General features: G+C 43.6%; 45 protein-coding genes (1 of these 45 only partly in view). All 45 read right to left on the bottom strand.

Translation table 11 applies throughout. From position 1 onward, the window contains the following. Nucleotides 1-706, bottom strand: partial view of a DNRLRE domain-containing protein gene (locus PAHA3_RS10210; RefSeq protein ID WP_062834637.1) — the 5' portion only. Its footprint begins 7,811 nt before the window's first position; the window shows 706 of its 8,517 coding nt (coding positions 1-706); the start codon lies at nt 704-706; its stop codon lies off the left edge, out of view. Between the two features lie 102 nt (nt 707-808). Next, entirely contained in the window at nt 809-2,362 is a 1,554-nt protein-coding gene (locus PAHA3_RS10205) for a hypothetical protein (protein WP_062834636.1), read from the bottom strand. 16 nt (nt 2,363-2,378) lie between these two features. Beyond that, the gene (locus PAHA3_RS10200) at nt 2,379-5,705 is read right to left on the bottom strand and encodes a LamG domain-containing protein (RefSeq protein WP_062834635.1); all 3,327 of its coding nucleotides are present in this window, start codon (nt 5,703-5,705) and stop codon (nt 2,379-2,381) included. 49 nt (nt 5,706-5,754) lie between these two features. Then, nucleotides 5,755-6,360: a hypothetical protein gene (locus PAHA3_RS10195; RefSeq protein ID WP_062834634.1), complete on the bottom strand. Its 606-nt coding sequence runs from the start codon at nt 6,358-6,360 to the stop codon at nt 5,755-5,757. Nucleotides 6,361-6,396: 36 nt separating this feature from the next. Beyond that, on the bottom strand, nt 6,397-6,864 hold the full coding sequence (locus tag PAHA3_RS10190) for a hypothetical protein (protein ID WP_062834633.1): 468 nt from the start codon (nt 6,862-6,864) through the stop codon (nt 6,397-6,399). Between the two features lie 175 nt (nt 6,865-7,039). Then, nucleotides 7,040-8,269: a hypothetical protein gene (locus PAHA3_RS10185; protein ID WP_062834632.1), complete on the bottom strand. Its 1,230-nt coding sequence runs from the start codon at nt 8,267-8,269 to the stop codon at nt 7,040-7,042. A 97-nt stretch (nt 8,270-8,366) separates the two neighbouring features. Further along, on the bottom strand, nt 8,367-9,206 hold the full coding sequence (locus tag PAHA3_RS10180; RefSeq protein ID WP_062834631.1) for a hypothetical protein: 840 nt from the start codon (nt 9,204-9,206) through the stop codon (nt 8,367-8,369). 14 nt (nt 9,207-9,220) lie between these two features. Further along, complete coding sequence (locus tag PAHA3_RS10175) at nt 9,221-10,303, bottom strand: hypothetical protein (protein WP_062834630.1); 1,083 nt, start codon at nt 10,301-10,303, stop codon at nt 9,221-9,223. A 10-nt stretch (nt 10,304-10,313) separates the two neighbouring features. Beyond that, nucleotides 10,314-14,372, bottom strand: coding sequence for a hypothetical protein (locus PAHA3_RS10170; RefSeq protein WP_062834629.1), 4,059 nt, complete (start codon nt 14,370-14,372; stop codon nt 10,314-10,316). Nucleotides 14,373-14,398: 26 nt separating this feature from the next. Next, on the bottom strand, nt 14,399-16,219 hold the full coding sequence (locus tag PAHA3_RS10165; RefSeq protein WP_062834628.1) for a hypothetical protein: 1,821 nt from the start codon (nt 16,217-16,219) through the stop codon (nt 14,399-14,401). Nucleotides 16,220-16,277: 58 nt separating this feature from the next. Next, entirely contained in the window at nt 16,278-17,753 is a 1,476-nt protein-coding gene (locus tag PAHA3_RS10160; protein ID WP_062834627.1) for a hypothetical protein, read from the bottom strand. Nucleotides 17,754-17,798: 45 nt separating this feature from the next. Next, complete coding sequence (locus PAHA3_RS10155; RefSeq protein WP_062834626.1) at nt 17,799-20,459, bottom strand: PKD domain-containing protein; 2,661 nt, start codon at nt 20,457-20,459, stop codon at nt 17,799-17,801. Nucleotides 20,460-20,474: 15 nt separating this feature from the next. Next, complete coding sequence (locus PAHA3_RS10150; RefSeq protein WP_062834625.1) at nt 20,475-20,861, bottom strand: hypothetical protein; 387 nt, start codon at nt 20,859-20,861, stop codon at nt 20,475-20,477. 3 nt (nt 20,862-20,864) lie between these two features. Beyond that, nucleotides 20,865-21,284 (bottom strand): hypothetical protein, encoded by a 420-nt coding sequence (locus PAHA3_RS10145; protein WP_047843121.1) that lies wholly within the window; start codon nt 21,282-21,284, stop codon nt 20,865-20,867. A gap of 86 nt (nt 21,285-21,370) precedes the next feature. Beyond that, on the bottom strand, nt 21,371-24,811 hold the full coding sequence (locus PAHA3_RS10140) for a peptidoglycan DD-metalloendopeptidase family protein (protein WP_082762868.1): 3,441 nt from the start codon (nt 24,809-24,811) through the stop codon (nt 21,371-21,373). Nucleotides 24,812-24,879: 68 nt separating this feature from the next. Next, nucleotides 24,880-25,923: an S-layer homology domain-containing protein gene (locus PAHA3_RS10135; protein WP_062834623.1), complete on the bottom strand. Its 1,044-nt coding sequence runs from the start codon at nt 25,921-25,923 to the stop codon at nt 24,880-24,882. A gap of 1 nt (nt 25,924) precedes the next feature. Continuing rightward, entirely contained in the window at nt 25,925-26,545 is a 621-nt protein-coding gene (locus PAHA3_RS10130; protein ID WP_062834622.1) for an S-layer homology domain-containing protein, read from the bottom strand. A gap of 56 nt (nt 26,546-26,601) precedes the next feature. Further along, nucleotides 26,602-31,875, bottom strand: a complete 5,274-nt coding sequence (locus PAHA3_RS10125; RefSeq protein ID WP_062834621.1) for a phage tail tape measure protein — start codon at nt 31,873-31,875, stop codon at nt 26,602-26,604. A gap of 64 nt (nt 31,876-31,939) precedes the next feature. Further along, a complete protein-coding gene (locus PAHA3_RS10120) occupies nt 31,940-32,242 on the bottom strand; it encodes a hypothetical protein (RefSeq protein ID WP_235431569.1) in 303 nt (100 codons plus the stop codon). Nucleotides 32,243-32,274: 32 nt separating this feature from the next. Further along, on the bottom strand, nt 32,275-32,736 hold the full coding sequence (locus PAHA3_RS10115) for a DNA polymerase III subunit gamma/tau (RefSeq protein WP_091020945.1): 462 nt from the start codon (nt 32,734-32,736) through the stop codon (nt 32,275-32,277). A gap of 158 nt (nt 32,737-32,894) precedes the next feature. After that, on the bottom strand, nt 32,895-33,950 hold the full coding sequence (locus PAHA3_RS10110) for a hypothetical protein (protein ID WP_062834620.1): 1,056 nt from the start codon (nt 33,948-33,950) through the stop codon (nt 32,895-32,897). Nucleotides 33,951-34,573: 623 nt separating this feature from the next. Then, the gene (locus PAHA3_RS10105) at nt 34,574-34,945 is read right to left on the bottom strand and encodes a hypothetical protein (protein WP_062834619.1); all 372 of its coding nucleotides are present in this window, start codon (nt 34,943-34,945) and stop codon (nt 34,574-34,576) included. Nucleotides 34,946-35,416: 471 nt separating this feature from the next. Beyond that, nucleotides 35,417-36,166, bottom strand: coding sequence for a hypothetical protein (locus tag PAHA3_RS10100; protein ID WP_062834618.1), 750 nt, complete (start codon nt 36,164-36,166; stop codon nt 35,417-35,419). An 85-nt stretch (nt 36,167-36,251) separates the two neighbouring features. Continuing rightward, nucleotides 36,252-36,392, bottom strand: coding sequence for a hypothetical protein (locus PAHA3_RS30400; protein ID WP_167350869.1), 141 nt, complete (start codon nt 36,390-36,392; stop codon nt 36,252-36,254). A gap of 1,385 nt (nt 36,393-37,777) precedes the next feature. Continuing rightward, entirely contained in the window at nt 37,778-38,059 is a 282-nt protein-coding gene (locus PAHA3_RS31205; protein WP_082762768.1) for a thioredoxin family protein, read from the bottom strand. 494 nt (nt 38,060-38,553) lie between these two features. Beyond that, on the bottom strand, nt 38,554-39,507 hold the full coding sequence (locus tag PAHA3_RS10085; protein WP_062834615.1) for a sigma-70 family RNA polymerase sigma factor: 954 nt from the start codon (nt 39,505-39,507) through the stop codon (nt 38,554-38,556). A 718-nt stretch (nt 39,508-40,225) separates the two neighbouring features. Further along, nucleotides 40,226-40,936, bottom strand: a complete 711-nt coding sequence (locus PAHA3_RS10080; protein WP_062834614.1) for a lytic transglycosylase domain-containing protein — start codon at nt 40,934-40,936, stop codon at nt 40,226-40,228. A gap of 335 nt (nt 40,937-41,271) precedes the next feature. Beyond that, complete coding sequence (locus PAHA3_RS10075) at nt 41,272-41,595, bottom strand: hypothetical protein (RefSeq protein ID WP_062834613.1); 324 nt, start codon at nt 41,593-41,595, stop codon at nt 41,272-41,274. 265 nt (nt 41,596-41,860) lie between these two features. After that, nucleotides 41,861-42,103 (bottom strand): hypothetical protein, encoded by a 243-nt coding sequence (locus PAHA3_RS10070; protein WP_062834612.1) that lies wholly within the window; start codon nt 42,101-42,103, stop codon nt 41,861-41,863. Between the two features lie 139 nt (nt 42,104-42,242). Then, nucleotides 42,243-42,485, bottom strand: coding sequence for a hypothetical protein (locus tag PAHA3_RS31280; RefSeq protein WP_062834611.1), 243 nt, complete (start codon nt 42,483-42,485; stop codon nt 42,243-42,245). Then, nucleotides 42,482-42,778 carry a hypothetical protein gene (locus tag PAHA3_RS10060; protein WP_062834610.1) on the bottom strand — a complete coding sequence of 99 codons (297 nt, stop codon included), beginning with the start codon at nt 42,776-42,778 and terminating at the stop codon, nt 42,482-42,484. Before PAHA3_RS10060 ends, PAHA3_RS31280 begins: the two co-directional genes overlap by 4 nt. Nucleotides 42,779-43,668: 890 nt before the next feature. Beyond that, the gene (locus PAHA3_RS10055) at nt 43,669-43,998 is read right to left on the bottom strand and encodes a hypothetical protein (protein WP_062834609.1); all 330 of its coding nucleotides are present in this window, start codon (nt 43,996-43,998) and stop codon (nt 43,669-43,671) included. Next, entirely contained in the window at nt 43,976-44,329 is a 354-nt protein-coding gene (locus PAHA3_RS10050; RefSeq protein ID WP_047843106.1) for a hypothetical protein, read from the bottom strand. The genes PAHA3_RS10055 and PAHA3_RS10050 overlap by 23 nt, the downstream gene beginning before the upstream one ends. Before the next feature lie 158 nt (nt 44,330-44,487). Beyond that, nucleotides 44,488-44,706, bottom strand: a complete 219-nt coding sequence (locus PAHA3_RS10045) for a hypothetical protein (protein ID WP_062834608.1) — start codon at nt 44,704-44,706, stop codon at nt 44,488-44,490. Nucleotides 44,707-44,776: 70 nt separating this feature from the next. Next, nucleotides 44,777-45,895 carry a hypothetical protein gene (locus PAHA3_RS10040; protein ID WP_062834607.1) on the bottom strand — a complete coding sequence of 373 codons (1,119 nt, stop codon included), beginning with the start codon at nt 45,893-45,895 and terminating at the stop codon, nt 44,777-44,779. Next, nucleotides 45,895-46,134, bottom strand: a complete 240-nt coding sequence (locus tag PAHA3_RS10035; protein WP_062834606.1) for a hypothetical protein — start codon at nt 46,132-46,134, stop codon at nt 45,895-45,897. Before PAHA3_RS10035 ends, PAHA3_RS10040 begins: the two co-directional genes overlap by 1 nt. A 265-nt stretch (nt 46,135-46,399) precedes the next feature. Further along, nucleotides 46,400-46,789: a hypothetical protein gene (locus tag PAHA3_RS10030; protein ID WP_153028190.1), complete on the bottom strand. Its 390-nt coding sequence runs from the start codon at nt 46,787-46,789 to the stop codon at nt 46,400-46,402. Between the two features lie 141 nt (nt 46,790-46,930). Further along, entirely contained in the window at nt 46,931-47,692 is a 762-nt protein-coding gene (locus PAHA3_RS10025; RefSeq protein WP_082762767.1) for a DNA polymerase, read from the bottom strand. 466 nt (nt 47,693-48,158) lie between these two features. After that, on the bottom strand, nt 48,159-50,033 hold the full coding sequence (locus PAHA3_RS10020) for a DNA polymerase (RefSeq protein ID WP_062834604.1): 1,875 nt from the start codon (nt 50,031-50,033) through the stop codon (nt 48,159-48,161). Nucleotides 50,034-50,144: 111 nt separating this feature from the next. Then, entirely contained in the window at nt 50,145-50,804 is a 660-nt protein-coding gene (locus PAHA3_RS10015) for a hypothetical protein (protein ID WP_062834603.1), read from the bottom strand. 474 nt (nt 50,805-51,278) lie between these two features. Next, nucleotides 51,279-51,809, bottom strand: coding sequence for a sigma-70 family RNA polymerase sigma factor (locus tag PAHA3_RS10010; protein WP_062834602.1), 531 nt, complete (start codon nt 51,807-51,809; stop codon nt 51,279-51,281). A gap of 93 nt (nt 51,810-51,902) precedes the next feature. Then, on the bottom strand, nt 51,903-52,934 hold the full coding sequence (locus PAHA3_RS10005; protein WP_235599406.1) for a toprim domain-containing protein: 1,032 nt from the start codon (nt 52,932-52,934) through the stop codon (nt 51,903-51,905). A gap of 214 nt (nt 52,935-53,148) precedes the next feature. After that, nucleotides 53,149-54,432: a DnaB-like helicase C-terminal domain-containing protein gene (locus PAHA3_RS10000; protein WP_062834600.1), complete on the bottom strand. Its 1,284-nt coding sequence runs from the start codon at nt 54,430-54,432 to the stop codon at nt 53,149-53,151. A 1,008-nt stretch (nt 54,433-55,440) separates the two neighbouring features. Beyond that, nucleotides 55,441-56,217 carry an ATP-binding protein gene (locus PAHA3_RS09995; RefSeq protein ID WP_062834599.1) on the bottom strand — a complete coding sequence of 259 codons (777 nt, stop codon included), beginning with the start codon at nt 56,215-56,217 and terminating at the stop codon, nt 55,441-55,443. Then, nucleotides 56,214-57,293, bottom strand: a complete 1,080-nt coding sequence (locus PAHA3_RS09990) for a helix-turn-helix domain-containing protein (RefSeq protein WP_062834598.1) — start codon at nt 57,291-57,293, stop codon at nt 56,214-56,216. Before PAHA3_RS09990 ends, PAHA3_RS09995 begins: the two co-directional genes overlap by 4 nt. Between the last annotated feature and the right edge of the window lie 378 nt (nt 57,294-57,671).

Genomic DNA, 57,671 nt, shown 5'->3' with positions numbered 1-57,671 from the left:
CCGCATAGTAAGAATATGCTTGGAAATTTACTTGATGCCAGCCGCCGCCAGGACTTTGGTTATCGTCCGCTACCGAGCCGCCGCCGAAGCCGCCGTTACCTGTACTACCCCCACGGGTATAAGTGCCACCTACTGCTCCATTAAGAAACGATGCAGTGAAGTTGTTGGCGTTGGATGCTGGCGCTCCGTACATCGTCCATGCCCCTGCTAAACCGTTAATAGGACTACGGTATCTACCGTCATTTGAGCCACCGCCGCCTGCCGCAACAAGTAAAGGGGTTAATTTCGTACCGCTCAAACTGGATAGGGTCATGGTGTATGCGCCGCTTTCCAACTGCTTTGCGATTGTAGAAGCACCGCCACCGCCGCCGCCTGAACCGTCACTCACAGAAGCGCCGTTGTACGTACCTGCCTGACCGACTAAGATATAGAGGACTTCTCCTTCATTTAAGTACGCTTCAGACTTTAAGTAAGCACCCTTACCGCCAATGGTAGTGTTACCGTTACCTCCGCTTCCTTGTGCGCCCCAAGCTTCAAGTTGGTACGTACCGGAAGCTGCTACTACCCATCTCTGAATACCTGAATAAGTTGTAACCTTGCCTTCGAGATTAGTATTTTTATATGCCGAGTCAAACTGAGCCTGAGAACCGCCCGTCCGTCCAGTGCCACCTGCATTGGTAAACTTATAAGCTGTAAGACTTGCCACTGAAAATCACTTCCGTTCCCATTGTATTGGAATTGTCGAACTTATTAAGAAACCCTCCCCTACATTATAGGTGGGAGGGCTTCATAATTATTAGGTGGTGCGTTACAATACGGGGTCTGCCTTAACGTAAACGTCAAACATCCCACCGTGCAACGCAAACCTGTTCGTGACAACCCGAACATAGAACGGAATCTTCTCTCCGTGGTTTAGCTGGTCAGCGAACTCTAGCATGTCTATAGCTTCAAACGGTGCTGTCGAGTAGCTTATCTCAGCCTTGGCATTTACGCCATCGAGTTCTCCTTGCGTGTTCCAAAGCTGGATTTCCTCTACCGGATAGCCTAGCGTGTTCTTTAGGAAAACACGTTCAGCACTGGTTGTCTGCCCCGCCACGATTGTACCGAAGTCAAGGTACTTCAGGATTTCTCCCAAGTCGGTAGAGTAATAAGTCTCAGCTTCGTCACAGAACATGAGTCCTGCGAAGTCAGCGACAAAGGGTTTCTCCCAAGCCCCGACCCCACCAAGGGAATCCATGTACTCGACCCGAATCAAGTTATTACTCCCGATTATAACTTGCTGACTCGACAACGTGTACTTTATCTCTAAAGGAACATGGAGTAAGGTAGTATAGTTACTTTCAGGGAACACTTGCTTCCCGTTAATCAGTATGCGGTAACGAACATCATCTCCGTCTGTGTCATTAATGACAGCATTAAGGGTAAGCCCTGACATGCTACCTGACAGTGTTGGAACAGCATTTAGCTTTGTGACTGTATCTGACCACGTACCTAACGCTCCCCAATCATCCTTGAACTCTACCCTAATCGTGTTAGTTCCTACAATAAGGTCGGAGTTATTAAATACGATAGCCAGAGGTACAGGTACGGCTGCGAGAGTAGAAAATCCAGAACTTGGGAATCTTTGCACATTGTTCAGGAGCACTCTATACTGTACTGTGTCCTCTGCGTTGGCATCATTGAAAGCAGCATTAAGCTTTACGTCCTGCCCGTGGATTAACTTAGATGACAATTGGGCAGAGACCGTAGGGGTCGCATTGACCTTGGTCACAGTGTAGGTAAATGTCTCTACGTTCCCGCCCGAATCACGTGTCTCGATTCCCACCGTATTTGCCCCGATCACAAAGTCCGTGTGCGGAAGATTTTTACCGAAACTAAAAGGTACGTTCATAAGCGTTGTGTAGCCGCTGGCAGGGTACTTCTGCACTCCGTTTACGGTAATCCTCCACTGAGCCTGAAGACCGTCCTCATGGCTCATTCGAGCCGAGAAGTTCATGTCCTGCTTGTGAATGGATACGGGCATAAGCACACTATCGACAACTGACGCTTGATAATCTACCGTAACCCCTATTGCACTATGTGTACCGTGCCAGTGGTCGGTAGTTCTCCACCGTACACCGGATATAGGCCTCTTGGTAAAAGTCATCAGACCGAACGTACTAATCAGATACGGGTTACCAGTCAGTGCTTTAATATTAACCCACGTCTTCGTATCATCATCGAAAACGTCCACGTAGGTTGTGCCGCCGTGCCCGTAAACGTTATTCGTGCCGTAAAATCTAATGGAACGGGCTGAAGGGATACGGGGGAACGTAAAGGAAGTGCTGTTCCCTGCTGTGTTCATGATACTCTTAGTTGACATTCATCTCACCTCCTTCTTAAGTAAACGTAATGTCTGCTTTCACGTGAAGCTTACACAGCCCGCCGCCGAGTGCATCTGCCCCTGCGTTAACCCTGACCCAAAACTTAGCGTACTGTAAGTGGTCAACGTACTCGCTAATAACTAACTCAGGCTCAGGAATAAAAGGCTCATTGCTGTAGCTGAGCTGTACAACCTCACTTACGGGGTCTAACTGCCACTGCTCAGGAGTGACACGGATGTTCTCGATACAGTAGCCGCTAAAGTTTTTCAGGCAAACTCTAACAGGTTCACTTGACTGAGTAGCCACCACCCTGCCCAAGTCCACGTTAGAGACCACTCCCCCGTCTCCTGCCGTGAATGTAGGAGTCAGGGCATCGCTGTAGGGCATAGAACCTGATATTGTTCCTGCGGCTTGTCCTGTCCGGTCTGCTACCGTAGTGGCTGTCGGACGATTGGGAGTCCCAAGGTCAGGGTAGAAAACTAACCCTTCCTCTGTGCCCGACAAGGTGTCGTACAGGCTTCCCTTAATCTGCTCTTCCGTCCTTGCTACGTCCCACATCCTAACTTCTGTGATGCCGCCCACGAAGTTGTAACCACCACTGTAGAACCTTCCAATGTCGATACCGGAAGTGTTAGTAAGTGCCCCATAATACATAGTCCACGTCTGCGGGATGTGCTCACCGTTAGCGTAGAATCTAATCTCATTACCGTCATAGGTGAATGCGTAATGCTCCCATACGTTCATCTTGACAGAGTAATTTGTGGTGAACGTCCTCTGTGTGCCACCTATCACTATCGACAGCATCACAAAACCTGATATCCCTATGTCGATGTAAGTAGCCCCTTTGGATATGGGAATCGCCCGTGGATTGTTCGCCCCCTGCCCTGTCTTACAGAACCACCCCTCCAATGTCATCTTTCCGGTACGGCTGAGGTTGTTGAGGGCATTGTTGCTGTACCTAATGAGATACCCGTTGACGGAAGATTGCACATAACCCCACGGAACTGGCGAAAGAACCAAGCCGCCGTTCTGTAATACGACAGAGGTGCTTCGAGAGCCGACAACCCCGTACTCGTCAATCAACTCAATCAGCAGTACCTTAGATACTCCAACGACTGCCTTGTTAGCAGAGATGGCGTACTCAATCTCGAATGGTGTTGGGGCTAATTCAGTGTACCCACTTGCAGGATAAAGTTGCTCCCCGCCGTAGGAAATCCGGTATCCAACCTTATCTCCATTTCCATCACTGACCGTAGCCCTTACCACCCAACCTTTAATATCTGGAACAGTAACCGCAGGGGCTATACTATTCTTAGTTGCTGTATAGGTCGAAGAAGATGGGGAGGTCTGTAAATCATCTCTTGCTTCAATCTTAATAAGGTTAGCGCCGATGTTTAACTCACTGTTCCTAAACATCCTAGCTACTGCGATAGGTGGCTTGAAGAACTCTGACCAGTCTCCGCTGTCAGGGTAAACCTGCACGTTGTTCAAATACAGACGATACTGAACAGGGTCGCCTTGTGCATCGTTAATAGTTGACCTGAACGTCAAGTCCTCTCCGTGGAGAGTAACCACCGCAGGTAGTACGATACTTGCGCTTGAGTTCGTCTTAGTTATTGTCGCCGTTGCGCTATTCACCGCAGGTGTGTGGAAGTCATCTTTGAACTCAATAGTAAAAGTGTTCGAACCAATCCTGAAAGCCGAGTGTTTGAACGTGTGCGACAAGTACACTGGTGCAGATTGGTAAACCGACCAAGGAATAACTACTATGCTGTTAATAAGTATCCGGTACGCTATCTTGTCATCAGTGTCTTGGTCTCCCAATGTGGCAGTATATGTTAAGTCCTCTTTATGCAAGGTAGTCCTGTCGAAAGAGTAAGCCGCTAGTGATGGTGTATAAGATGCTTTGGTTACTGTCATGTTCAACCCTATAGAGGAAGGGGTAAACCAGTCATCCTTAATCTCCAACCTGACCGTGGTGTTACCCACAACAAAAAGGTCATTAGGAATAGGTACTTCTATGTCAAAAGGTGCTTGAGCATATTCAGTCCAATCACCCGTCTCAGGGTATCTCTGTACCCCGCCGACAAGCACTCTATAGGATATCATCCCCATGTCCGTGTCTGTCAGAGAAGCCTTCAGAATGAAGTCGTCCCTATGAATACGAAGGGTGGAGTTATTTGTTATCTTAGGGGCTACGTTCGTCTTGGTGATTAGAGAGTATTCCGAGAATGTATTCCCTTGCGAGTCAACGGCTTCAACTACTAAGTTACTTGTACCGATAGGGAAAATATCGTTAGGGAACACCTCACTAATATATACAAAGGTATCCGTTAGCCCTGACCAATCCTTAAGGACGGTAGCGCCTAACCTAACTCTATAGCTGACTTGGCTTCCTGTCTCATGCTCAATCACCCCACCGAAAGACACATCTCGTTTTGAAATCGTATCTATAGGTGCTACCTTATCCCTAAAACGCATTTCAGAAGATACTGCAATATGTTTGATAGTCGCCACCGCAGTTGTGAAGTAGTAGGCAGTGCTTGGATGCAAGGCACTTAGGGAGATATTTCCCCGTTCAGTAGCTATCGGAGTAACCCCGATAGACTGTAAGTTAGCGGCTATTATCGGATTGGACGTGCCTGAAGGGGTTACCGGAAGTCCTGTGGTCAGGTCGAAACCTACCAAAAACCCATTGGACTGATTCGCCCCCGAACCCCAATAGACTACGTTCGCCTTCACTAGCAAACCACTACCTGTGTAGCTGGAATCCATGCTATATGTGTTAGGTATGGTAACCAACTTAACAGGTGCTACAGCAGGGGTCTTTACATTCCAGCGATAAATGTCTGCCGTTCTAGGCGAAGTGTTACGGGGCATACGAGCGAAGTAGATGAACTCTCCACCGTCCCAACCTGCACGACCGTAAGAAGTCATTGCAAGAGTAGTATTGTAAGACACTCTACCCGATATTGCCGCCGTAGAGGGGTTAATGACCCACTTATAGATTGCGTTTGCTGTTCCCCACCCAACTAGATACTCAACTCCGCCCTCTATGTATAAGGCATAGGCGTAAGGAACAGAGGACGTATTAGCACAAATCTGTGCGATGGTAGTGTCCATCGTGTACCAGTTTACCGTCCTGATATAAGTACCAATTGAACCGTCAGCGTTCTTATTAAACTGCGCCACTGTGTTCATGTTACCTGCAAGGACGTACACGTGGTCAATCCCTACAAGAACATCGGTTGCATACACGCCCTGCGTTCCCGCTGGTATGTTGATTGTCACATCTGTTGCCTTGGGTGAAACTAATTCAATGTATCCGATTCTCAAACCCATGATCTCACCTCATTTATAATAAAAAGGGCGGGTGTTAGCCGCCACCTGATTAACCTACAATCCAGTTGACTTCTCCACCTACGCCCTTTTTAAGAGGTGCTTCTAATTTGACTTCGGTATGACCATTACGCATAATGACAAACTGTCCGTCCGATTGCTTGTCAGCCACCAACCGGAAGTTCATGAACATCTGTTTTCCGTAAGGTACGGAGCAGATTGCCTTGAAGTTAAAGGTGATTCCGTCTGCTTCAAGCGTGGACTTGTATCCGAAGTTGTATTGCTGGACTGTCGGGTTCAGTGCCCCGCCGTGTACTCCATTACCACCTAGCACAAGGGTAGCTTCTGCATCCTTATAGGTGATTACATCCTTGTACTGACCTAATCGACCAGTGAGTGGATAGTCTTTGTCGCCCACCCGATAGATGACTTCTACAGGTGTGCCGTTCAAATTAAATATACCGTCCTTCTCGAAGAACAGCTTCATACCATGACCGACCAACCCGAACCTTGAAATTCGGTCTCTGTTCAAATCGTAGAAGCTATTCTCGACCTGCGTGTCGAAGCTAAATTCCGAAAGGTGAGTACCGTCTATGTACTCGCCCATCCAAATAAAGTCTTGACCTACAGGGGAGCGGTGGTATTGTTGAAATGACATTTCCGTTTCCCCCCTCATTGCATTGAGAATAAAATCTTACACGTACTGGTAAGATACACGTGTAAGGAAGTTGACGAGACCTGCTGTGGCCGTTGGTGGTACATATGCACGAAGTGTCACTTGAGAGAAGTTCTTCGTATCCGTGTTATGGTCGCCGCCATTAACTGAACCCGAGATTACGCCCGCCCCTACAGTTGGGTCAGTAGCCCGAATATCTTTCGTTACAGTACCACCGATGGATGTGAATGAGGACTCAGCAAGAGAATCGACACGAACTTGAATCCAAGTGTTCGTTACCAACTCGCCTGTGTTGCCACCTGCGCTATCCTTAGTAGTGATTGTGCAAGCCGTCATGTCCGAAACCGGAGTGGCTTGTCCACGGTTATTCCAAATAAGTACAGTCTTTGATGGCGAAGTAGAACCTGCGTCAACCGTTCCGATGTCCCACTGTGTTACTTGGGACGTGTTATCTTCAGAGTACCAAGATACAATTGGTGCTGGCATTGTATTTCCTCCCTTATACTGCTTTAGTTCTTGACTCGTTCCTGTCAAGCTATAGACAATATAGGTTGGGCAGGTGAAACCTTAACAACTTCTGTGTAAAGTATCTCTAATGTAGTGGTCGCTTCATTAATCTATTAAGATGCAAATAACTAGACCCCTGATTGGGGTCTAGTTATTACAGGCGTTTGTACTTGATGTACAGAACGTCAGGGATTCCGTCAGTGACCTTCAGTGTCTCAGGGGCAAAGTTAACACCCTTGATATCACCGTTGGCTTCAGTCAGGTACTCGAAGTTGATACTTGGAGTTTGAACTTGACCGTTGATGAACAGAAGTACAGTCTTCGGTTTAGCCTGACCGTTCAGAAAAAGGTACTCAGTTTCCCCGCTCACAGCTTCGTAAACTTCTTCTTCATCCTCACCTTCCAGTTTATCCAAGCGGTCAGCCTGAGCCTTAAACTCTGCGTCAGCTACAGTTTCAAGGTCAACAATACGACCTTCAGCCGTGTCGAAGTCTCCTGCTTGGAAGTAACCGTTATCCGAGTCAGCTTCACGGTCTGAGATACCCACCGTTAAGTTCTCTGTAGCTTTCAGTCGGGAAGCCAGATTGGACAGAACAGTTTGCACTGTTACGCCAGTATAGTTAGTATCCGTTACGACACCGATGAGGTTTGCGCCTTTAGCCGCCGCTGTAGAAGCTAGGTCATTGCGAATAAGTGTGTCAGCGTCCGTCCGAGCCTGTACTTCGTTGGCAATTTGGGTTACGATAGCCGTGCCAAGGTTGGCGTTACCATCGTTGTCCAGAGTGCCAGCACCTCCATACAAGTCTTTCATCAACTGGCGAAGGTTCATGTAGGCTTCAGCATCGACTGCATCTGCTACGAGACCTGCCCCACCGCTAACGATAGCGTCAACAGGGATTACAGACAGGTTAGTTCGTGTGATGTACTTATAGTCAATCATCACTGCTTCTGTGAAGATATAAGCGGCTTCTGCTCCTGAAACTTCACTGAAGAAGTCCAAGAAGAACTGCCCTCCATCCTCACGCACCTTACCGTAAACTCTATCTCCGTCTGAATCAATGAATGGGAAGTCCTGCGTTCCATTCTTACGCAGTTCGATTGCCACGCCAACCACAGTACCTTCGGTGATTGGATCAACTGCCACAACTGTATTCAAAATGTCAGCAGTGATATCGACGAAACTTACGCCCGCACCGACAGCCACAGCGTTCTTCTGAACGAATACGTCAATCTTAGTGTCTTCCAGAATCTCGCGATGTGCGTTGTAGTCAATGTCCAAGTATTGTTCGTTAATTTTGTTGTTAACGTCAAAGTGGTTATTTCGCATCAACTTGTTGTTCAACTGCTCACCACGAAATCTAGCAATACCCCTAGTTCCTGCCATAGTTCTTCACCTCTTCTTCATAATCTAGTATCATTTGCCACACGTACATTATAAGCAAGTAGTCCAATATTTTACTGTAGGTTGGTAGATTGAGGAACTACCTCAGCCGAACCAGCAGTTCTATAGTCACGCCTTCGATACCTTCGCCCCGTTCGACGACATTAATGCGGAAATGGTCATCCTTGTTGATTCGAGGCATGGATACAGCGTAGGGTCTATTGGACGTTCTGCTAGAACGCTCGTTCCCATCCACCACAAGATTGCTATGGAAGATTGTCTCCCATACAGGGATTGCGCTGTCATAACTCTCCTGAGAACATTTCTCAATCTGGAAGGCAGTGTCAGCATCCCCTTCACGTGACGTGGAAGCGTAAACCTCAGTGATATCTCCCTCATAAGGGAAACGCATAACCAGCTTTGCTAACCCATCAAACACACGACTCAGGACAAATACCATTGTCTTAGTTTCTGCCCGTCGCTCAATAAAATCGAGACGATCATCAAGGCTGGAATGAGGTGCGTCAGCGTCCTTGTATTGCCTTGCTTTTTGTATCTCTTCTTCCAGAGTCAAGAACCTGAGTTCATCAATGTTCCCGTTGCCCTGACGGTATTCAGGCTTCCATGTACGAATAAGGATTTCATCGCCCACTTGAAGTTGTACAGGAAGTCCAGCAAAGGGTGTGTCTCCTTCATACGTCCCTAAGTCCAACCGGATAGTTGTCGGGTCAATCTCTTCGTAGCCGCCGCTTTCCAGCAAGTGTGCTCCGTTAAAGTACACGTCTAACTGCTTCGTGCCCATCCGGTATTCGTGGTCAAGGTAGATGAACAACCCACGCTCTAACGCAAGGTACTGTTCGTCTACGATGACTTCCTGTTCATCCCAATACTGAAACTCACCGCCCCCGTAGCGGCGAAGGGTCATCTTCGTTCCTGCCATTTACGCTCACCTCCTTACGTATGGTTTATGTCCAGAATAAAGTGCAGGGGTTTAATCTGGAAACGGTCTTCCATCCTCTCAACTTTCATCCAGAACTTTCGTTCTCCAAGAGGTGGTAAACTGCCCATATCTAGAAGCTTCGAGAACTCCTCTGTCGGCGTGTCTGCCCCGTCATCATGGCAAATGTCTGCCCACTCGTACCCGAACGTCTCCATATACTTTAGAATGCCAAGCGATATGGTGTTTGCAGGTTTCTCCTTGGAAGGGTTCTGTAGTAACATCTGAACGAGAATATGATTTTCATACATCGTGCCAAGATACGTGTCGGTCTCCTTGTTAAGTTCCTTACCATTCCAGATAACCTTTAGTTCAGTGCCAAACAGGTAAATGTCGCCACCGTAGATATCGAATGCGCCGAGACTTGATAGAAGCGTACCTTGCGTATCATAAACCCTGATAATCCCGTTATAGGGCATCAAGGGCAGTTCAATCTCACAGCCTGTCCAGTTAGGCTCAACCACCGCTGAAGCCACTGAATTGCCGTCAGGGTCACAGAGGTAAACTGAGTACCCCGTAGGTAAGTTGCCTATCGTAATTTTGTCGCTCTTGCAGACAACCATCCTATCGAGGTTCAGAGTGTCGAAGTTAGTTTGTTCCCTATTCTTTAGGATGACACCCATCTTCTCAGCGACCATAGGAGCAGTATCGAATATCTCCCACCCACTACCGCGATGAGCATAGAACGTCCACTTATTTGCTTTCTTTAGTGCCCGCCAACGGCTATACTCCCTAATGGTTGTGTCTTTACTCTCAAGAAACTCCAATCGATGGTATCCGTCCTGCCAGATGATAATACCGCCTTCATCTAACAGTTCTGTCGGCACGTAGTCAGCGGTCACTTCCATTAAAACGGTCTGCTCTTCAGGAACATCGAACATAATAGAAGTGTCGCTTTCAGTGTGCGGCATGATGACCTGACCTAAAGCATTGTCGATTGAAACAGCATCACTAGGTGAAAGGGTATAGCGGGAATGAATACTCCCGCTATCGAACCTGTCATCGAAGATTAAGCCACTCGACTTCTTATAGATTCCCAATTATTATCACCTACCTTGTTTTCTTCCAGTTCCAGATGCTCCAAGAAGCTATCTTACCGATAATGAGCCAGATGCGAGGTTTCTTCGGTTCTTCAGGTGTCTTGAGAATACCGCCCTCAGATTTCTCAATTGTCGTCTCGATTACACGTTTAGGTCGTTCTGCACCTTCTGATTGCTCGATATCGACCTCAAGAACAAGCTTAGGTCTGTCGACTTTCTCCGGTTTTTCAATTCCCACCTCAATGGCCTTAGTAGGTCTAGCGGCTTCTTCCGGTTCGCTGATATGCGTCTCGATAGGCTCACGGTGATTTGTTACTTTGGAGTCGTCTTGGATATCAGTCTCAAGTTGCAACCTCTTCCGTACCCCTGACTCCAAATCCTCAATGACTGCAAGGTCTTGATGTGAGATGTGCTCAGCGAGTTCTCCTGCCTGAATAAAGGCACCCGTATCCTTACCGCTTACCGCTCCCTCCAACTCATGGGTGACTGCTTCAGCATTGGTTGTCGTTGTTGCCATCCCCATTTCCGAGATAGTTCCAACTTTACTGCTATTATCAATATTAGCCGATTCACCCTCATGAATAACGCCCATTGTCGAGCCGTCATGGTATTGGGCTGATTCTCCTTGATGAACGACAGCTTCTTCGGATATAAAGGAAGTTGCTCCTTCTAAACCCACCACAAATGCGTCATTAGACTTGCCGTTGGTAGCCCCTTCTAGCTTGGACTCCACTGCTTCATACCCTTTGTCCGTAAACATTGCTGTGTGTTCTTCGTAAAGAACAGTCTCCTTCGCAACATCGCTCTGCCAAGCATCCTCCAACTCCTGAATAGCTGTAGGTGAGTTTCCGTCACTGATTCGAGCGCCTTCGATTTCATGGGTCACTGCATCCCTGTCTGTCCGTTGTTCGCCCAAACTAATGCCGTGCCACACACCGTACACCCCTGTACCATTAAACGCTGTCTCAGTCTTGTGCTCATAGCTTACATGCTTGCTGTCAGAGTGTACGGCGGACTCCATATCCTGCTTGATACCCTCTACACTTGTTACTTGGTTGGCTGTGTCCGGTCTTTCTAGCTCACCTTCATACCCCATGCCCGCCAAACCTATCTCAAGCTTTGTACCTACACCTTCAGCAGTAGGGTTAGATAACGCTGTCTCAGTCTTGTGTTTATAGCTTACATGCTTGCTGTCAGAGTGTACGGCGGACTCCATATCCTGCTTGATTGCCTCTACACTTGTTACTTGGTTGGCTGTGTCCGGTCTTTCTACCTCACCTTCATATCCCATGCCCGCCAAACCTGTCTCAAGCTTTGTACCTACACCTTCAGCAGTAGGGTCAGATAACGCCGTCTCAGGTAAGTGAACTACACTGTCCCTTGTAATGTCGGTCTCTGCCGCAGTGAGTCCTGTCTGCTTAACACCTTCACCGAAGGTCTTCTGCTCTGCCTTGTCCAGTCCTTGAATGACTCCGATGTGCTTGTTGGCTTCAGCAATTGCCCTACTTATTTCAGTAATGTCTGCAGTCTGCTTGAAGTCCGATAAGGAAGCACCTGAAATTCCCTGCGGCATCGTTCCCTCCGGTTCTACTACGTACCGTCCGGTCGTCGGAGACTCTGCTGTCTGGTCTGCCCCCTTGTTGTGTTCGACGTGCACCTCTTCCTGATTGGAAGCAATAACCATAACCCCTGCCCCCGCCTGTTTCAGCTCCTCGATTACCGTCTGCGTAATGGCAGGGAAATCAGCTTGTGTGAAACCTTGAGTGATGCTATCTTGGATGATGTTCTCCATCCCTGCTTCAATCAAATCTACCGCTTTTGAGCCGTACATAATTTCCATGAGTCGTACCGCCTTCAGTATTTCAGGCGATTCTGCAATCGCTCCCTGAATCTGCTCGAACGTATAAAGGGATTCTACCTCTGCCTGTGTGCGCTTCGACATGCCAGCTTCCGTCCACTCTTCGACTTCTGCATCCATTTTGTCACTCTTATCGGTAGCTTCTATGAATCTATCAACCAGTGGGTCGCCGCCCACGTAAACTTCTGCGTCACTGATAAGCTGGATAGCTCCGTCACCGCTCACATACGTAACATCCCTAAAATCGTCAATGTCAGCATTGTATTCCTGTACGGCACTTCCTTGGGATACCAGTTTGAGGTAACCTTCGTTGTCTCCGATAGCGCTAGAAGCGTCTGTAAGGCTTCCTGCTTTAGCCGTGTCCGAAGTGTACTCTACATTTACAAGAAGGCTCTCAGTGGCATCCTTGACACTATCTGAGCTTGAAAATGAGGAATTGGTGATGTGCTTATCGAAGTAGTATGATTGGTCTAAACTTTCAACGCCCGCCATATACTCCATCTCAATCTTACCGCTTTCCAGTTCGAGTGACTGCCTGCCCTCTTGCTCTGTGTCAGCCGTCACCGTCCGGTCAATCAAGAGCAGTGAGTTAGCCCAACTTTCCGCTCTAGTGAACGTCTCAAGTTCACTGTCCTGCCTTGTATCGTAGGTCAGGAACTCCTGCATATCTGCTGAGACACTTGTGTCCACAGACTGAGTAGATTCGATTCTAGCGTCCTTCACCTGAGAGGTTGCCCTGGATAAGAATTCGATGCTGTGCCCGTTCTCGTAGGTAACAGCGGTGGTCTGCTCGTCCGTCTGTGTATTGACTAAAGTGTCGTACATCAAACTCTCCTGCATTGCGGCATCCTGTACGTTCTCTCCCTGTACCAAGACCCTTTCCACTTGACCATCGTAAACAGGCTGAATCAACTCACCTCTTACGTCATCCTGCTGGCTTGCTTGCATAACTGTATCCGTCTGAATAAACTCCTGAGCATCGGCGTTCTGGTACGTACGAACCTCAGTAAAAGGCTGAAGGTCTACGTCCTTATTCGTGTCCACCATCACATACTCATTCAAGATGGTTGGTTCGTTGTAAAGGGTCTCTGCCGGTAAGTGTTCATTCATCTCAGCTTCACCGCGACCGTATGTGTCGGCTACCGTGGTAAGCGTAAGTTCTGCTTCATTCCTCTTTTCAGCGTAAACAGGTGTTCCTGTCTGAGCATCAAATACCATATCCAGATGTCCGGTCTCTGTCCGAGAAACGAAAGCATCCTCCTTGACTTCCAGCTGTCTTGCTTCCTCCCTGCCCTCAAGAGTACCCTCCTGTCGAGTATCCATCAGCACGTAAACTTCCAGAGAAGATCCCTTTACTGCTATCTCTGCGAGTTCATACCCTTGCTCACTACCCTCACTTACAAGGACTGCATACTCCAATGGATAAGAATCACTGACAGCCCTGTCAAACCCAACCTCACCTATTTCCGTATACTGTAGTTCCCCTACCACGCTAATGTCAGGGTCATGGGTAGCTACGCTGGTTAAAGCCATCTCCCCATCTAAGATACTGCGGACGATGTTGGAAAGTACCGCCCGTCCTTCTTCAGCATTCAACCGGACACCGTTCTCTGCGGATTTAATTCCGCCCATCTGAGTGTCTTGTGAGATACCGGATACGGTGGATTCGAGCGCGTGTATTACACTTTGTTTGTTGGACAGGGAAATGGAAACCCTATTACCTTCTGCAACGGAGACCTTAACGTCATAAAGATCACCGGAAGCCAGTTCTTCAAGGTGTGAAAATTTGTCTATCCGACTGCCTTCACTTACCGCCGCACCTTCAGCTTCGAGTATCTGCTCAAGACTACATGCATCCTGCTGTCCATCTGTTGTTCCGTCTGTGACTGTTTCGCCGTTAAAATACTTATGGATGCCTGACAGGTACGATACGATAGAAGCTACTACAGTCTCTACTTCAAAGCCGTCATACTGAGTGATGTACTCAGCACTCCCTAGCCGCCCGAATAATCCGGTAGCCGAATGAGGGGCTTTGTTTGCGTTCTTCATGGTATCCTCAATCAATGTCTTATAGGTACTGTTAACGGGAGCGGTCAGGTGATATTGATTGTTAGCATTGATAATTTGTTCAAACCCAATTTTCAGTTCATAGCCCCTTTTAGAAAAAAGGGCGGTGAAGCTGATTAGGTAAGATTTCTTACCGTTCATCATTCACCGCCAACCTCCCATACTATAGATTACGAGTTCTTTTTAAGCGTTTCTTTTAGGATGCCTAGGCCAATTGGAGCAAACGGTGACATGTTAGATAGAGTGAACGGGCTAACAGGTGTGTCTGCCAAAGTGTAGCGGTACAGTTGCTTGTACTCGTAAGTAGCAAGAACTTCCGCTTCAGCGGCAGGTTCTTTACCCTCAAGGAAACTGATTGTCTTCGTCTCGATATCAACCATGTAGTCCGTGCCGAGCGTTTGGTCTACACAATCCACCTGAACCTCAAGCTTGAACGGCGTACCGTCATCCTTCAGGGATGGCGAGTGAGCCATGTGGAAGACTTTGTTTACTCCGTTGCCCTTGCCCAATTCCTCATGGTCAGAAGTCTCAACTACTTCGAGTTCATCCAACTGAGAAATGTTCTTAGGGTGGACGGCATAACACTCATCCAGCTTGCCTACAAAGCCATCATTCGGGTGAACAATGTACATCGGAGAAATGTGGTACTTGCCACTATATACCGATGGGTTAAATCGGGTTTCGCCCGCATCAATGCTCTTATCGTGCGTAATGAATGCGAGGTAATGCTGTTGGTAGTACGTACCACCAATAGACTGCTGTAACTGTACCCCACGGTTTCCGTTGGAAGTGTTGTTTCCGTAGTCCACGTAAACTGCACCCAACTTCATGTCCTTCTTCCAAACAACTTCATCGGCTTCACGGCAACCGGAGATAATGACGTTGTTCTTACGAGGGGCTTTACCGAGGGTCGTCAGCCGCCCGATGTACAATGGAGCGAAGTACGTGTTCTCTGCGCCCGGAGTTGGGTCTGGACGGAAGAACATTACAATGCGGTCTTTGGTCACATTCCCCCAAAAGTACATCGTGCTGTCGCGTTGCCATCCTCTATCAAAGTTCTGCAACGGAGTGAAGGACAAAGCCGTTGGCAAGGACGGATAGATGTAGTAAATGGACGAGTACACAGCGTTCATCAGGTCGGTAGGTTTATCAGGGTCAAAGTTCTTAACCATAATATCACCGTAGTTCAGGGTTTGTGTTCCTGTGGCGTTCAGAATTTTAACGTAAGATGCGTGAAGTTCTGCCCCTGCGTCCGGTGCTTTTCCAATGAACGTTACAGTATTATTAGTGTAGTCAACTGTGTAATTAGTTGCGGCTTGTTCGACCTGATTTACATAAACCCGAACAGTGTCAGGTTTAATCGTTGCTACAGTAGGGATTGGGAACAATTTCTTAGTTCCGTCACCATCAGGTAAAATGGATTCAGGGTCTCCGATTACTACAGTACCGCTTACGCCTTGTACAATACGTTCGCCTCGCACGTCATCAAATGTGAAGAAGTACATACGCTTCACTGGTTGTGGTGCAATTGGGGATGGGGAATAGTTGGATGTGATTGCGTCTGTAGGTTCAGGAGCAGAAGTGAACGTAACTACGCCCTTCATTGCATCCAGTAAGTAATCCGTGGAAGGCACGGCGTTACCGTTCTTGTAGATAATTGCCGAGTCTGCGATTACAGGGAATACTTGGTACTGGAACTTGGTATTCAAGGTCTCATCTCTAATCAACTCACCAAGAACGGAGTTCTGAGAAATAAACTCTTGCTCACCCAATGCAGGGGTACTCTTCTTACCGTAGCCGTAAACCATGCCGAAGTTACGCATTTGATTATCCGAGCCAAGAGACCTGAACAAGCGGACTTCTGCGAACTTGAGACCGTCCTGCGATACAGAGCGGTACTTAATGAATGTATCCCATCCCTTGGAGTTAAATAGCGCTTCAAGGTCTTTGGGGAATAGCTGAATCGTGGAATCTCCATCAAACCAACTCACAATAGATCACCTCTCGTTTAGAATTTCCCCGCCGATTTTACACGGCAGGGCTTATTTTTTATGGGTTTACAGGCGGGGTTGGGGGCGTAGAAGTAACTTCTACTCCTTCGTCATTGACTGTGTTGAAGTACAATCCGATACCCGCTGGGCGGTACTGAGTTCCTGGCTTGCTGGTCAGTGGCGATACGCCTTCGACCAAGAAGTAACGGAATACATCGAACTCGTCAGGGCAATGCTCCTTCTTTACACGCAACTTGTTAGCGTTAAAGGACAGCGCCGACAATGCGATAGTATCCTTCAGTGCTCCCCTCACCCCTTCTTCTGGATGTACTACGTACAGCTTGGAGGTGTGAACCTTACCGCTGTATCGGGATGGGTTAAAGGAATACTTGTAAAGAGGATTCTCAGCGTTGTTCCAAGCCCTTGGGTAATCTCTCTTACCATCCACTGAAGTACGCATTGGAGGGATAGCATTTGCAGGGGCGTTCCACGACAGGTAGTAAGCCTGATAACGAGCACCTAGTTTACCACGGCTTACCATGATGTTATCCAAACCGTTCGCAGGGAACTTAGGATAAGACTTCATGAGCGGCATGATGTTTGGTTGCTTCTTCGCGGTGTCATCAAAGTCGTATTCGGAGATTGCTGTCAGCCCCGCCGTACCTGTACTAGATACGATAGGCACACTACCCGTGAACATTGCATAAGCATCGTCACCTTCTTCAATAGCATCTAGCTTACCGAAGTAAAGAGGAATGACTGGAACAAGATTCCCTTCCGGTGCGGGTACATTATCACACTGGATGATGAAGAACAGGCTTTCTCCGTTCAAGTGACCTTTAATGGAGATTTCAGAGTCAGCCCACCAGTTCGTATTCTGAATGGCGTAGTTGATAGTGTCATCATAGTAATTTTCCAGCAGGTTTGTCCGAAGACCAGCTTGCATAATAGGAGACTGCATCCGATTACCTTCAGCTTTAGTTACTGTAAAAGTAGCTGATGCACCTGTGCCCACCCAACCTGAAACTTCAACTTCGATATCCAACACTGCCCTCTTGAGTTCTGAGGTATTTAGCCAAGGCAATGTAATGTCAGGGTTGTTTGTAGTCAGTCCAGCAAGGTTCTCGACCATGTAAAAGTACAAGGTTTGTGGAGAACGGTACTTACGGAACTCGTTTGTCGCCCATTCAGAGAATACTTGGAGTGTCGCAGGAGCAGGTGCTTTAGTGTCAGGGGACTTGTTTAACTTTCTCAGCACACCTAGATTCTGATTCCAAGTACCAAGGACAGCTACCCCGAACATCTTACCCTCCGTGTTCTTGTAGATGAAATGCTCTGCTACGTAAATCGGAATGTCAGTAGTATCAAGTCCGGTATAAGTGCTTCGCATTATGCCTGAATCAAATGTCACTTTCTTAAAGTTTGCTACCGTCTCCCACCCTTGAGTAGCAAGCAGGTCGCCCAAACGCGGTTGTATATCCTGCTCCGTTACCTTTGGGATAAAAGATGCAGGCGTTGTGTCGATAAATGGCATTTAAATAACACCCCTTCACTTATTTGCTTGTATGAAGCCCTGTTATTACACAGGGCAGTTTACCAAGTATTCCCACGATGAACCTGAACCTGAACTAGAACTCATCACTACTTTAATTTGCGTCACACCGCCCACAGGACTGTACTGGAACTGAAGCGAACCGCCATTGGATACCTCAGTGTTCGTGCTTGCAAGCAACTGATTCTGATAGTAAACATCCATTCGGTCAGCTACTCCGTACATGTTGTAGGTGATTACCACTCGTCCAGACGTGTTACCCATCTCATGGAGTTTTTCGGTGTAAGCACCGCCGCCAGAGTCGTTCAGCTTACCGCACTGCAATGTGTTTGCGGGTGGTGGTGGAGCAGGTGGTGGTGGAACGTACTTGGCAGTTACCGATACGGTCGCCGTACCCGTTGCCTTCTGACCTAATTCATTCCACACCGTAAGCTTGACCGAATACGTGCCGACATTGTTGAACGTAAATGTTGCATTATCGACCGTATAGCTTCCCTTGTTCACATCGCTTGCTACTTCCCACTTGAAGTTTGTAATGGGAGAGTGTTTACTGTAGATAGAAGTAAACCTGATTGGTGTTTCCTCTTCTACACTTGAGTAAGCAGGGTCGATGGTTAGAATCAAGGCTGGTGGCTCAGGTGGTGCAGGAGGAATCTCAGGGAGAGTGTAGCCCGCCTTCAGGATGCCTAGTGCGGCAGGTCTGAACGGCGTTGCAGGTCTCTTTGTCAGTGGCGAGATGCCTTCGACCAAGTAGTAGGAATAAACTTCATACCTATTCTCGTCATCGCAGTAATCCCTCACAGCCTTTAACTCGTCACCATTCATTATAGTTAAGGGAGACGTTAAAATAACGTTTCGCAGTGTTCCGAACGTGCCATCTTCAGGATGAACCAGGAGCGCACGGGATGAATGGGCTTTGCCACTATACCTTGAAGGACTAAACTGGTACTTGTATTGTTCATTCATGTAATCCTTCCATGCTCTTGGGTGCTTGTGTCCGTCAGAATCTTCCCTGGGTGGCGGCATAGTGTTTGACGGTACATTCCATGACAGGTAATGCGCCTGATACCTTGCTCCGAACTTGTTACGTTTGACCATGATTGAGTCAACGCCGTTACTTGGGTAGTGGGGGTATTCCTTCATAACAGGCAGTAGAATCTCTTGCTTAACTGACGCATCATCGTAATCGAACTTAGCTGACTGTTTGAGTGCGGCTTCTACGTCTGCCCCCTCTTTGTTGTACGCTGTTCCTGAGAACAGAGCAGACGGTGCTCCCTCAGCGTTCCTATTGGTCTCGATATGCACCTCAAGGAACATTCGACCGGATACCGGAGTGTAACCACTTACCCCATCCCCACTTTCTGCTTCAATGGTTACGGAGGACATACCCTCGATACCTGTGATATCAAACTGACCCATCAACTGAGCATCATTCTTGTTGTTTGACGGTTCTTTCGCCCCCACAGTGTTGAACCGACCAATCTCCTGTCCTGCAATGGTTAGTTTGACTGCTTCGTCAGGCATGTCGCCGTCCGTGTCACCCATGAGCCAAACCTTTACATAAGAACCTGCATTGACCATTGGCTTTCCTGAGATGATTGTCGAGGTCTTAGTCGTCTTCCGGTAGAAGTCAAACGTGATATCCCGATTAATAACTTCCTCAGTCAGGCCATTTACGTCGAAGTCTCCCATGTAAAGAGGAATCGCAGGTACGGCATTGCTGTCCCAAATCGGAGCAGTGTCAGCTAAGATGATTAACATAATACTTTTTCCGTCAATGAATCCTTTGACGAACACTTTGCTATCATCCCACCAGTTCGTATACTTCACGTCCACGAAAGCAATCTTCTCTGTATGTTCAAGCTGAGGAATACGAGTCCTTGCTGTAACGATTGGAGATTGATACATCTGAGGGAACGCGTCCGTTATTCTCGACTGAAGAGCATTCGTGTTATCGTCCAGCCCCCACATGCTTGTCTGCACCTCTACGTCCAGAGAAACCCGTTTCAGTTCATCAGTTTTCTCCCAACCCACCAACATCTTCCCATTTCCAATCCACTTTTCAAGCTGGTAAAAGTAAAGCGTGTGTCGCTCAAAGAGTGCATCTTCGTTTGCCTTCTGGATGGCCCATGAGAATACGCCGCTGTCCTGCGGTGTCAACTGCGTACCGTAATCTGCATTTTTATCGTAGATTGCAAATGGTACTTTGCACCCTGTCTGTCCAATCTGCTCATTGACTTTTGCCATCATCGCCATACCGAATAAGTTTCCCGATATGTTCTTGACGATGATATGCTTGGTCACGTAGAAGTCGAAGGCATCCGTGGACCCGACTGTGCTGTAGTAAATAGCTACCTGACCGGACACACCTGCTTCAAACGTGAACGTGGTTGTCTCGTCTGGATTCTTGACCGCCGTATAATAGGATGTTGGGGCAATCTTCCCATCAATGAAAATGTAGTAATCGTCGTTGAGTACCTTCGGCAAATCAATTTTAGGGTTAGCCAGCGGAAGATAGAACCGCTTGATTGTAGGCTTTGTTAGCTTGTTAGAGTAGACGACCTTGGTAAACTCAGTAACCTTTGTCCACCCATTGGCTGTCATAATTCCAGCAAGCCCTTCCAGCAGGAACTCTTCATTGATAGTCGTGTCGAGCCACGGCGTCGGTTGATATGAAGTATCTGCCATTTATTCACCTTCTTCCTACTTGAGAGTTTGGTAGTTTGCCCATACGACCTTGGGCTTGCCGCCCTCATTAAAGAACTCAAAATGAATCTGCGTCCCTTGCTTACACGGGATGATTGCCGTCAAGTACATGCCCTCCGGTAAATCCTTTGTGTAAATGTTCTTACAGACTAGCCGTTCCCCTACATACAAGTTCCAGTAGTCCCTTGCTTCATAGTTGGATACGCCTACTGCAATAGAGAGCAGTTCGCAATCTTCTTCAATGGTTAGCTTATGTTCGACCTTGCCCGCCATTTGGGACTCTACCATAATCCCTTCAATGTACGGCTCTGTTTTTGTTGGCATAAAAGGAGGGTCGAGTCTACCGCCTACCAAGTAACTTGCAAAATTAGCGCCGCTAGACATTCACTACACCCCCTTTATATATTCGAGTTCCAGATTACTGAACAACCCGTTCTCCCTTATAATAGTCCCTCTAATGGTGCTAAAAGATGCGATATCCGTTTCCTCTTCCATTTGCTCGTTGATTCTGGAAGGATATGCTATCTCTATAAGGAAGCCGTTAACGATTAGATTCTCGTCCCTCTCAAGCGTCAGCACTTCAATAGTCCCATTGTCATAGGTGTAAACCACTGAGGTTACGAGAGCGGAGTATCCTGCCATCTCTCTACGGGCTTCCACGTTAATTACATTTGGTTCTACAGGAGCACTGTTTATGATTGTGAGGTCATCGCCGCCCGTATACAGACCAGACTTCTGCATCTCCCTACGAATTAAGTCAAGTATGGGATAAATCTCATTCGAGTTTAGAAAGTTTCTATTCTCCACAGAATCCACCTCACTTCTATGGCATTATAAGAAAAAGCAGGAAACAATTAGCGTCATAGACGTAAGTGCTCCCTGCCCATATGTGCTTACCCTACTTCTGATAGTGTCTGCCAGGTCAACTCAAGGTAATTGAAAATACCTTCGTTACTGCCCACCATTCTATTTCCCTTTACTAAATAGTAACTGGACGTGAATGTCTTTGCGTCGTAGACATAAACTGAATCCAGTAGTTCGATTAACGGATTCCCTTTGACCACCACATTCTTCGTTCTCGCCTGACGTTTATAGTCAAAGAAAATCTTGTTGGCTACGTCCTCCTTCAGCCCACGCATTGAAGAGCCATCGACTTCCTCAATCCAATCCAGTTGAGCACCTGCGGTACGCATATTACCCTTGGTTGCAATTATCAGCGACTTATCGAAGAAGTGCTCGACAATCCCTGCTGTACCGGAAATCATCAAGTGGTTTCTAACACGGGAGTAATCCGTAGAAGAAGTGACTTCCATTAGATTCTCGCCGTCGATGAACTCCCACTTCATTCCCGAGACCATGGCCCAATCAGGTGCATCCAAGAAATCCATGCGTTCCATTCTGAACGTCCCGTACCTATCGCAGTAGATTCGGTATGGTAAGTCCTGAATGAGAGACTGCAAGGCATCGGAAGCGTTTGTACCTAATGGGAAGGTTACACTTGCCACGAACGGGTTCTGCCAGCCACCCACTTCCATGATGTTCTCTTGACTAACGGCTTCTAGTTCTCCGGTATCCTTGTTGAACTTCATGAATGTGTTCTTTCCCTTGTTTACGTCAGTGTACACTGTATCCTCAATCACGTAGTCAGGGTTAGCCATATCCTCTGCATGAACTTTCCATGCGGTGAATCCAGAAGCGACAACGATATCCTCCACGATGCTTGATTTAATCCAAGCAAACGCCCCACCGTCTCCCGCATAAGCTTCTTCTGGCGGGTACTGCATCGGCTTGTAGAACACAAATTCCTCAAGCATGTCGAACCTGTCCACACAGCTAAAGGAGATAGTCTTCTCAGCAGAGTTCTCTGTAATCTCGCCTTTAATCATCCCCGTGAATACCCGAACAACTTCTTCGCCGTATCCAGCGTAAATCCTGATTGGAGTGTACTCACTAATGACGTGACGCAGTTCTCCTTCTTCGTAGTAACTCAGGGGAGACTTGTCCGTTCGGAATGCGTCTGGAAACTCCGGTTTGCGCTCCCACAATGGAGAGTAGATACCTGAAGCGTTGTTCAGCGTAATCCTTGCTGTGCTAATAGTCGTATCGAGATGGGTATTGATTTCCCAATTCATTACGTCTACATCGATGGTGTACGTCTCTTCAAAGACGAACTCCCCTACTTCATACCACTTCTCCTTGTAGGTGTCACCGATAGCTGTAGCCAACTGCTCAACGGCGTAGTCGTTAGAAGCATAGTTGATGCTATCGAGGTAAATTGTCCCATCCGTCACAGCGAACAGGATTCTGCTCTGGTATGGGTAGTCGAACGCCGCCCCACGGATTCCGGTGTTAACCCAAACATCGTTAAGCTTTACGTATACGTCAATGTCCGTTTGGTCATGGCAGACTACGGTATACTCAATGAAATCGGCAGCCGTATCGAGTTGGTATGTCCCACCACCACTAGTGTAAATTTGGTCATCCTTTATGTTCAGAAGGAATCCTTTTGTACCGTCGCTGATAATTAGCTTGCCACTTGTGCCCGCCGCAGTCTTCAGGCTGAAGTTAATCGTAAAGGGGAACTTCTTGATTTTACCTAGCCGCTCAATACCTGCTTCGTCGCCATTAGTTGAGATGGCCTGATAGTCACCTTTGTCTTTTTGTACAACGGTGCTGTACGGAGTCCACTTGTTGGCGCTACTCATGTTGTCCTCAAAGTCCCATAAGGTTTTTGTCTCTACCGTCTCCACATCAAACTCTTTAGCCCGCAACCAAAGGATACCGAACTTGCCTCTCGATGCTTTGGAAGAGTTGGCAAACGTAATCTCGACCACGTTATGTCCTTTTGGCATTGGGATTGATGGTGGATAAGCTACACCGTTCTTGGCATTAATACCTTTGATTCGCACGACCTCGTAATCATTTACCTTGACGATAATTACATCGTCTATTTCAAGGTCTGAGAAGTATGACCATCCAAGGTTTCCTGCCTTAAACCAGTCATGCTCGAACACTATCGTCTTAGCCTGACCAGCCCCGCCCGTACCTTTGAATCCGAGTACGTTCATCTGAGTATCGTCGTCAATGACCGTCATCTGTACCGCACCGTCAGTCTTGGTGTACTTCTTAACATCCAGCGAGGTCTTCTTGGTTGTAAAATCCTTGAAGTAGGTTTGCTTGGAAGTCGTCTTGTTGTACTGGTACGTTACGATTTCTTTGTCGATGCTTGTATCACCGGTAGTGTCCGCTGAACGGGTCTTTCCGTCTCCCCAAGACTTCACTTTCACCACGACAGGCTTCCTACCAAACTTAAGGGCATTAGGCTTCGTGTCAAAAAGAATGTCAATCCGGTTTCCTTTAATGTCGCCGCCAGTATCATCGGCAAGGTATTCTCCCCAACTTACTCCATCGACAACAAGTTCAACCTTACTCTTTAAGGGGATGATGGAAGGGTCAACGGCAATAATCTTCCAGTTCTTCCATGTGCGAACGTCAGTGCCGCCTCTTGTGATTCCTATACAGCCGGGGCAATCAGCGACATATGCCGTAGCTTCCATGTTGTATTCCACATGAGAAGTCGATGAATCAGCCATAACCGAAGCATCCATAAAAACAGAATCTTGTATGTTTCGTGGGTCAGCTTTGGATGCGGTCTGGATGGTCTTCTTACCGCGAAGGAACTGCTCAGGGTTCAGTGCCTTACCGTTAAGCCTTACTTCAAAGTGTAAGTGTGAACCGTCTCCCCCATTAGACCGAGAAGTACCGGAGTTGCCCCCTAGACCAACGAGGCCTCCTGCCTTAACCTTATCCCCCACACTGACACTTATCTTGTTTAAGTGGGCATAGCGAGTCTCCCATCCGTTGCCGTGGCTAACATAAACAACTCTACCGTATCCTCTTAAGGTGCTGGCGACTGTGACCGTACCTGACCACACAGCGTAAACAGGGTCGTTCATTGCAAGATCGAGGTCAATCCCTTTATGCTTACCTCCACGACCAACATACCGTGTGCTTCTTGGGTCGGTCTCAAAGAAGTCCGTGATATACATGCCGTTGATGGTACGCTCCCCGTTCTTATGTCCGTGCATGGTCGAACTGCTCTTGATTGGCATGGAGAAGTCGGAGTTACGAAGTTCCGTGCTGGTCTCCACCAACGTACCGTCAACGTAGTCCGTAAGTTTCTCAGCCTTGTCGATGGACAAAAGGTCACTTACAGCACTATCCATTACGTACTGTGCTGCATCGTACTTTCTACGGAATCCCCGCACGTATGATGTTTTGTCTAACTCCACGACCACCTTCGGCTCATTTCCAAGTGCATTCACACGCTCCATGATTCCTTGTAACAACTGCCTTGAAGGGTAGTTCACGTTAGAAACATAAGTCACTTATCCCACCTGCCTTATCTATATTTCTCTGTAATCCACTCAATGAATCGGTTTAGGTAGGTTACAGCTTCCGCTCTAGTAATACATGCTTCAGGTTCAAATTTGTCATCGGTGTAAAGAGGGAACACGTAGCAACCGTCATGGTATTTTTCATCCAGTAGAGTCAGTACATCGTTCCTGTACCAATTGGCTTGAATATCAGCTTTATCTGCAATATCTCGCATTGGCGTGGAGTTATATGCGAACGCACGGTCAGTGTATCGGTTATGAAGGTTCTCATAAATACGGCTCATGAGTGCGAAGAAGTCTCCACGACGAATGCGAACGTCTCCGAAGAACCTGTCGTTATATGTCACCCGTCCTGATTCGACGATTACCGTCTCGCTTGTGCGTCTATTAACCCCATTAATCTTTGCGTTATACCCGATGGTTGCAGGGAATCCGTTATACATATAAGGAAGGTACACTTCACCTTTATGTATTACGAATACATCCCGTTGGAATCCGATAGCATTCCTGATTACAACTCCCGCATCGCTTCCAGCCCCCACAGTAACAATCATCCTCTTCAGCTTTACACCAAGCACCGTACAAGACTCCGGTGGGTTGCTCAGACTAAATTTGTAAGTGGTCGCATATTTTAGCGTTCCGTGCGGCATCCGATAGTCAGATGTTCCGTTGTATGGGGTATTAAGGCAACCAATATCCTTCCGGTCAGGAATACCATAAGTGACACATACTACCTCTATGCCCGCCGACAAAGGGTTGGACATGGTAACTTTCCCATCCTCAATCTTTTCGGGAAGAACCTCCACCCCATTAATCATGACGAACATAGGGTTGTCGGCATGGTATTTATAGTCAGGAACAAGGAACTCCTGCTGTCCGTTGACTGTTACAAAACGCTTAACCATGCGTTCGTAACCTGTCTTGAATACGTTATAAGTCATGCCGCTTAGTACGTCCACGTTACCTGTACCGTCTGTCTTCAGTCGGGTAATCTCGAGGGTGTCACGGTAGAACCAATCCAGAGGGTCAACGTCAATCCATCGTTTCATCTTAATACCCCCTTAGTAATTTATCCACGTATCTATAAGTCCTCATAAGCAACGTTACTGACTCTGCCCGTGTGGCCGCTTCGTCCGGACGGAAGTTAACAACGGACTCCCCGTCTGCTTCCCAATTCGTTGCAATAAGTCCAAGTTGTTGCATATTGTCGATGTACTTGTTTGCCCAATGGTTCTCAATGTCTATGAACTCGGTCAGGTATTTGTACTCGAACTCCTGTTTGCGGACAAGGGACATACCAACGGTTACGATGTACTTGGTTTCCATCTCTGCAGTCCTGATATTGGGTTCACCTGTTACGATGCCGATGTAAACTGTTCCCTTTTCGTCGTAATACTTATGCTGTGATCCAATATACTGAAGCCAATCAGCGTATTCCTTCTTGGAATAGAACAGCATGGTAAGTGTAGCGTCATAGTGGGAAGTACCATTTTGCACGAGCCCCGCAGAAGATGCTAGGGTCTTATTGACATATGTCTTAAGTACTGGAGTTGGAGGCTTATATTCCGTAATCAGTTTCGCCTTGACCTGTGTAAACTGAACTCCGTTGTCGTAAAATAGCTTCTTCTTATAAACCGAATCCTCCGATAAGAGGCTGTTTTGTTGTGTCATGAGTGTACCTCCCTATACGTAACTCCCCACCTCATTTTAAGATGGGGAGTGAGTTGTTAACTTCGGTAGTTAATTGGGTTCATGGCTTGTTGGTTACGAAGACCGCCCACACGTCCCACTGACAGGCCTTGTCCGATGGACTGTCCGACCTGTTGCAACTGGCTGGATGTCATGCCGTTAGTCACGTTAGGAAGCGTGATGTTTACGGTCACGTCTCCTGCTCCAATCGTAGTTGTGTTATGAGTATTCCCCCGTGTGAGGTACTGGTAGCGACTCATAGCCTGTACACCATCTGGCATGTTGAACGTGCCTGCCGAAGCTTTCATTTCACTCAAGATTCCTAACTGAGTCTGTAAAGATTGCTTTTGCAAGTCGCGGATTTCTTGATTAATCTTATAGGTCTCGTCAGCTCCTGCCGCAGGTAGCCTAGCCTTCAGGTCAGTAATTACCTGATTGATTTCGGATACCTCTTCCTTGGCGTTGGCGATACGTCTGTTACGTAGTATTGGGGAAGAGTCATCAGGGTTTCCAGCACGAAGTTTGAGTTCCAGTAGCCTGTTCTCGCGTTCCGAATTGTTCTTCTGAATTTCTGCAGTACCTAGACCGATGGATGCAAGGTTGTATTCTTTAATTCTTGCTTGCTCGTTGGCAATTTGATTCTGAAGCTGTAAAACCTGCGTTGCTTGGTCTTCGGAGAGATCCCCGATGGATTCGATTGCTTTTAGGTTGGAGAGTTCGGACTTCATCGCAGACAACTTATTCAGGGTGATTTGTTTCAGGGTATCCAGATATTCCTGAGACTGAGTATCCATGTTGTATGCCGCGGCTAATTCCTTTGCCTGAGCGAGAAGATCAATTCTTGACAGACTGTTATTTACCTTGCGAACCTGACCTTGGTATGTTTCCTGACGGTTGTTCCATTCTTCCTGTAGAATTTCTGCCTCACCTTCATTGGCTACTTTGTCTCTGGCCGATGTAAAGGAATCATAGGCATTCTTTGCATTTTGATACTCTTGCGACTCAGGATCAGAAGTTTCCATAATCGTCTTTGCATTTTGGATATACTGATCAATGATAGCCAATTCATCATTCAATACCTGACGTATGGATGCCGCTTGTGCTTTACGCATCGCAATGTACTCGTCGGAGTCGGTCTTCATCCCGCTCATGAGAGAACGGAGGGTTTCGATCTGGCTGGAATCTTTAATCCCCTTCAGATTGTCAGTGACACGATTAAGTACGTTGTCAGTATCAATGGAAGAGAGCTCAACAGCACCCTCCTTGTACTTCTTCTCATACTCTTTCGTAGCGATATCTTGGAGCTCTTTCTGTTCTTTTTCAGCCAATTTTGAGGCTTCGTACTGCTTGGTAAAGGCTTCCTGACGCATCTTTTTCGTTACCGCAGAACGTCCAGAGTTTTTATTGAACTCAGCAACGGCTTCCTCAACAGTCTGCCCTCCACTTTCTTCTCGCTGTTTGAGCCACTTAGAGAAGTCCTCCTGACTTCCTCCGTAGAACTTGAAGTAATTCATCATTTCGCCCATCATGCCGAAATCGTCGTTGGTCACACTGCTTTTGAAAAGAGTGGTAAAAGGGTTACCACTAGATTCGAATAAACCAAATTCAGACGGAGTTCCATCGAATGTAGACGTGACTCCATTCATAGCAGAGTAGAATAGCCCTGTCAGGTTATTACGTGTCTGCGCCCAACCGCCTTCGGCCAAAGCATCTACTTTGTTAGCCATTCCCTTCAGGTCGTTGTCACGGTCGTCAGCTTTAGCCAAAAGTCTTTGGTCGTCGGTTGACAGGTACGATTCAGACAACCCCTTAGCCGCTTGAGCAAGCCCAATTGCCCCTGCTATTTCCAGTGCCATCTTAGCAATACCGCCCGCCAAGTTCTTTATCGAAGACAGCGCACCTCTCCCTAAGTCTTTAATGTCCTTCAAGAACTGTTTGAAACCAGTCTTCAGGGATGTAGTCTGAGATAATGCAGAGTTCATTCCACGCACTGCGTTGGATAGGTTACCAAATTCAGGGGAGGCTCGTCGTGCAGATGTGGCAATTTCCCTTTGACTATTCTGATAGTCATCCATCGCACGACTAAGACTCTGAATATCATTAATTTGAGGTAAACCATTGCGCTGTCTGTCTACCAAGTGGTCTTCAAATCCATTGAAATCTCCTTGAGACATTTGGGACATTCTATCAGTCAATTCGGTGTATCCAGATACGTTTGCTCTGTAGGTTCCGAATGTTCCCTGACTAGCTGTACTATTGCTCAGCCTGGTCAGAAGGCTAGGGTTGATAACACTAGCCAATTCAGCTCTTGTGCTCAGACGGTTGTTGTACTGCCTTGTCCGGTCGAATTTTTCATCGTCTGTTAACTCCGTCTGCTTCTCCCAATTCTTAGCTTCGTCCATCGTAGTAAACAGAGTTGGAATGTCTTTTATATCAACTTTCTTTTCAGAAATGTAATCTTTAAAGTGTCTACTCTGTTCTTCCGACATACCATTCAGTTCCTGAACATATCGATTCAGCAGTGGATCTTGCTGCATAGCAGCTACCTCTTGTCGATTTAACTTCTTGAAGTCGCTATCAACACTTACATCTTTCATGTTATCTAGGAAAGCAGTCCGTGCAGTCTCACTCTCAAAGTTACTTCTAATACCTAGATTTCCAGCTCCCCACTTTATACCTTTGAGCATTAGCATTCCGAGCAGCACGTTCGAGAGTACATCACCCAAAGCTACAAATATCTGAGCATTCTTCGCCACGTTTTCTGCCATGTTAATAAGGGCATAGGACACTTTATTTATGGCAGGAGTCATTTCTTGAACGATAGCATCAAAGGCAATGGTAGTCCCTTGTGTTGCTCGTTTAGTGTTGACAAGAGGGTTGTCTAGTGAAGTCATAATCATTTTCTCGTACTGGGACTTATTGAAGTTATCAGTAACTTGCATTACCTTGACGAACGTGTTCATGACTTCGTGCATTGCCGCAGCACCCTTTGAGGACTGCGATGTACCGAACAGGGTATCAGCTGTGTTGCGAACTGTTAGACTGTCTGCACCGGACAACTTTTGAGAGATGGATTTGAAGAGTTCCTTTGCTGGAACTAGGAGTTGTCCTCCTGTATCCGTAACGTTCGCAAGACCAAGTTCCTGCAGTTTCTTCATGGCATCAGGAGACTGAAGCTTGGCAGCTACTTTCTCGCCATCATCACCGTAGTTCGGGTCAACAGCCAACTTATCCATTTTGTTCAGCAAGTTAGAAGGCTGTAATCTTTCTACAATGGAATTGTAGAAATGACTGACATTTGTCCCTTCTATTGCAGGAGATTGGTTGGAAGCGCCAGCCATTACAATAGCTGTCTCAGAATCAACTTTGGTATTATTAGAAGCAGAACCGGATCTTTTTATAATGTCGAAAAGTTCCTCGACGCTGGTATTCGTGACTTGAGATACTGCTGCTATCGGATGTGCCACCTTATCTTCCATGTCGGACATCTCAAGGCCGAACTGCGACTTTGCTGACTCAAGACCCTTTGCAATTTTAAGAGGGTCACTACCAGGGGTGAGGGCCTGCAACTGAGCAGTCACCCGTACGAATTCTTTCATTTCAACAGGCTCTTTGAGAAAACCGGAAGCTACTCCACCAACTTGATAAAGTTTATGGTAGTCCGTTCCGTAAAACATGGACTGTTGTCGAATAAAGGATTGTAGTTCGTTGACAGTATTCTCTACTCCAGCCATGTTGGTGCTATTGAGGACATTTCCATTTTCGTCTTTATTGTACTTGTCCTTCATCATCAAGTTCTGAATCATCTTAATCTGTTCTGTCTGAACAGACTTGAAGGTCTCGACAGCTTGGTTCAAAACAAGCATCGGTGCACCAGCCATAACACCTGTAATGTTGTTGCGCATCATGTTAGAGACTGCGGACTCCAGAGCCACGTTGCTTATTGTTCCTGCAAAACTGTTCTCCTGACTTGAACTGTTTCCGTTGGATACCGTTTCACTTGGTGTTGTGCTGTCGTTCTTGCCATTCTCGGAATAGGATTCTGTAGAAATGTCAAGACCTCCTGCGTTCTGTATCTTAGCGTCTCGGTTTAATCCTTTTGGTCTTGACTGGACTTCATTAATCTCCTGGATGATAGACTGTACCTGTTCATCCACTTGTTCGCGGATTTTATCAATCATGGCATTATTAATATGATTAATTTGGTTGACGAGGTGACGCTTTAGCTTAGGTTCAGGCGTGATTTCCACATTGTTAATTGTCTTAACTATCTGGTCAATCTCTTCCTGTACACTATTACTCATTTTCTTGTCGAGAGCCTTAGCCACTCGTTCAAGTTGATGTTTCAATTCATTCCCACGGAAAGAACCTAAATCCACTGTTCCAAGAGTGTCCAATTGATCAACCGTAGTTTCGAGTTCTCTTGCAATAATCTTCTTGACTTTATTGCTGAGGTTTTGTATTGGAACGTCCAGCTTGCCTGCCGTCGCCCCGTTGATTCCTGCTACAGTTTTGTTGACGTACTCCGTAAAACTACGTTCAAGTTCGTTCGAGATATTCTTAATATTGTCGGTGATCTCCTTGCCGCTAACATCAGGTACTTCCACTTCTACCGACTTCAACAGCTTTTCTTTTACATTTTTGATTGCTTTGTTCAAGTCTTCTTTGGTAATTATGAAGTCACTAGAATTCGCTACATATGGGTTCTCAAGCTTATTCAGAATCTCTTGCTTGATTTTATTGACGAACGCCATGATGGTGTTCTTGCCTACAGTAACTTGTAAACCTTCGAGAGAGTCAGGTCCAGTCAGACTTGCTGTGTGATTTTGAATAACCTTAATAAGGTTATGGATTTGCATTTTTACAACCTTAGCGACTTCCTCGTTGATTTCATTGAAATCTTCGTTGCTGATAGGTAGCTTCTGCCCTTTGGCATAGCTAGAGTCTATTTCAACATTCATGTTACGGACATGCTTACGTAACTCTTCATTAATTTCGACCTCTATCTTACCGAAGATGCCTTGTAGAGTCTCACGCTGAACGGTCAGTCCTGTCGAACCTAACTGCTGAAGAAAAATTTCGTTTCCTGCAATAAAGTTGTTAAGTCCTTTAGTTAATGATTCTGTAATATTTCCATCAGTTCCACGAGAAACCTGGGATTGCAGGCCAGACAGAGATGTCCGCATTGCGTCAATACGTTGGTCTAATCTACCAAATTGAGCATCGAGAGTTGCCATCTCCTGTCCCAATCGGGTCATGTTTTCAATGGATTTCTGAAATTCTAAAATCACATCAGATTGGATATTTTTCATAATCTCACCACCCTCATAAAATAAAACTCCTGCCCCTCCCTAGAAGGAAGCAGAGCAGGAGAATTTATAATAACTGTGCAAGGAAACTCATGTCTTCCGCATCGGCTACTTTATAACCATTCACGTAGTTACCGTCGGTTCTTGTTTCTTCCTCACCACCGCTGGAATCTTCGTTGGAAGGAACACCGCTACCGAACAACCCGCCGAGAGACATACTAGAAACTTTGATAGTAAATTCAATGTGTTCATTACATTGTTCCAGGTAATAACCCAACTGAGGTAAGGTTAACTGCCATACATCCTGCTTTTTCAAGTGGCAGTAGTGGGCGAGCTTGAAGAAGATATTTGCCCAATTGACAGGCGGCATGCTGTCATAGTTTTCTTCCTCTACCTGTGTGGTTACATGGACTTTTTTAGCCCGTTGAGACCAATCATGCAGTCGATAATTTTCTTAGCCGTCTCCAAATCAACGTAATTTCCAAGATGTTCGACCGTCATGTGGTTGTAGTACGGTTTAAATGCCATTAGTAGCACATCAAGCAGTTCGTCAAATCTATCATCCCCGTCTTCAGGGATAAGGTTAGCGATGATTACACCAGAATCAATCGTGTTAAGTTTATTCATTAGCTTTCGAGCATCCATTAGACCTAATGGTGGAATATTGTAAGTTTTGCCGTCACGTAAACGAACCTTATCGTCCTCTTCAAAGAATACTTTCTCACACACTTCTGCTTCCTCTTGTGTCAAAGGATTCTTTTCTTTTTCAGTTACCGCCTCTTGTGTCTGCTCTTCAACTTGACTGGCAATCTCTTTGGTCACAGTACTATCTGCTCTTGGAATTACTAAATCTCGTTCACTCACTTTACAATCCCCCTTTAAATTCTCCCCCAAGAATCAGTTAATCGAAGTGACGACAAGGTGGGGGAATCCTTGTAATCACCTCATAGGACATTCTAAGTGAGTAAGCCAAGGCTATAACATTTTGTATGTAAAAAGACTCCCCGAGGGGAGTCTAATGATTAGCAATCTACCGATTGGGCTGAACCTGCCTCGTAACGCTTGATAGAACCAAGCTTACCGTCAAAGCGTTCAGGGTCGATTACAGTTAGAGTTACACTATGTGTGGAAGCTTGTTGACGTTGTGCGTCGAGAGTGAAGTTGGACTTCACACGGCATTGGTACAGCTCAGTTTGATAACCTTGAATCGTACCATCTTTCTGTTCGAATTGTCCGTCATGAACAACGTGAACTGTCAACGGCATGTCCTTGGTTGTGATATCGAGGATATCGACAACTTCGTTACGCTTGTAGTTAACATAAATGTCTACATCTTTCATAGCCGAGTTGAACTTCAGCGTGCCGCCACTAATTACATATTGGTCTTCCGTAGGATTAGGATTGACCGTTTTTTTCAGAAGGACGTTACCTTGCAGGGTACGGACGGATATCTGAGGGTCTGTATTGAGCGAAGCACCATAAACAAGATCAGTAGTGAATTCAGAACCATTTTGTTTAACGTTGTGCTTCTCTTCCAGAACCCATACAAAGCCATCAGGGTCTGGAGTAATACCCGTTAGAGCCACAGCGTAGACGATGACAACTGTCTTGCCTGCCAGTGCCATGTCGAACACTACGTTCTGACCGGATATCGTCACGTCTGTACTCAGGTCTGTACCGCCCACTGCACCCTCAAAGGACTTAGGTGCAGGAGAAGCGATAGATACTTGAGTCAGTTCTGCTTGATATGGAGATGCAGAAGGAACTACGAAAGTCTCAGTAACCATACTGTAAGCAGAACCTGAGACACCTTCGCGCAGTTTTGAGCCAAGTACCAACCTAACAAGGTTGAGATCGAACTTAGCCGCTTCTGCGGTAATGTCGATTGTCTTCTTACGCAGCAAAGTGTCCAGAGCGACGCTAGAATCGCCAGCCTCGATGTCCTGCATATCCAATTGAATGTCTAGACGCATGTTATTTAGCGTACCGATTGTAACGAGGTCGTCACAGTTCGGGATTTTCGCCATGAATTTACCTGCACCTTTAATCAGCATTTTTTTGTTTTTAGTAACTTTCATTCAAAAAACCTCCTTTATTCGTCTATCCCAATAGCGAAAACTATTTGGGTGAAATACTTGTAGGTGTTTCCAGTCAGTATCGTCTTCAGAACTTGTGACGTACTCCCTATTAAACACACTACCCTTCGGCATACCAAGGTACTGGTCGTCGAAAATCTGGCAAATCGGTCAGCGATGTTTACAGTCAATCCCACATCATCCTTCGTATAGATATCGAAGTCTACGATGAATCTATACTCAAGGTAATTCTCGCCTCTTGCTCCAGGATTTTTATAAAATATTATCAAGGGCAAGTTGTGCTGACTAAGTCTTGTGGCTTCTTTCTCTTCTGAATTTAGGTAGCTAAATTTTCTGGAGAATCGTTAGCCGGCAGTCCTAGCATTGCAAGATTTAAGGGTCTTGACGAAGCGTGGTGTGAATATAGGTGTAAACATTGGAGATGTGGATTCTCCCATTACATCACAACCTCTTATGAATGCTTCGTATACCAATATAAGCTGAAATGGGAACATTTCTAACAGCCCTGCGTATTGAGGTGTCCAACAATATCAACATCAGCCGGGGATGCTCTCCCTCGCATCTGTAATAACCCATGATTGAAGTAGACTGGCCCTATACTCTTTTTACTTGATCTCAATAACGGATACTATGGGATAGCTTGCCGAAATCATAAACAGCTTTCCAGCTTTGAATGCCTTTTGCTCCTTGAAAATTAGACGTTGATCTTCATTGCCTACTCGAGGATTATGCTTGTCACTTACGTAAATATCGCCATAACCCAAGTTCTCGACAATCAGGATGGTATCTTTTTCCTGAGCGTTATAAATGAACTGTCCGAACATAGTAAGTTGTTGGGTTAACTCGGCTACCACATCCCCCTCCACATCCTCTACATTTACATCATCAGTCGCCTTCGACTTGCTTCTTTCCCTTGTCTCTAAGTGTGCTTCAGCGACTTTTAATTCTTTCTTGTGCGTCCCAGTTGGTCCTGCCATGTAAGAAAACTCCTCTCAAAATGGTATTATTGTGATAATAAAAAAGGTGGGGGATGTAGCCCCTATCCGCCTTGTAGTTAGTGCTGAGTTAACAGGGTATCGACATCAGATCGTCAAAGGAATATTTTTTACTGAAGTTCACTTTATATGACTCAGCTTTGATTATATGGTTATTTAAAAACAGACTAACAAACTTAGGTTCATGCTAGTTTAAAAATATTTGAGTTGTACTGGGAGAATTGGTCTGTAATGACTTTCGCAATATTTATTAATTTAATATATTATTTATCTTTTAATCTTTTAATCTTGTAATCTTTTAATCTTTATTGAGTGTAAAATTTACATTTCAAAAAAACATTTAAATAGGTGGAGATCCTAAAATGTAAAACTTACACTTCACGATTCCTAATGTCCCTATTTGGATTACATGGTTAGAACATAGGGATACATCATTTATGCTTAGAAATAAAATCAATCTGCTTTTTTCAGCTTTGAAATGAATTCTAATATTTTGTCAACTGTCCGCAAGTTATCTTCAAGAGTCTCAATGTCGTAGCCTATTTCCATGATTCGCTCAATTTCGATATCGCAAGTAAAAAAGAAGCCGTTCCCCCCGACAGTGATCTGTGCTGTCTTACGGAGCTCTTCCAACCGATCATTCCATCCGTGGTAACAGAAACGGCAATAAGGAGCATAATCATCCGGCTCACCATATGGTATGACGTCGGACTTGACTATGCCCACGAATTTGCTAACCCTTGCTTCCTCTCCACACTTTATACATGATGTACGGAGTTTATGAACTTCATCAGCATGAGCAAGAATATCCCCTATATACCTGAATGTGTTGTTTTCGGAGTCAACATCGAGACTAAACAAGTAAACTTCAAGTCCTCCCATAGCCAGTCCCTCAAGAATTATGAAGCCATCTTCCTCTTGATTAAATAACTGTGTCTCATCTACTAGTATTGCCTCTAGACGCTCCGATTCGACTATAGATGGGATTTCAGACAGATATTTAACAGCCCTCGCAGGAGCTTTATCACCTTCTCTAGAACGGACAAACTCATCACCCTCTCTCTCACTCGAAATAAACGGCTTGAACACAGCGACTTTGACACCGTCGCCCATCATTTCTTCGTAAAGGTCAATTAGTTTTTTTGTCTTACCGCTCCTTACTGATCCAACAAATGCAATTAATCTCCCGATGTTTGTCTCCATTACTTCACTCTCCCTGAAAGCAGACCGTTTAACCTTATGCCCGCTCTAACAATTTTTTGTGAATGTGAAACACAGTTAAGAGTAATCAATCCATATGTATATCGAGATGTTCAATCATGTACTCGAAAACAGCAGACAGATTTCCTTTAAAATAATTTTTAGCTACTTTTTGTAAATATTTTTTATTTTTAGGAGTAGTTCTCAAGTAAATACGTTCCGTTTTCATGATGATAACCCTCTCTTCTTCATACACGGTCTACAGCCAGTGGGCGTTTTAGGTAGAACTTGCATCCGTTGATTCGAATCTTCTAGCTCTTCGGGCAAGACCAAGTAGCTGTATCGGTTCAAGACTTTCCCTGTAATTTCCCCGATACAGTGTAGACAAAGCATGGATTCTCCTTCCAGTCCTTCAGCCGCAAAGTTCTCCCTTGCTTTATCAGTAACGTACCTGAATTCACACTTAATACACTTGATTAAAAAGTCCATTTTAAATCAATCCCTTTATTTTTCTTCTTACCGTAAAGCGCAGGGCTAGTTTAGGATGGGAGAGACTTTTTCACTCTCCACAACCTTTACCATACTCGGCAGTATTCAGGATTTTATCTGCCCATACAAGGCTTACAATCCGCTTCACGATTCAAACCAGTATGTCCTAACCCCCTAATCCAAGTAATTTCCTTCTTAATTCCTCTTTTTTCTTATCTTGAGCGCAAGGACGGCACTCGTAGATTCCCATATACCTATCTACTAATTCTTGATAAGGAACACTCAGGGTCTCTGACAAACAGTGAATACACTTGCCACCATCCGTCTCATAGATAGAGGCTAAAGCCTTGGCATTCTGCGTGATGAAGCGTCCGCAATCGCATTTCATATGACCACCTCTAGTACCAATATAAGTTGATTTGTACACAATTGAACTTTTGTACGTACTAGACACATCTTTTTATAGGAGTAGAACGACTAATTGGAATGTAAGGGGCAGAAGAGAAATGAATATAATAAGACTAGAACCGAGTGGGCAGAAATAATGTGAGAAAGCAAAGTTATGTCAGCGGGATACACTATTACTATTTACCCTTTTGGAGGAGGGAGCCCAAAAATCGGGGTAAAAGCTAGCGGAAGATTGATTTGTCATAGAAGTGGAAACTCTAATAATATTTAGCTCCTTTCATATAGATGATGTAAACCAGAAGTACATGTCAATCATGCACAATACAATGGGTGTTTCTTACAAAAAGTCGAATCAAAAACGTCTGATGTTAGTTCTAGCTGCTAGGTATATTTTTGATGGAAATCATGAATAGGCGGATGGCATTCGAGCAAAGAGACTCATAAAACTACAAGGAAGAGTGATAAAACAATGGAACCGCTGAGACGTTGACTCACGTGTACATTGTTGACACTGTTCCTCTTTATTATGAATAAAAAATTATGCTGTGATCGTCCAAACTGGCATAGATTACCTTTCTACGTTATCAACCTAAAAAGGACCCCGAAGGGTCTTAATTAACATACTAGGACTTGATTTAAGACTTGATTTAGGATGAAATTTAATGGTCGTTTAGAGCTGTCCTGGACTACGTGATAAGATAAAATACTCAAAGAGTTTTATATATCATTGGAATACAAGTGAGTTTTAATGTATTCATCGAGTTGATCTAACCATATGCTGATAGTTTTCTTCTCTAGAGCACTGCTGAAGCGCCCTAATTCCCTACCTCCGTGGCTGACGATCATAGTTGGTATGAATATCACATCTGTGTGTATAGAGGGCACATATTCGACTTTAGAGACATCAATGTGCGGACGTTCCGAGGCTATATCGTCTATGGTCTTATGGAAACGTCGGCAATGACCGCATTCATTGTTGTAGTATAGGGTGATTTTCATTTGTAATATGTAAGGTGCTTGTCATAAGGGTCTATGTTCCAGTTTTGATAGTAGTTGGTATCCACTTATAGTGCTCCCTTCATTTAGAATGCATAGTGTAATATATAGAACTGATTGATGGGAAGTTATCGTAAGTCTCTTTTCAAAAGGATGTTTTGGTTATGATGAGTTCGCGCTTTCATCTCATCACTCTTTCTTATATAGTATCAGGGGCTTGTCGCCCCTCCTTAACATACAAATTTTGTTGTCTATTTCATCAACATCCAATACGATGATTTCTCTAGCTAAATTTTTTATGATTTTTTATGATTAATTGATAATTCGACTGTTGTCTCATCCGCTGGCAGCTGTTCAAGATTTTCGCCGTAAGAAGGGAATTCAGAGTGATTTTAATAAAGATACATTTTAAGATATTATGATCCAAACGCCCTTGTTTAGTTTGATTTCTATATACTATATTGATCCCCGCATCCTTATTAAAAAGTGCGAGTTATTTAAGCACTTTGTTGATTAGCTTTCTGACGGATGTAATAAAGCACTCTGGTTGTGTAGGCGTTGGTGTCATACCCACACACCTCAAGTAGTTCTGTAATTTTATTGATGCACAAGTTCTCATTACGCTCCTTTGTTGCCTGAGCGATAAGTTCAATCTCCCGTTCATACTTGGAAGAGCTCTTAGTTTCCTCTTCCTTCAACTCTCTGTTCACAGTTTTGCTGCGGATTCGTGCGAGAGTACGGCTAATGGTCATGGGGTATACGTTCAGTTGTTCAGCAATCTGTGCATTGTTGTTACTTGTATCGCTCAAGAGCAGGCGCATGACCTTCTTTTCGAATTCATTAAATATAGGGTCATCCAGTAGTTGCTCTACATAAAGACGATTGGCCACATCTTCTTCAAGGATTTTCTCATCCTTGTTGACGAATTCAAAATTATCAATCCCGTCATAATGCTCAAGGCCATCGCTGAACATGGCAATCTCGCGATAGCGCTCAATTGACACATTAAGTAGAGCTGACATTTCTTCTTCAGCGGGGCGATACCCTAGAGCATCCTCAATCCCGACCATTTGCTTAATGAGGTCAACCGCCCCCCTGCTCAACCTTACAGACTGAGAATCACTATAAAGAAGCTGATTGATTTCCCAGAGGATGGGGCGCACAACGAATGTTGTGAACTTAATGCCTCGTTCAAAATCAAAATCCTTGATAGCAGTCAGAATGCCTATGCAAGCATGTTGGTATAGTTCGTCTTCTGTGATTCGGAACTTCGTTTTAAGTTCTAGGATACTCCCCTTGTAGTGCTTGATAATAGAGAAGATAAAGTCTCGATTAGCATTCAAGAAGTCTCCCATGAGTTCTCTGTTCTCTTTACACGCCTTCAAGAGAACCATATTATGCATATCCTTCATCTCTTTATCCCTGAGCTGTAGGTAGTTGGGACTCGGCACTATCTAATTCACCTCGAAATTTCTGTCTTTTTTGTATTACTTTTGAGAAGTCCGCTGACGTCACATCTGCTGTGATTTTGCAACTTTGTTCCTTGGTCTTGAGGACCTACTTTAAAGGCCTACATTAAGTTCTTGAAGTTCTGCCAACTTGTTATCGTTACATCAGAGGTGTGAAATACTCATTTTCTGGTCCCCTTCCTGTGTCAAACAAAATTATTTCCTGCATACTCTTAGTAGTCGCGCTAACCCTATCAGGAGGTGTGAACAAATAGAAAAGACCCCTCTTGGGGCCAATATAATTAAGTTGAAGCGCTGAGCTCATCTCAAAAAAGACGAAAACTTGAAAAGCTAACCAACGACTTATTTCCATGAAGGAGCAACAGTTTCTGATTTTGTCCAACAGTGACAGAAAAACCGTTTTTTGTAGAAACCTTGCTCCACCCCATTTACAGAGTTACATCCAGATATCTGAGTTTTAAACGAATTTTCACTTCGCTTCATTTATGCTATGGACGTCCTTGTTTTTACATAAAAAAACGGCAGGGGGGGGTTCCCCATGCCGTTTCAGTTTCGATTTTATTTACCCTATCATGTCTTTGTAGTTTAACTAATATTGCTTGGAGGCTTTCAGCAGATAGACTTTCTTGCTGACTCTAAGTCTTTCCTGTGCTGTTTTGAGTTTCATAACCTTGTTGTCCTGAAACATGATCCTGTGCAACTACTTTTTGATTTTTGCCAATGCTTTATTAACTTTGGTCAAATACTTAGTGTTATACGTCCCTCGTTTAACGTTCCCCTCGCCTTGATTATAAGCAACGATTCCCAATTCATCGCCGAATCTCTTTTGAGTATAGGCAAGGTACTTAGTGCCAATTTTGATGTTGATTGAAGGTTTTTTGAGACTCCCCGATATATTCATATATTTCTGTGTGGAGGGGAGCACCTGTAGCAAGCCTACGCTACCGTGAGTACTGACAAGGTTAGGGTCGAATGTCGCCCCCGTTTCAACTTGAATAATTGCTAGTATAGTATAAGGATCGACACCGTAAGTCTTGCTATTCTGTACGATAAGAGTGGCAAACTTAGTAGAGTCTGATTTGTTTACCTTGTACTTGAGAAGATGGTTCACTATGTTCTTTTGCACAGTGGAAGACTTTGTAACGACAGCAGTAGATTTAGGCTTAATTTTCGGTTTATCTGCAGCAGCTGTCATTTTAGGTACTGGTTTTGCTTCGAGTACAGCTTTTGCAATCAGTGGGATTGGCTCTTTTTTATTCGTCTCTATCGACAAGAGGTGTCTAACGTTAAACACACTTTCTGACACAGAAACTTGGGGGATCGGATTATAATAGAAATCCGATGTTTTCTCATGCGGGGAGCAAGCAGTAATCGTCATGGCTAATGCCACTGTCAACTTAATTTTCTTCATTTAACAATTTTCATCCTTTTTTTCTACAAGTATTTTCCAAAAGAAGTCTATAATTGAATAATAGAAATCCTTAGATGCAAAGCCTCTGACTGAAGAAATAGAATAAAGAAAAGGTGAGCTAAATTGTCTAAGATGAATCATGGAGTAGCTTGGATGAATTTTAACTTCTCTTCGTCCGGTTTAATGTGCTAAATAAAAGTAACTGCTGACGGTCATTTTGCCAACAACCATGCCATTTGATTTCAAACCTTGTCTCCTTCCTTCTTTTGTCTTCCCTATTATGGTCGTGACATGCTTACAATAAGGTGTGAAAAAAGGTGGGCGCTTAGCCCACCTTAGCCCACCTTAGCCATCCGTTGTTGAATATCTCTACACCACTCGTAGTCTCGCATCCATAAAGCAATGTCCATAAGAACATATAAGCCTATGAAATCCAGAGAATCCAGTTCCCAGTGCATAGACTTCCGACTCAGTAAGATATGTGCCCGTGTTCCTAGTTTTGCTTTTACTTTGACAAAACGCTCCGCAATAGAAACTTCCTTACCATACAGATTGAAAGTAACCCTATTCGGGGCGAGTTTGACAACTCTGCCAATAAGACCGTTATGGGGGTGTCCTTCACTATCAATTTCTATGAAGTCGTCCACTTCTGGAAACATAGGCATGCCTCCTTAACTTTTTAGCTTACTCCTGCACGGTTAATTAACTACTTCTTGATCCATTCATAGTTGCTACGATAGCTGCAATATATAGATAGGGGACTTAGACGGTTATCCATATGGAGAACTCCATATTTTTCAGCAAGCCACACATTAGTGCTTGGAACAAGTTAACATAGTTAGTACCAAGATAATGTCACTGGCACGTTCCGCTTGCAAACACAGTGCTCTTGTGAAAATGGACGAGCTCACGAGCTCTCTATCATTAGACCACATTACCTTCTGTTTCAAGAATTTCTAACAATGTCTGGTAAGTCGGCAGGTTAAGAGTAGTCTCTTCAATCCAGTGCTGGAACATATCCAACTGTTCCTCGTTAATCAATTTCTCTTCAGTAATGGAACTCAGAAAAATACTCTTCCCGTTAGCGTAGAAGTGTATCTCTTTCGTTTTGTTTTCGGGCACATCTTTTAATCGAAGCCCCTCGACTATTCTATTGTCAATTTTCATCCATATCACGCCATTCTTAGTAAAATAAGCCGCTTATTTTTTATCCCAAGCTGACACAGTGCTATTCGTCACTAGTTTTAGAAACTCTGGATGTAATAGGTATATATTTATTGATCAAAAACATTCTGATGTTTACCTATCAACTAAGGTCTAAACACTTATAACAAGAGTTAGCTTTAGCCCTAATAGCGTCAATATTCTCGTTCAATTTAATGTCTGAATTGTACAGGTCTGCGTAACTTTCTTTCAGCACATCTAGTTCATCTGAAATTAAGCATTTACCTTCACCATCAAGAACATTTGTCACATCAAGACCCATATCCAAAACAGCCTTCCGATTGTTCTGCAGGATTTCATATACATCACGGAATTTGATTTTCATTGTCTTCTCGTCCTCCCAATTGTGCTGAGACGGTTTGTGTAGTCAGCAGAGAAACAGTCCTGCAGGCACTGTTTGTTGACTTCGATATAAGCTTGTAAACTAAATGTGGAGGTCACATCAGCATTCATGATGCGTTCAAGCAATTCTTCAAGTTGAGACTTGTTACTGCGAATTACATCCACAGTGGCAGGCGATACATGACGCATAGTTTGCTCCATATTCTTAATAGATCTCTCAATCTGCTCGACTTGCTCTACTATGACTCCGAGAGTGTAGACATAAGTGCTTGCCATTTTGATCCTCCTAGTAATGTGAGGTTAAAGCTATCCCATCATTTGTTGATAATGTCGTGTTACTGGCTTTATTTAGGTTTAATAGAATTCTAATCATTTTTCACTGGATAAAGTACTTCGATCACTCTAATAGTCGCGATAGGAATGAGTTTTCACTAAGTTCTAGTTTACTTCGTCATTTGCAAAGTTGAATTATCAAGTCTGCTCATTGTTCAGCCATGTTATTAATCAACTTTGCATAATTTTAACTGATAATGATATTTCTTCATTTTATACTTAGTATACCGTTATTTTTTTATCTGTTCACTTTTCCTCCCCTCTAAGGTGACCGGAATATCTATATGATAAGATATGTTCTTTTTAATCATACAGAGCCCTCAGCAGTGTAGTTCAACTGCTTATACTTCAGTAGTCGGGGTATCCCCATTGAGGGGTGCGATGAGAATTTCCAGTCAAAAAAAAGAGACCCATAGGTCTCTTACGTACATTTTATTTTCATGCCCTTTTAGACTCATTCTCCCTTGTTTCAGGAACTCTTACATCATGAAATAGACCTTCCAGATAGTCAACGAGCAACTATTAGAAGGTCTGATATTGTCAATTATAATATCTAAATACGTCTGTGACCCCACGACTCTCATCTAATTATGCAACCTACATTCACCTTCCTGCCTTCGGTGCACTAGTATCTGTGCGGAACAGTTGCCAGTGACAGATACGCCCTTGTATTATCCATTAGCGATTAAAAGTGGCAGTCACGATTGAAGGTTGTACGAGGGAGAGATGACCGTAGTAGTGTATAAGTTACCCAGTCTCTCCAGTTCAAATATCTCAGGTTAGCTAGCAATGGTAGAAGTGAGAGGTTAGTACTCAGATTTTCTCAAGGTATATCAGACACTCGCTCTATTAGTAGACTCGGTTACATTCTTTGTAACCTCTCTCGCTTTTAATGTCCAGTAGGTCACCTTGGTAAAAGGTACACCTGCTAACTCTCCGTTGATGTTCTCAACAATGAACATCTCTCCCTGGCGATGAAGCCTGCGGAATATCTTTTTGTATTCATCCTGTACGTCCTTTGCCGACTTGAGAATAATTTCAATAGGCTTGTCAACACCATTCTCTACAATCTTACCTATCAACTTAGGATCAATCTCAAACCAATCGACTCGCTTAACTTCCCCATTATCAAGGAAGAACTTAGCCGTTACCTGAACCTTCATGGTTTTCACCCTCTACTTCTGTATAATGGTACTCTCTGAAGTCTTTAATGTGTATCTCTATACTTTCCATCCACTCGCCTTCTTCGTTAAGCATCTGCTCAATATTTATGAGTTTCTGAAGATTTTTCCTGCTGACTGGAGGGACTATTGTTTCCTCCCCTTCATTGTAGCGAAGCCACCACCTGAGAACAGTTTCGATAGTCAAGGTTTGATTTATGAAGTTACCGCAGTTGTTACACCACAGAACTAGTGCCTTATCGCATTCCATTTCTTCAGGTGTAAAAGAAGAACGTGCCCCACAATGAGGGCACTTGTTTAAGAAGCCTATCATTCAGATCACCTCATTATAGTGGTCGATATATGGTTAGTTAGAGTTGCAAAATCTTAAACTCGTCTTCGATTCTTCTATAATTAGCTGTAGTTTTCATAAATTCATTACGTTGGGTGGTAGGTTTATCTAAATGATAAGGAATGCAATTGCTCATACATTTATAATCGAGTCACTCCCTTAAAATATTTGAAATAGTCTTGATTATCACTTAACGCTTCATATTGAACCCCATTGTCGGCAGGGTATTGGTAAGTATGAATCACTTTTACTTCTTGAATGTCCTTGGGAATCCCGTTAGGGAATGCAGCACAAGTCATTCTTGCACGTTCGTCCCGATTGAAGTGTTTACAGAATACGCAAGGAACTGTAATGTCCATTAAGCATAGCCCCCTTATGTTGCTTTTATTTAATACATTCATAAAAACTTGCAATTTTATTGATAGATATCTACCATCCCATACATTTGTATCCACCGTATTGCTCGTACCACTCCCATATTTTAGCATCAATGGGGACTCCGGTTATTTTGGCAGTGAATGTCTCAGGGACAAACTCAATAGGAAACCACTTGGTAGCGTAGTTACACAGGTTGTTTGCTATGTAAGATGATTGAGCGTTTGATAGTATTGTCTTCACGCCGTAGTTATCAGGGTCAAGTGCTGAATATTGAAAGAACTGCTGTGATCCGATATTGTGATAATGAAGCCAGTGCCCAATCTCATGAATGATTGTGCGCAGCTTGTCGGGTGAAGACTTCTGCCCTGTGCTGTACTCCATTTGAGCAATTGTGGCGGCGTTAGTGTAGTCATACGTCTTGCTTATGACTACCTTTCCAGAAGCAGGATCAAAGTAACCATTAGCTCCGTTTCCATTCTCTATGTTAATAGTTAGCTTGTGCTTCTGAATCATCTCTTTAAAGCCATCGCATGTGTTCAGTAAAAGCGCCAAGGCTTCAGTCACATAGTTTGCTGCATCAAGTTTGTTTGCGAAGTTTACCGAAACGCCAAGGTTCTGTGTCCATTTGTATGCATCTACGACGGAAATAAACGGTTTCCACGTAATGGGAAGCTGTATACCATCTTCAGGCGTATCCGGTGGCTGCTGGTCATCTACTGGCTCTTCGGAAGGATCAGGGTAATTTCCCAAATCTGTTGTTTCAGTGAGTACCAAATCAACGTTATGCTCAGTAAGAAAGTGAAACATTAACTCAAAATTTCTTCTGTCTCCTTGAGGTGTATGGTACTCAAAGAGGAACTCTTTACCTGCCGCCACAGGATGTGCCACCTGAAAATATAATCCCTCCTCGTAGTTTTTACAGTGGATGTTCTTAGCAACAAAATTGCCATCTATCATCAGATTCCAGTAGTCTTCGACGTTGTTCGAATTGGTTCGGATGGATACCGCATAGAACTCCAGGTCATGTGACATTGTAAAGGTATCCTTGACAGTTCTATCCCCGTTCGCTTTAGCTGGAATTATGATTTCCCTACCTACAAAGTGAGGGCTTGGTTTCGTCGGAAAGTAGGGTGGGTCAAGTCGTCCGCCAACTAAGTACCGCTCAAACATTACCCAACACCTCGCAGAAACCGTTTCAGCTTCACGAAGGTTTTAGATAAGGGGTTTGGTGTATGGGGTGTACTCTTTCGGATGACTTCCATCATCTCTTCTGCGAACGTTACAATCATTGCGGCAGCTACATCGGAATCTGCTTCTTCCTTACGACCACTGTTCTTTGCAATGTTTTTTGCAGTATGAGCAACCTTACCTGCGATGATTTCTGCGTATTGTTGTGTTGTCATCTTCATATTGTTACCCTCTTTCTAATAGTCGCTCCACGCACTTGCTAATGGAAGTGATTTCAAGGCTTGACTTCGTTGGGATATACGTTCTTGGAGTGGGATTTTCCTGTTGTCATGGGATCATCTCCTATCAGTTGCTTGTTTGGCATACACTCTAGTAGTCAACCCACTAGCCCGAAAGGGTGCGGCAATGAAAAAAGACCCCTTAGAGGTCTTTGACTTACTAATTATCTACTATGAATTATCAAAATTACTTTACTGTTTAGGGAGATTAAGATACCCCAATTTCTCCTGTGAGGGAAATCATGCCGGTACCACGTGCTGCAACTTTAGAAGGTAGACCGTCAATCTGGGTTTCTTCAACAGCTGGTACTGTCTGGTATGGTGCATCACCGATAAACTCTACTGCACCTGGCCCCTCAATAGACATTGTCACTCTCTCGGATGATTCAGATGTCTCAAATAACAGCACTGTACGTGGCTGGTCATCATGAATACCTCCTACCTTTGCAATAACAGGACAGCCTACCTCGATCAATTTGTCGTTCACATGCTGTACAAAGCTAGAGGTTACATGCTCATGGCTTGATATATAACTTCCTGCATCAAGGACAATTGTGTAGTCTGTACCGTTGACGTTGATAACGATTATGTCATTCACTCCAGATTCCACCTCACGTTGAGGGGCGAGGTGGGAATTTCCCCATATTCGAATGCCTACGGATGGCATAAAAATCACTCCCTTTTAATCAGCTAAACACATTATAAGTAACTAACTTTCAAAAAAACAAAAAGAATCGTATTAAGTGTTTTCTTCACTATCATTCTCATCATCTAAGTCTCCATCAGCAAAAATTCCAACTTTGTAGTCAAAGCCGAACTTAGAAAGTTTCTTATTCACCTCTTCCTTGAATATATCCTTCCAGTCCAACAGGCCTTCAGTCATGAGACGGATTTGTTCTTTGGAGAAATTACCACCCCAATAAGGGCTTACTTCAATATCTGATTTGAACTTAACGCCTACGTCATTGGGGATGACATTCGCCATAGTGTCCGTGATCGCTTTGAGCGCTGCAGGGTCAACTGTCTCTGGGACATCAAAAATCAACTCGTCATGCACCTGAAGAACAAGGTGAAGGTCGTCCTTCTCAAGCTGAGACATATAGCCTTCACGTAACCACTCACGGCGGTCTAAACACTTCGTTCCGTCAAGACGGGTCGGGTAAAATAGATCAACCATTGCCTTCTTGGTTTGGTCAGCAGATGAACCCTGAATCTTGGCATTGCAGGACTGACGTTTGCATTTTTCAATCTTCCAATGCCATCCTGACTTCTTCCAGATGTCCTCTTGTTTAGCTTCGGCAATGGTCTCACCAAATCTACGTTTACGTCCGAGAACAGTCTCTATGAACCCCTTCTCCATTACTTCCTTGTGAGTTGTTGCTTCCCACATAAGATAGTTGGGCATGGAGGATTTAAAGCCTTCAATTAGTTGCTTAGCCTCCTCTTTACTAGAACCAATTTGCTCACTTAGCCCTAACTCAGTAATACCGTAAACTACCATTTCGTATCCCCATATTTCTATGGGAGTGGACTATCCCTTAACAGTTATAAAACTACGGCGGTCAATCTCGCGATGATTAGTTTTGAGATAGTTAACCGCTCTCAGTTCTCTATGAACCTAAAGTGCTTTTCGAAAAGCCTTTACCGCCTGAGATCAATACTAACAAGTTCCCTCATGCTTCAACACAATTTACTGTAAGTACCAAAGCGATTCGAGACACCTTGTAATCTTACATTTCCCATAAATTCAAACATATTGGATAAATTTAGCATCTTCAGTAAAGAGCAATGCCTTAGGTTGATCCTATCTAAGAGATAACTGTTCTCCCCATTACATAGATTCGATTGATTTGACCACTAGTGGTCAGGCGACCTATGATAAGTCTCTACACCATCATTCACTACTAACCTAGCGAGTTTTAGCTCGGTATTGCCGTATGGAGCGTCTCTCGACAGCCACTTAGATTTCACCGATATGAGAGGAGTTTAAATTCGGCATAGTTGTTACCGAACACTACGGATTTAGTTTTCTTACGGAGCAGTTCAAATAATCCAGCAAGGTATTCAATCGTTTGGCTTGAACCCCCCACAGTGGAAGCGTTCGCCCCTTTTTCCTTACTATTAAGATAGGTCATTGCGAAGAGAAGTTCTTGAGAACCATAATATTTCGCATTTATTTCCTCTATTTTATTAGAAGTTTCTTTTTCGGACTCACCCTTGTAACTTCGAATCATCTCAAACATATCGTAATCAAATCCGTGAATCTGGCACGTTACCCGACTGTGCATATCCAAATCCAACTTAAATATATCAATGAGGGTTTGCTCCTGAGAAAAGATAGCTAACCAGCGAAGTTCTTGTTGTGAAAAGTCGGCAGAAACTAGCAAGCGACCAGCAGATGCACGGAATGCATATCGTATAAGGTCGAACTTTGATGGAATCTGTTGCAGATTCGGTGCTGAACAGGATACACGCCCGGTACGAACCATTTGATTGTAGGAACAGTGTATAATACCTTCCACTGTGTCATTAGGAAGTTTATTGCAAAAAGCATCAATCAGCTTGGAAAGACCTCGATATTCCAGAATATAATCTACTATTTTATGAGCCTTGTCGTTTACAGTGACCAGGACATTCTTATTCCTTGTCAGTACCTTCTTGCTTGTTGATTGCGTAGGTACTTTACGCTTGAGTTCTTTGACGTAAACCATCTCAGGCTCAAGTATCTCGTGCTCCACGTATAACTTAATTGCTAGATGCGCGGGAGAAGCAAGATTAAATTCTTCAACGATCTCATATTCTTCCTTGAACTTAATACCCTGTCGCTGACGTGTTCTTGATTTGGTGAGGGTAATCGTTCTGCCTAAGACACTGAAGATATCTTTCTTAAGTTCATCCAACTTTTCTTGAAGAACTCTACCTATAATGTCTTTGAGAAACTTAGAATCAAGTTCTACACCTCGCCGTTCTGCAGTGGCGAAAATTGCCACCAATGGCATCTCAACTTCTCTGAACAATTTGTAAACACGATATAGTCCAAAAGAAGGATTTTCTATAATGAATTTTTGATATCTGAACACCCAATGTGTCATGAACACGTCATGGCAAGCATAATAATTGGCAATACTGTGAGGTATACTATCATATGGGATTTTGTCGAACATGCTACCAAACTTGAAGGTTGGCCGACTGAGTTCGTCACGACTCATTTTACCTTGCTCAATTAGCCAAGGGAGGGTGTATGAGTTGTACCATTCCTTCAAACCTTTTGGTTTGTTTTCGTTTAACAACCCACCCATTATCATAATATCCCAATGAATATTAAAGGTAATGTCAATATTTGCCCAATTTTTGAGTACGTGAATATCAAATTTCCCGTTTGCCATTACAATCATATAATCAGCTTCTAACAATGGTCTCAGCGCGTTGGATACAACATCAAAAGGCAGAGTTTCGACATCCTTCGACATATTATGTAGAAATTTGCGCATAGGTATGTTAAAATATTGTTCTGATTCAAAACCGATAGAAATGGATATTAAAGAGTCCCGCCAGTTGTTTAGTCCATAAGTCTCAGTATCTAAATAGACAAAAGCATCGCCTTGATACATCTTTTTATATGCTTTATAATATTTCACTAGCCGCTCAAGTAGTTCAGGGGTATTAACAAGCGTATAGTTATCTGGCATTCTAATAGAAAATTCGATATCCAAAATCTGCTGTTCTCTTTTAGTTAACTTTTTTTTAGATTTTAAAATTTCTGTTTTTTTAGTGCGGCTCGGTTGGGCATTTTTCTTTTCAGCCTTTTTGAGAATTTCAAGTATTTCATTAGCTTCAGACACTGTGACCCTCCCTATTACACTTAAAATGTTGTAACGTCTTAACATGATGAATGTGCTAAGGTTTAAGTAAGTACAACAATGAGGGGCGTTATATCCCCTCACGTTTAACGATTAGAATGGCAGCTTAAGATGTGCAGTTGGAGTCCCTTGCTGCTTCTCGTAAGAGGGTACATGTCTACCTTGAGGCGATCGAATATCGCTGTTAGTACAGAACTGAGTAACACCGGCCATTGCCTGTACAAAAGCCGTAATCTCATCAGGGCTGTGTGGTGTTACTTGTGGTGTAATGTCAGGTATGTTGTCTAGTAATTCTTGAGAAGGATAATCAAGTGAATTGTTTGCCTCAAGATTAGCTACGTAACGGCGGGCGCTATAGGAAGTATCCGATGCTCCCTTTCCAGTACGGTAGATAGTTACAAAATTCTTAGTTGGGTCAATCTCGTGCTGTATGAAATCACAGTTCAATTTTTGAACGTGGGTTTTAGCTAGAGATACGAATTTTATTTTATTTTCAACCGCATCATATACACGGAACTTAATGCGAAGTGCAGGATACTTGGAAGGATTTGCTTTACACAGGGGACAAATATTTTTTCCAGGGCAACGAACATACTTAGGATTCAAAGTAGCTTCAAAATGCTCGCGGATACCGAGCAAGTTTTCAAACCAATCAATAAAGAGCAAAGTCATGGGGTTCCCTTCTTGAAAAGTAATAAAATCTGCACCACCAGAAAGAATTGCTCCAAGACCACGAACTACAGTGTTAGACATATCGGGCTTCCTCCAATAAACAGTTTTGTGCTTGAGATTAAATAACTTCAAATAATTCGTCGTTCCATATTTTTGAAAGATAGGAATGACTTGTTAAGAAGTTGGATATGATATGTAAGGAAGATTCAATGTTCTCTTAAATGTTTCTTCACTTCATTTTTAGTAATGTTTCTATCCTATTCAAAAGAAAAAAAAGGTTGTTTCAAAAACGTAAGAATTGGTTAAATAATCTTAAGTTTTTAGAATAATATTTATATGAATTTGATAAAGATGTATTGTTATAAGCAGTATTGTAGTGTATTGACACTACCCTCAGCAGAGTGGTAATATGATCGTATATATACTTGGAAAGAAATACCTAGGAACAAATGAGAAAATAAAAAAAAATGTGAAGTGTTATGTGATATACTTAAATAAAAGTATCTTCATTCATTCATTTGATCCCTTTATTTTATTATTTGCCCTAAAAGGAATTTAACTTTGACATAACTTTTTAAGTTTGCTCATTGCACGTGAAGCATGGGACTTGTCTAAACCGAGGAAATTAGAAATCTCTGTCGGTTTCATATCTATTCCTCCTTCCGTGAAGAGCATGAAATCAATTATTTTGCGTTGTTGCGGGGTAAATTCAGAGTGATTATTCAAGTAATCTGTCTTTACATCAGATAGACCGTAGCCCACTTCTTCAGTTGCGTAAGAGAAAAAATCAATGGTTGAACCTTGCTCTTCATCTGCACCATCGCAGTAGTTTACAAGAGTGCTGTTCTTCGTAATCATTCTGTTATTCTTACGATAGTAGTCGTAAACAGCACGTTGAACGACAGTGTGTGAGAATGTAAACACATCTTTTTTAACTTGTCTTTTGTCGATGGCAGTCAGAATACGTAGAACTGCTTCGGATTTAACTTCTTCACGGTCTTCGTGTCGTACACCTTTCAATATGAAGTTAAAGATTGGCGTCAAAGTTTCGATATCGAAGTTAGCTACGGTTGTCTGATTGGTCACAGTTAATTCCTCCAATGGGATAATGTATAATGTTTTACCTTTTGCTATTAGTGGTCGTTGCATGCTGTAGAAAAGATGCGAAAAGAAATTAAACTACTTGAAAATTGCACCGATAAGGTTCACATTGTAGGTGTCAAGACGGTCTAGTAGTCCAGCATTTAGTAGCTCATTGCTATCTTTGAACACAGGAAAGCTAGGGTAGTGAACCCGGTTTACAATCAAACCCGCCCTATCCAGTAACATGGCGGCATCCTGCATCCCCTTCTCACCCGCCTTATCGTTGTCGAGCATCAAGTCAACCTCTTCGATGCCTGCCAACTGTAACTCCCGAACCTGATTTCTGAAAAGGATACGTCCATTAATTGATACCGCGGGAATACCTATCTGGTAGTTGGACATACAGTCAGTAGGTGACTCGACCATTCTGACTCTTTTGATTCGGTTTGTCGTAGTTCTGAGTTTGTTAATGAAGTGAAGACCGAAGACAATATCTTTTTTTATCGTACTTCCTTCATTTATGAACTTAGCACCATGATAGTTGTTGCCGATTTTCCTCTTTTGAACAAAACGGAGTTGTCCCGTTCTGGTTCTTTGAGGGAAGACCAACATCTCATTTTTGGTGTCAACACAAATTTCATAGGTCTCAAGAGTACAATCTTTAAAACCCCGATCACGCATGTAGCTCATGCCTGATTGAAAGAGAACTTCATTCTTTGATCTTGATTTCTTTAGAGTCACTAGTTTACTTTCTTCAAGATAGGGGATTACATACTTGTTCCTACGATTATCTATATAGTCAACCATATCGAATGTTCTACTTTTTTCCTCGAATATATAGGTAGAGACCAAAAAATTCATGCCCTCTCCTTCGTTTAAGTCAAGGGCATTCTCTATTAAGTTGTCTATTGTCCCTAAATAGCCACAAAAAAAGCAGTTGCAGTGATACGGGGGCTCTTTAGAGATTCCGAAAGAAGCTTTAGATTCTGCATGTAAGGGACAGCAACTCATGATCCAATCACCTGTATCATTTAAACCTGTGAATGCTTTAGGGTTGCTTAAACCCTTAGAAAGATGCTGGAAAGAAAAACGTAGTTCATCTATCAACTCTTTGGGATCGATGTACAAGGATTCAAGAATCTCTATATTTGGATTCTCTTTTTTTGATTTGTAAATATTCCACTCCCCTTACTCCCTTATTTTTGTATGGAAGGGTTTTTGTGCGATTCAATATGTATATAGACAAATGGAAGTATTACTATAGAGTCGGTAACTCTTCTGAGCGGGCAGAGAGAGTTAAATACATGTATTCTTGCATTAACTGCATTGGTGCTTGTCTCTCTTAAAAATATTGTTCTCCAATGTAATCATCCAAGACGGAAACGATTCCAGTATCGAAGTCGTAGCGGACAAGGAATGATTGCCCACTTATGTTATTTCTGTTCTTAATCACCAAAATACGGAATGTATTATCACTTACTTTAACGATAGAGATTCCTTTGGAAGCATCTTGAACGATAGAGAAAGCCTCCCCGATATCTGTAGCATCCACATTTTCTGTAATATCTTTTTTGATTTTTTTGAGAGCGTCCCGGTTCGCTTGAGCAACTACCATAGCAGGTTTTCCAGTGTTGAGGATAATTTCACGGACACCTGCAGACACTTCAAATAATCGTTGGCGGAGGTCTCCCGCACTACGATGTGAGAGTCTAACTTTTGATAGTTGATCAAGAGTCCAGCGATTGTGACCTTCTCGCTCCAGTATCCTGTGTATTTCGTCAAGCGTAAATGGTTTGCCGCCGTTGCTGTCAAAGTCATAAATCATCATGTCCTTCTTCTTTTGCTTAAGTCGGTCAACAAACTCTGCATAAGCGTCTCTCTTTTCACCAGAAAGCGTACCTCGTGTTAAAGCTAGTCTAGATATTTTTGCAAGCGTATTGTCCCAATTCAGAGCAATTTCGGATGCTCTTTGCTCAAGTGAAAAATAGGCAGGATAGTCTGTGGCTAACGAACTATTCCATGCAGCTCCCATCATAAATGATGATATGAGTGTTTTTCCCATGTTTGTTGGCGCAAACACAAGGAAATAATCAACCGCTCCTTCGAGTGATTCAAGTCCGTTGGTTGCTAAATCAAGTGGTTTAAAACCCGTTGTCATTCCAATAAATTCATCTTCTGCTCTACCATGAATTCTGTTATAAGCCTCTAGCCTTACTTGAGCATTCTTAACATAGGAGTACCCTTGACTGCTTGATCCCATTGACTTCAAAAAACGCTGCGCTTCCATTTGCAATTGTTGAATTGCCGCTGTCGTTTCTTTATTAGCGAAGGTTTCTGAAGCTGATACAAGTATCGGTTTAAACTGTCTGTATAGGAAGTCCTCTTTCAGTGATTTAATTACATGGTCGATATTCTCTAAATCCACCAATTCAAATGTATTAAACTTGTTCATTACCGTTTCAATAGTTGGCAATTGTCCATTAATTCTTATGAAAAATCTGATGAACTCAAAAGCGTCTTTGTGGATCTGGAAATAATTCTCGGTGATTCCTGCACCCTCTACTACGCCCCAGTCTTTAACATTGAGGACGTGATTTAATAGTTGGAGTTCTTCGATCGCAGCCAACGTTTCCCCTCCCAATATCCAATTACATTATCAGTAGTTGATTCATGTATTGGTAAAGGTGCGCGAGGATCACAAATACTTCTTTTCTTGTTCATTATGTATGCTATTATTACTTCGGCCGTAAATAGCATTTCATGAATTTTGGCAATAAGAAAAGACTTGCTCAATTACAATAATGATCGGTGTAATCGACAAGTCTTTAAGGTGTCGCCATATGATATGCCTAAACACTAAAATACAATTCAAACTATGATTAGAAAGAAGAAGTCACACTTTATCACAAGACTTAGATATTATGCCCATTTGGGGGCTTTTTTGAACGTACTAGTCGTTAGACCTTGTGAGTGTAGTTATTATGAATTTATTGTAAATAAAGCAATTATTTAGTGATTAAAAACGTGGGTAACTTAAATAAGCCCATTGGCTTAAGTGAGTTAACATCAATGTCTTCCTTACTAGAATCGGATATAGCGACAAAAAATCGGGAAATTTCGGAGCCACCCATTATTATATGAATAGTGGGCATCCTGAAGGGACATTGCCCTAATTAATATAACCTTGACGGTAGTCGTGGTGTGTAATTCAAAAAATTTAGTCCGTCAAGCCTAATCCATTTAGAGCAATAAAGTTTGAGGAAAGGAAGGCGGATTACAATAAGTAGTACTGAGTTTCCAAGTAGGGAATTTCAATACCTACTACTTGATAACTAGACTAGGAATATAACGAAGGTGAGTACAACCAATATAACTTTAACTTGAACAAATTCCATATAATACAGCTTTCTATTGCTCGGATAAAGGTTTCCGTCCGCATTAGTATTAGGGTGAATAGAACTACTCCTAGGATTACTTTAGCAACCTTCAGACGTTCTAGATATAGTTGTTTAGCGAACTTATTAGAGCTATCATAGCAGTTCCTAGCCGTATATTCAACTAACTTGTGATGTCCAGGTTTAGAGTATATTAATAACATTTACAATGAAAAATTCTATTTCTAGTCAAATTACCTTTAGTAAATATAAGTATTATCTTCCCTTCTATCTCTTCCCCCCAATGGAATGACCATTGTATTGTAAAACATTCGGGAAACAACCATATCACCAAGCATGTCATCTTGACGTAATCTTGAAGTAGTGAAGTTACTTGTAAAGATAGTGCTTTTTTGTTCTTCTTTACGTAAGTCAATAACATCATAGGTAAGATCCCGAATTATCGGGGTTATTCTGCCACTCCCTATGTCATCGAGAAGTAGTAAAGGAACGTCTTTCATTTGACTTAGTTCTTTGTGCGCTTCAAAGCTAAACTGTGCGTCATTGCGAATATAAATATCCCGTTGACGGTTAGCCCATGCCCCAAATTTAACATACATTGCTACTGGACTTTCATAGTCAAACCACCCTGAGTCACGACAAACCTTGTAGATAAATTCATTAAGGACTGCATTCGCAGTCCATGATTTACCTGTCCCCTTGTTGTAGTTAATCAGCGCGAGGTTTGTACCGGAAGTGACGAAGCCCACTGGATTAGTGAGCAATTCCTTTACTATTGGAGCGAAGTCTACATTGTCATCGTCCACTACATAGTTGTAAAGGTTTGCGCTATGGTACTCCTTCGGTATCTTCGCCAGTTCAATAGCCTTGGACAGCTTTTCATAGCCGATGCAGAATGTGTGCATACTATCGAGCGGTAACTTGAACTCGCCGCTACGAAGTCTACACCAATCCTTCACAACACAGTTTTTACATGTGCTGAAGAGTTCTTCTTTAGTCTCAATCCTTGTACTCATTTTTTGCCTCCTTTAATCCTTTTTAGGAAGTCGTCAGCAGTCATACCACTCTTTATTTGTAATTGAGTTTCAGTGGTGCTCTTATTCTCTTTTGTTGAAATGTAGAAGGGTTTCTTTCCTTGGGTAATGAAAAGATCTATCTCAACCGCTCTTCCAGATGTACAGAACCATTCAACCGATTGATTATCATAGCCGATTTGAAAAAACGCTTGTATCCTTTTTTTTACCATTATTTTATTATCATTAGTTTTATCAATTATACGTCTAAACATTCCACGGTGCTTACTACGTGCGGATTCGTGAGTGCTGCCTGTTGAACTAATGAACTGTTCATAAAAGTATTGGACGAAGTTATCCATATTCCATTTTTCAACATCATCAGGAAGAACAAATCTATTTGAATCCATTAAGATATCTCCATGTTTTATAGTTCCGTTTGTATGATTACCTTTTATTTCCTTTACAATAGGCTCGTTGTACATTTTAGGTTTCAGCTTCTCAAGATTGAGTGACTTAAACATGCCATCATCATCCTTCATTATACCTTTTAAAAGGGTCTCCCTTATGTAACTCTCTGTTTCAACATTGACCGGAATCTCTCGGAACACAATTTCCTCGGCAATTATTTTCTCAAGCATTTTCATGAAGGATTTGTAGACTTCTTCGTAAAGGCAAGCTTCCACGTTCTTGTAAACTTCGTTAACTGCGCGCCAGAACATCTCCGACACATGTAAGTGCTCTATTTTATCAATACTCATCAAGTAGTAGGTGTTTGTCTTTCGATTACCGTTTCGATCTTTAAGGATAAATTTTTTGTCACAAAGTTCTTTGATATATTTGATGGCGGTTTTCTTGGTGCAATTGCAAGCCATTGCTATTCTAGATACTGCAGGAAATGCTTCTCTGCCATTCTCACAAACGTACTTAGATATTACGCCATATGCTATCTTCGATGTGTCTGATAAGTCTAAACAAGAGATGACCATATTCGGTATTTGAATGTGCCCTCTATTTCCAGAATCTTGATAAATGCACTCTCTTTCTTTAGATAATATAACCGGTTCTTTGTGTACCATCGTTAAAATCAGCTCCCTACCTCATAGTCGGTGCAAGTACTGAAATAGTTGCTAAAGTAAATGCACAACCAACTTATCCTTAGGATAAGTCTTACTGTAAATCATATTTAATAAATTTCTACTCATTAGTTTAAGTGAATTAATCAATAAAATGTTCATTTTTTCACTAGTCAACCCTTAATAGGGCATTCGTGAATGAGATGTAATATATGTTCTAAAATATCATTCATTCTCTTTCCGCACTTCGTGCAATCATAATTCAATACTACACAGTCCTTTCCCCGAGCCCTACTTTAGAGGTCAATGCTTTTATAGAACTCTGTCGTTATCTGGTTGAATAATTCAGCCTAAGCATATTTCGCTTCCTGTTTTAAATCA

The sequence above is a fragment of the Paenibacillus amylolyticus genome (assembly GCF_001570725.1).
Taxonomy (GTDB): Bacteria; Bacillota; Bacilli; order Paenibacillales; family Paenibacillaceae; genus Paenibacillus; species Paenibacillus amylolyticus_A.
Note: the sequence above shows the minus strand (reverse complement) of the source record. Positions and strands in the feature narration are given on the sequence as shown.

Excerpts from the sequence above, each read along its gene's own strand:
- PAHA3_RS09990 (WP_062834598.1), bottom strand. The coding sequence starts at position 57,293 with ATGGTACACAAAGAACCGGTTATATTATCTAAAGAAAGAGAGTGCATT.
- PAHA3_RS10150 (WP_062834625.1), bottom strand. The coding sequence starts at position 20,861 with ATGTCTAGCGGCGCTAATTTTGCAAGTTACTTGGTAGGCGGTAGACTC.
- PAHA3_RS31280 (WP_062834611.1), bottom strand. The coding sequence starts at position 42,485 with ATGAAAATCAAATTCCGTGATGTATATGAAATCCTGCAGAACAATCGG.
- PAHA3_RS10120 (WP_235431569.1), bottom strand. The coding sequence starts at position 32,242 with ATGCCGCCTGTCAATTGGGCAAATATCTTCTTCAAGCTCGCCCACTAC.
- PAHA3_RS10190 (WP_062834633.1), bottom strand. The coding sequence starts at position 6,864 with ATGCCAGCACCAATTGTATCTTGGTACTCTGAAGATAACACGTCCCAA.
- PAHA3_RS30400 (WP_167350869.1), bottom strand. The coding sequence starts at position 36,392 with ATGAAAACGGAACGTATTTACTTGAGAACTACTCCTAAAAATAAAAAA.
- PAHA3_RS10070 (WP_062834612.1), bottom strand. The coding sequence starts at position 42,103 with ATGAAAATTGACAATAGAATAGTCGAGGGGCTTCGATTAAAAGATGTG.
- PAHA3_RS10015 (WP_062834603.1), bottom strand. The coding sequence starts at position 50,804 with ATGTCTAACACTGTAGTTCGTGGTCTTGGAGCAATTCTTTCTGGTGGT.
- PAHA3_RS10075 (WP_062834613.1), bottom strand. The coding sequence starts at position 41,595 with ATGTTTCCAGAAGTGGACGACTTCATAGAAATTGATAGTGAAGGACAC.
- PAHA3_RS10100 (WP_062834618.1), bottom strand. The coding sequence starts at position 36,166 with ATGGAGACAAACATCGGGAGATTAATTGCATTTGTTGGATCAGTAAGG.
- PAHA3_RS10130 (WP_062834622.1), bottom strand. The coding sequence starts at position 26,545 with ATGACACAACAAAACAGCCTCTTATCGGAGGATTCGGTTTATAAGAAG.
- PAHA3_RS10135 (WP_062834623.1), bottom strand. The coding sequence starts at position 25,923 with ATGAAACGATGGATTGACGTTGACCCTCTGGATTGGTTCTACCGTGAC.
- PAHA3_RS10125 (WP_062834621.1), bottom strand. The coding sequence starts at position 31,875 with ATGAAAAATATCCAATCTGATGTGATTTTAGAATTTCAGAAATCCATT.
- PAHA3_RS10105 (WP_062834619.1), bottom strand. The coding sequence starts at position 34,945 with ATGGCAGGACCAACTGGGACGCACAAGAAAGAATTAAAAGTCGCTGAA.
- PAHA3_RS10200 (WP_062834635.1), bottom strand. The coding sequence starts at position 5,705 with ATGGGTTTGAGAATCGGATACATTGAATTAGTTTCACCCAAGGCAACA.
- PAHA3_RS10040 (WP_062834607.1), bottom strand. The coding sequence starts at position 45,895 with ATGTTTGAGCGGTACTTAGTTGGCGGACGACTTGACCCACCCTACTTT.
- PAHA3_RS10185 (WP_062834632.1), bottom strand. The coding sequence starts at position 8,269 with ATGGCAGGAACTAGGGGTATTGCTAGATTTCGTGGTGAGCAGTTGAAC.
- PAHA3_RS10140 (WP_082762868.1), bottom strand. The coding sequence starts at position 24,811 with ATGGAGCGTGTGAATGCACTTGGAAATGAGCCGAAGGTGGTCGTGGAG.
- PAHA3_RS10080 (WP_062834614.1), bottom strand. The coding sequence starts at position 40,936 with ATGAAGAAAATTAAGTTGACAGTGGCATTAGCCATGACGATTACTGCT.
- PAHA3_RS09995 (WP_062834599.1), bottom strand. The coding sequence starts at position 56,217 with ATGAGTACAAGGATTGAGACTAAAGAAGAACTCTTCAGCACATGTAAA.
- PAHA3_RS10110 (WP_062834620.1), bottom strand. The coding sequence starts at position 33,950 with ATGAAAGTTACTAAAAACAAAAAAATGCTGATTAAAGGTGCAGGTAAA.
- PAHA3_RS10170 (WP_062834629.1), bottom strand. The coding sequence starts at position 14,372 with ATGATGAACGGTAAGAAATCTTACCTAATCAGCTTCACCGCCCTTTTT.
- PAHA3_RS10060 (WP_062834610.1), bottom strand. The coding sequence starts at position 42,778 with ATGGCAAGCACTTATGTCTACACTCTCGGAGTCATAGTAGAGCAAGTC.
- PAHA3_RS10205 (WP_062834636.1), bottom strand. The coding sequence starts at position 2,362 with ATGTCAACTAAGAGTATCATGAACACAGCAGGGAACAGCACTTCCTTT.
- PAHA3_RS31205 (WP_082762768.1), bottom strand. The coding sequence starts at position 38,059 with ATGAAAATCACCCTATACTACAACAATGAATGCGGTCATTGCCGACGT.
- PAHA3_RS10050 (WP_047843106.1), bottom strand. The coding sequence starts at position 44,329 with ATGATAGGCTTCTTAAACAAGTGCCCTCATTGTGGGGCACGTTCTTCT.
- PAHA3_RS10195 (WP_062834634.1), bottom strand. The coding sequence starts at position 6,360 with ATGTCATTTCAACAATACCACCGCTCCCCTGTAGGTCAAGACTTTATT.
- PAHA3_RS10045 (WP_062834608.1), bottom strand. The coding sequence starts at position 44,706 with ATGGACATTACAGTTCCTTGCGTATTCTGTAAACACTTCAATCGGGAC.
- PAHA3_RS10160 (WP_062834627.1), bottom strand. The coding sequence starts at position 17,753 with ATGCCATTTATCGACACAACGCCTGCATCTTTTATCCCAAAGGTAACG.
- PAHA3_RS10180 (WP_062834631.1), bottom strand. The coding sequence starts at position 9,206 with ATGGCAGGAACGAAGATGACCCTTCGCCGCTACGGGGGCGGTGAGTTT.
- PAHA3_RS10035 (WP_062834606.1), bottom strand. The coding sequence starts at position 46,134 with ATGAAGATGACAACACAACAATACGCAGAAATCATCGCAGGTAAGGTT.
- PAHA3_RS10155 (WP_062834626.1), bottom strand. The coding sequence starts at position 20,459 with ATGGCAGATACTTCATATCAACCGACGCCGTGGCTCGACACGACTATC.
- PAHA3_RS10025 (WP_082762767.1), bottom strand. The coding sequence starts at position 47,692 with ATGGTAGTTTACGGTATTACTGAGTTAGGGCTAAGTGAGCAAATTGGT.
- PAHA3_RS10055 (WP_062834609.1), bottom strand. The coding sequence starts at position 43,998 with ATGAAGGTTCAGGTAACGGCTAAGTTCTTCCTTGATAATGGGGAAGTT.